The 57,671-nt window shown below is 48.8% G+C and carries 53 protein-coding genes; 26 read left to right on the top strand and 27 right to left on the bottom strand.

What is annotated here, in order from left to right:
• Positions 1 to 193 precede the first annotated feature (193 nt).
• The 7 genes from HP568_RS17760 to HP568_RS17730 all read left to right on the top strand — a co-directional run bounded on the left by HP568_RS17760 (position 194) and on the right by HP568_RS17730 (position 8,126).
• Positions 194 to 976: an SDR family NAD(P)-dependent oxidoreductase gene (locus tag HP568_RS17760; RefSeq protein WP_048035347.1), complete on the top strand. Its 783-nt coding sequence runs from the start codon at positions 194 to 196 to the stop codon at positions 974 to 976.
• A 52-nt stretch (positions 977 to 1,028) separates the two neighbouring features.
• The gene (gcvPA, locus tag HP568_RS17755) at positions 1,029 to 2,414 is read left to right on the top strand and encodes an aminomethyl-transferring glycine dehydrogenase subunit GcvPA (RefSeq protein ID WP_173629800.1); all 1,386 of its coding nucleotides are present in this window, start codon (positions 1,029 to 1,031) and stop codon (positions 2,412 to 2,414) included.
• A 16-nt stretch (positions 2,415 to 2,430) separates the two neighbouring features.
• The gene (gene gcvPB / locus HP568_RS17750) at positions 2,431 to 4,020 is read left to right on the top strand and encodes an aminomethyl-transferring glycine dehydrogenase subunit GcvPB (RefSeq protein ID WP_173629799.1); all 1,590 of its coding nucleotides are present in this window, start codon (positions 2,431 to 2,433) and stop codon (positions 4,018 to 4,020) included.
• Positions 4,021 to 4,145: 125 nt separating this feature from the next.
• Entirely contained in the window at positions 4,146 to 5,015 is an 870-nt protein-coding gene (locus tag HP568_RS17745; protein WP_173629798.1) for an ABC transporter substrate-binding protein, read from the top strand.
• Positions 5,016 to 5,034: 19 nt separating this feature from the next.
• A complete protein-coding gene (locus HP568_RS17740) occupies positions 5,035 to 5,736 on the top strand; it encodes an amino acid ABC transporter permease (protein WP_056489015.1) in 702 nt (233 codons plus the stop codon).
• Positions 5,733 to 6,455: an amino acid ABC transporter ATP-binding protein gene (locus tag HP568_RS17735; RefSeq protein ID WP_048035352.1), complete on the top strand. Its 723-nt coding sequence runs from the start codon at positions 5,733 to 5,735 to the stop codon at positions 6,453 to 6,455. The genes HP568_RS17740 and HP568_RS17735 overlap by 4 nt, the downstream gene beginning before the upstream one ends.
• Positions 6,456 to 6,476: 21 nt before the next feature.
• Complete coding sequence (locus tag HP568_RS17730; RefSeq protein ID WP_173629797.1) at positions 6,477 to 8,126, top strand: M20/M25/M40 family metallo-hydrolase; 1,650 nt, start codon at positions 6,477 to 6,479, stop codon at positions 8,124 to 8,126.
• A 54-nt stretch (positions 8,127 to 8,180) separates the two neighbouring features.
• Here HP568_RS17730 and HP568_RS17725 read toward each other — a convergent pair whose 3' ends face one another.
• Entirely contained in the window at positions 8,181 to 8,834 is a 654-nt protein-coding gene (locus HP568_RS17725; RefSeq protein WP_173629796.1) for a glycosyltransferase, read from the bottom strand.
• Positions 8,835 to 9,004: 170 nt separating this feature from the next.
• Here HP568_RS17725 and HP568_RS17720 point away from each other — a divergent pair, with 170 nt between their 5' ends.
• Positions 9,005 to 9,430, top strand: coding sequence for a MarR family winged helix-turn-helix transcriptional regulator (locus HP568_RS17720; protein ID WP_048035355.1), 426 nt, complete (start codon positions 9,005 to 9,007; stop codon positions 9,428 to 9,430).
• A 109-nt stretch (positions 9,431 to 9,539) separates the two neighbouring features.
• Entirely contained in the window at positions 9,540 to 10,931 is a 1,392-nt protein-coding gene (locus HP568_RS17715; RefSeq protein ID WP_173629795.1) for an MFS transporter, read from the top strand.
• A 43-nt stretch (positions 10,932 to 10,974) separates the two neighbouring features.
• Here the strand turns inward: HP568_RS17715 and HP568_RS17710 are convergent, their stop codons facing one another.
• Positions 10,975 to 11,325: a winged helix-turn-helix transcriptional regulator gene (locus tag HP568_RS17710; protein ID WP_048035357.1), complete on the bottom strand. Its 351-nt coding sequence runs from the start codon at positions 11,323 to 11,325 to the stop codon at positions 10,975 to 10,977.
• A gap of 120 nt (positions 11,326 to 11,445) precedes the next feature.
• Here HP568_RS17710 and HP568_RS17705 point away from each other — a divergent pair, with 120 nt between their 5' ends.
• Positions 11,446 to 11,853 (top strand): YybH family protein, encoded by a 408-nt coding sequence (locus HP568_RS17705; RefSeq protein ID WP_173629794.1) that lies wholly within the window; start codon positions 11,446 to 11,448, stop codon positions 11,851 to 11,853.
• 66 nt (positions 11,854 to 11,919) lie between these two features.
• Here HP568_RS17705 and HP568_RS17700 read toward each other — a convergent pair whose 3' ends face one another.
• The 7 genes from HP568_RS17700 to HP568_RS17670 form a co-directional block, all read right to left on the bottom strand.
• Positions 11,920 to 14,595 (bottom strand): YhgE/Pip domain-containing protein, encoded by a 2,676-nt coding sequence (locus HP568_RS17700; protein ID WP_173629793.1) that lies wholly within the window; start codon positions 14,593 to 14,595, stop codon positions 11,920 to 11,922.
• Positions 14,596 to 14,772: 177 nt separating this feature from the next.
• The gene (locus HP568_RS17695; protein WP_173629792.1) at positions 14,773 to 18,669 is read right to left on the bottom strand and encodes a metallophosphoesterase; all 3,897 of its coding nucleotides are present in this window, start codon (positions 18,667 to 18,669) and stop codon (positions 14,773 to 14,775) included.
• Between the two features lie 52 nt (positions 18,670 to 18,721).
• A complete protein-coding gene (locus tag HP568_RS17690) occupies positions 18,722 to 19,063 on the bottom strand; it encodes a DMT family transporter (RefSeq protein ID WP_048035361.1) in 342 nt (113 codons plus the stop codon).
• Positions 19,056 to 19,838: an HAD family hydrolase gene (locus tag HP568_RS17685; RefSeq protein ID WP_048035362.1), complete on the bottom strand. Its 783-nt coding sequence runs from the start codon at positions 19,836 to 19,838 to the stop codon at positions 19,056 to 19,058. The genes HP568_RS17690 and HP568_RS17685 overlap by 8 nt, the downstream gene beginning before the upstream one ends.
• Positions 19,839 to 19,878: 40 nt before the next feature.
• Positions 19,879 to 21,579, bottom strand: coding sequence for a putative 2-aminoethylphosphonate ABC transporter permease subunit (locus HP568_RS17680; RefSeq protein WP_173629791.1), 1,701 nt, complete (start codon positions 21,577 to 21,579; stop codon positions 19,879 to 19,881).
• A gap of 14 nt (positions 21,580 to 21,593) precedes the next feature.
• A complete protein-coding gene (locus tag HP568_RS17675; protein WP_048035364.1) occupies positions 21,594 to 22,625 on the bottom strand; it encodes an ABC transporter ATP-binding protein in 1,032 nt (343 codons plus the stop codon).
• Between the two features lie 20 nt (positions 22,626 to 22,645).
• On the bottom strand, positions 22,646 to 23,737 hold the full coding sequence (locus HP568_RS17670) for a putative 2-aminoethylphosphonate ABC transporter substrate-binding protein (protein ID WP_173629790.1): 1,092 nt from the start codon (positions 23,735 to 23,737) through the stop codon (positions 22,646 to 22,648).
• A gap of 243 nt (positions 23,738 to 23,980) precedes the next feature.
• Here HP568_RS17670 and HP568_RS17665 point away from each other — a divergent pair, with 243 nt between their 5' ends.
• Positions 23,981 to 24,526 (top strand): GbsR/MarR family transcriptional regulator, encoded by a 546-nt coding sequence (locus HP568_RS17665; RefSeq protein WP_048035365.1) that lies wholly within the window; start codon positions 23,981 to 23,983, stop codon positions 24,524 to 24,526.
• A gap of 50 nt (positions 24,527 to 24,576) precedes the next feature.
• On the opposite strand, the gene HP568_RS17660 is transcribed toward HP568_RS17665, so the two are convergent.
• From HP568_RS17660 to HP568_RS17645, 4 genes are all read right to left on the bottom strand, one after another.
• Complete coding sequence (locus tag HP568_RS17660; RefSeq protein ID WP_173629789.1) at positions 24,577 to 25,560, bottom strand: FecCD family ABC transporter permease; 984 nt, start codon at positions 25,558 to 25,560, stop codon at positions 24,577 to 24,579.
• Complete coding sequence (locus HP568_RS17655; RefSeq protein WP_173629788.1) at positions 25,557 to 26,567, bottom strand: FecCD family ABC transporter permease; 1,011 nt, start codon at positions 26,565 to 26,567, stop codon at positions 25,557 to 25,559. Before HP568_RS17655 ends, HP568_RS17660 begins: the two co-directional genes overlap by 4 nt.
• Before the next feature lie 86 nt (positions 26,568 to 26,653).
• Positions 26,654 to 27,622 carry an ABC transporter substrate-binding protein gene (locus tag HP568_RS17650; RefSeq protein ID WP_048035368.1) on the bottom strand — a complete coding sequence of 323 codons (969 nt, stop codon included), beginning with the start codon at positions 27,620 to 27,622 and terminating at the stop codon, positions 26,654 to 26,656.
• A 214-nt stretch (positions 27,623 to 27,836) separates the two neighbouring features.
• On the bottom strand, positions 27,837 to 28,985 hold the full coding sequence (locus tag HP568_RS17645) for a glycosyltransferase (protein WP_173629787.1): 1,149 nt from the start codon (positions 28,983 to 28,985) through the stop codon (positions 27,837 to 27,839).
• A 171-nt stretch (positions 28,986 to 29,156) separates the two neighbouring features.
• On the opposite strand from HP568_RS17645, the gene HP568_RS17640 reads away from it, so the two are divergent.
• The 10 genes from HP568_RS17640 to HP568_RS17595 all read left to right on the top strand — a co-directional run bounded on the left by HP568_RS17640 (position 29,157) and on the right by HP568_RS17595 (position 37,964).
• Complete coding sequence (locus HP568_RS17640) at positions 29,157 to 30,011, top strand: class I SAM-dependent methyltransferase (protein ID WP_173629786.1); 855 nt, start codon at positions 29,157 to 29,159, stop codon at positions 30,009 to 30,011.
• Positions 29,968 to 30,669, top strand: coding sequence for a glycosyltransferase family 2 protein (locus HP568_RS17635; protein ID WP_173629785.1), 702 nt, complete (start codon positions 29,968 to 29,970; stop codon positions 30,667 to 30,669). The genes HP568_RS17640 and HP568_RS17635 overlap by 44 nt, the downstream gene beginning before the upstream one ends.
• Positions 30,620 to 31,369: a hypothetical protein gene (locus HP568_RS17630; RefSeq protein ID WP_254551313.1), complete on the top strand. Its 750-nt coding sequence runs from the start codon at positions 30,620 to 30,622 to the stop codon at positions 31,367 to 31,369. Before HP568_RS17635 ends, HP568_RS17630 begins: the two co-directional genes overlap by 50 nt.
• A 313-nt stretch (positions 31,370 to 31,682) precedes the next feature.
• On the top strand, positions 31,683 to 31,988 hold the full coding sequence (locus tag HP568_RS17625) for an alpha-helical endospore appendage domain-containing protein (protein WP_048035372.1): 306 nt from the start codon (positions 31,683 to 31,685) through the stop codon (positions 31,986 to 31,988).
• Between the two features lie 227 nt (positions 31,989 to 32,215).
• On the top strand, positions 32,216 to 32,560 hold the full coding sequence (locus tag HP568_RS17620; protein WP_173629784.1) for an alpha-helical endospore appendage domain-containing protein: 345 nt from the start codon (positions 32,216 to 32,218) through the stop codon (positions 32,558 to 32,560).
• Positions 32,561 to 32,624: 64 nt separating this feature from the next.
• Positions 32,625 to 32,993, top strand: coding sequence for an alpha-helical endospore appendage domain-containing protein (locus HP568_RS17615; protein ID WP_173629783.1), 369 nt, complete (start codon positions 32,625 to 32,627; stop codon positions 32,991 to 32,993).
• Positions 32,994 to 33,027: 34 nt separating this feature from the next.
• Complete coding sequence (locus HP568_RS17610; RefSeq protein WP_173629782.1) at positions 33,028 to 33,843, top strand: hypothetical protein; 816 nt, start codon at positions 33,028 to 33,030, stop codon at positions 33,841 to 33,843.
• Positions 33,844 to 33,871: 28 nt separating this feature from the next.
• A complete protein-coding gene (locus HP568_RS17605) occupies positions 33,872 to 34,795 on the top strand; it encodes an MBL fold metallo-hydrolase (RefSeq protein ID WP_048035376.1) in 924 nt (307 codons plus the stop codon).
• A gap of 26 nt (positions 34,796 to 34,821) precedes the next feature.
• Positions 34,822 to 36,693 carry a glycosyltransferase gene (locus tag HP568_RS17600; protein ID WP_173629781.1) on the top strand — a complete coding sequence of 624 codons (1,872 nt, stop codon included), beginning with the start codon at positions 34,822 to 34,824 and terminating at the stop codon, positions 36,691 to 36,693.
• A gap of 206 nt (positions 36,694 to 36,899) precedes the next feature.
• Positions 36,900 to 37,964 (top strand): alpha-helical endospore appendage domain-containing protein, encoded by a 1,065-nt coding sequence (locus tag HP568_RS17595; protein ID WP_173629780.1) that lies wholly within the window; start codon positions 36,900 to 36,902, stop codon positions 37,962 to 37,964.
• Positions 37,965 to 38,029: 65 nt separating this feature from the next.
• Here HP568_RS17595 and HP568_RS17590 read toward each other — a convergent pair whose 3' ends face one another.
• Positions 38,030 to 38,371: a zinc ribbon domain-containing protein YjdM gene (locus HP568_RS17590; RefSeq protein WP_007720328.1), complete on the bottom strand. Its 342-nt coding sequence runs from the start codon at positions 38,369 to 38,371 to the stop codon at positions 38,030 to 38,032.
• Between the two features lie 61 nt (positions 38,372 to 38,432).
• Positions 38,433 to 40,262 (bottom strand): response regulator, encoded by a 1,830-nt coding sequence (locus HP568_RS17585; protein WP_309142227.1) that lies wholly within the window; start codon positions 40,260 to 40,262, stop codon positions 38,433 to 38,435.
• 171 nt (positions 40,263 to 40,433) lie between these two features.
• Here HP568_RS17585 and HP568_RS17580 point away from each other — a divergent pair, with 171 nt between their 5' ends.
• Complete coding sequence (locus HP568_RS17580) at positions 40,434 to 42,326, top strand: serine hydrolase domain-containing protein (protein ID WP_048035379.1); 1,893 nt, start codon at positions 40,434 to 40,436, stop codon at positions 42,324 to 42,326.
• A 105-nt stretch (positions 42,327 to 42,431) separates the two neighbouring features.
• Entirely contained in the window at positions 42,432 to 42,980 is a 549-nt protein-coding gene (locus HP568_RS17575) for an NADPH-dependent FMN reductase (RefSeq protein ID WP_048035380.1), read from the top strand.
• 148 nt (positions 42,981 to 43,128) lie between these two features.
• Here HP568_RS17575 and HP568_RS17570 read toward each other — a convergent pair whose 3' ends face one another.
• The 5 genes from HP568_RS17570 to HP568_RS17550 all read right to left on the bottom strand — a co-directional run bounded on the left by HP568_RS17570 (position 43,129) and on the right by HP568_RS17550 (position 48,265).
• On the bottom strand, positions 43,129 to 44,316 hold the full coding sequence (locus HP568_RS17570; protein ID WP_048035381.1) for an ABC transporter permease: 1,188 nt from the start codon (positions 44,314 to 44,316) through the stop codon (positions 43,129 to 43,131).
• Complete coding sequence (locus tag HP568_RS17565; RefSeq protein WP_048035382.1) at positions 44,313 to 45,032, bottom strand: ABC transporter ATP-binding protein; 720 nt, start codon at positions 45,030 to 45,032, stop codon at positions 44,313 to 44,315. The genes HP568_RS17570 and HP568_RS17565 overlap by 4 nt, the downstream gene beginning before the upstream one ends.
• A gap of 12 nt (positions 45,033 to 45,044) precedes the next feature.
• Positions 45,045 to 46,313 (bottom strand): efflux RND transporter periplasmic adaptor subunit, encoded by a 1,269-nt coding sequence (locus tag HP568_RS17560; protein WP_173629778.1) that lies wholly within the window; start codon positions 46,311 to 46,313, stop codon positions 45,045 to 45,047.
• Between the two features lie 151 nt (positions 46,314 to 46,464).
• Positions 46,465 to 47,571: a sensor histidine kinase gene (locus tag HP568_RS17555; protein WP_048035384.1), complete on the bottom strand. Its 1,107-nt coding sequence runs from the start codon at positions 47,569 to 47,571 to the stop codon at positions 46,465 to 46,467.
• Positions 47,564 to 48,265, bottom strand: coding sequence for a response regulator transcription factor (locus HP568_RS17550; protein WP_173629777.1), 702 nt, complete (start codon positions 48,263 to 48,265; stop codon positions 47,564 to 47,566). The genes HP568_RS17555 and HP568_RS17550 overlap by 8 nt, the downstream gene beginning before the upstream one ends.
• 196 nt (positions 48,266 to 48,461) lie before the next feature.
• On the opposite strand from HP568_RS17550, the gene HP568_RS17545 reads away from it, so the two are divergent.
• Genes HP568_RS17545 through HP568_RS17535 form a run of 3 tightly spaced genes read left to right on the top strand, consistent with a single transcriptional unit; the run spans position 48,462 to position 50,671 of the window.
• Positions 48,462 to 49,247, top strand: a complete 786-nt coding sequence (locus tag HP568_RS17545; protein ID WP_173629776.1) for a transporter substrate-binding domain-containing protein — start codon at positions 48,462 to 48,464, stop codon at positions 49,245 to 49,247.
• 51 nt (positions 49,248 to 49,298) lie between these two features.
• Positions 49,299 to 49,952, top strand: a complete 654-nt coding sequence (locus HP568_RS17540) for an amino acid ABC transporter permease (protein ID WP_007720310.1) — start codon at positions 49,299 to 49,301, stop codon at positions 49,950 to 49,952.
• Positions 49,949 to 50,671, top strand: coding sequence for an amino acid ABC transporter ATP-binding protein (locus HP568_RS17535; RefSeq protein ID WP_173629775.1), 723 nt, complete (start codon positions 49,949 to 49,951; stop codon positions 50,669 to 50,671). Before HP568_RS17540 ends, HP568_RS17535 begins: the two co-directional genes overlap by 4 nt.
• Before the next feature lie 65 nt (positions 50,672 to 50,736).
• Here HP568_RS17535 and HP568_RS17530 read toward each other — a convergent pair whose 3' ends face one another.
• From HP568_RS17530 to HP568_RS17500, 7 genes are all read right to left on the bottom strand, one after another.
• Positions 50,737 to 52,428 carry an amylo-alpha-1,6-glucosidase gene (locus HP568_RS17530; protein ID WP_173629774.1) on the bottom strand — a complete coding sequence of 564 codons (1,692 nt, stop codon included), beginning with the start codon at positions 52,426 to 52,428 and terminating at the stop codon, positions 50,737 to 50,739.
• A complete protein-coding gene (locus HP568_RS17525) occupies positions 52,418 to 53,074 on the bottom strand; it encodes a YesL family protein (RefSeq protein ID WP_173629773.1) in 657 nt (218 codons plus the stop codon). Before HP568_RS17525 ends, HP568_RS17530 begins: the two co-directional genes overlap by 11 nt.
• Before the next feature lie 28 nt (positions 53,075 to 53,102).
• Positions 53,103 to 53,915, bottom strand: coding sequence for a carbohydrate ABC transporter permease (locus HP568_RS17520; RefSeq protein ID WP_375154940.1), 813 nt, complete (start codon positions 53,913 to 53,915; stop codon positions 53,103 to 53,105).
• Complete coding sequence (locus tag HP568_RS17515; RefSeq protein WP_173629826.1) at positions 53,912 to 54,832, bottom strand: carbohydrate ABC transporter permease; 921 nt, start codon at positions 54,830 to 54,832, stop codon at positions 53,912 to 53,914. The genes HP568_RS17520 and HP568_RS17515 overlap by 4 nt, the downstream gene beginning before the upstream one ends.
• A gap of 57 nt (positions 54,833 to 54,889) precedes the next feature.
• On the bottom strand, positions 54,890 to 56,188 hold the full coding sequence (locus tag HP568_RS17510) for an ABC transporter substrate-binding protein (RefSeq protein WP_048035390.1): 1,299 nt from the start codon (positions 56,186 to 56,188) through the stop codon (positions 54,890 to 54,892).
• Between the two features lie 118 nt (positions 56,189 to 56,306).
• Entirely contained in the window at positions 56,307 to 57,503 is a 1,197-nt protein-coding gene (locus HP568_RS17505; protein WP_173629771.1) for a response regulator transcription factor, read from the bottom strand.
• Positions 57,475 to 57,671: sensor histidine kinase (locus tag HP568_RS17500; protein ID WP_375154939.1), on the bottom strand; the 197-nt coding region annotated here is incomplete at its 5' end. The genes HP568_RS17500 and HP568_RS17505, both read right to left, overlap by 29 nt.

The following is a 57,671-nucleotide window of genomic DNA, read 5'->3' as shown; positions in this document are numbered from 1 at the left end:
ACCACTGATGTTTGTCAATAATGACAACTTATTGCCACTTTTGTCACTGTCATGACGGTACGAAACACAGTCGGAACCTCGTAAAATCAGCTTTTTTACGATCAAGCAAGGAGCATGTTACCCTGCGAGGTTCATTCCACACTTGGCACAGTGATTGCATTATAAACTTTTCAACTAGGGGGAGTGATCAACCATGGTAAACACGAACGAGGTATTCAATCTGCAAGGAAAGGTAGCCTTGGTGACAGGTGCTGCTTCCGGTATCGGACTTGCAACAGCGAAACGACTGGCCCAATTCGGAGTAAACGTCATGCTGCTTGATATCAACGAGGAGCTCGGGGAAAAGGCGGCACAAGAAATCGTAGCGGATGGCGGGTCAGCCCGTTATTTTACATGCAATGTAGTTTCCCAACAGGATTGTCGTGCAGTAACGCAAGCGATCGAGGAAGCTTACGGTCGCATCGATATTTTGTTCAACAACGCAGGCGTGATCAGAAGAAAGACAGTCGTCGAGCTGGAAGAAGACGATTGGGATCTGGTCGTCGATGTCTCCTTGAAGGGTGCTTACAACCTCTCCAAATTCGTCATTCCTGTCATGGCGAAAACAGGAGGAGGCAGCATCATTAACACAGGCTCTGGCTGGGGCATCAAGGGCGGTGACAAGGCGGCGGCCTACTGCGCGGCAAAAGCAGGCGTCGTCAATCTGACACGGGCAATGGCGATTGACCACGGTCCGGAAAACATCCGTGTGAATTGCGTGTCACCCGGCGATACCGACACACCTCTGTTGCGTGAAGAAGCGCGCCAGCTTGAAAAAGATGAAGGAGCATTCCTCGTCTCCTCCGCCCAAGGGCGTCCGCTGGAGCGTCTCGGTTCTCCGCAAGATATTGCCAATGCTGTCCTATTCTTTGCCAGCGACTTGTCATCCTGGGTGACGGGCTCCGTACTGGTCGTCGACGGCGGCGGTTTGGCTTAATGTATCGTTATTTCGACTGAATATTCCAACGAAGAAATGGAGGAACCATGTGATGAGCGTACAGCGTTATGCCCACCCGTATATTCCGAATTCTGCACCTGCAGTTAAAGAGAAAATGCTTGCCGAAATCGGCTTTTCCAGCATCGAGGATATCTATGCGGACATTCCCGGGGAGCTGCGCCTAAAAGAAAAAATGAACATCCCGAAAGCTTTGACCGAATATGAGCTGGAACGCCACGTCAACCAGCTCATGAACAAAAACCAAACCACAAAAGAAAATATCAGCTTTCTCGGCGCAGGTTGCTGGCCGCATTTTGTTCCGGTTGTTTGTGATGAAATCAACTCCCGTGCGGAGTTTGTGACCGCGTATGCTGGCGAGCCTTACGAAGACAAGGGGCGCTTTCAGGCGCTGTTCGAGTATCAAAGCCTCGTAGCTGAGCTGGTCGATATGGATGTCGTGAATGTTCCGACCTTTGACTGGGCACAGGCCGCTTCGACTGCTCTGCGCATGGCAGCACGCATTACCAACCGTACAGAACTTTTGGTCTCGAAAAATATCCATCCCGACAAGCTCTTGATCATCAAAAACTACACGTCTCCTGATCTTACCGTCACCTTGATCGATTTTGAGAACGAAACAGGCAGACTTGACCTGAATGATCTAAAAGCAAAGCTCAGTGTAGATACAGCAGCGGTTTACTTCGAAAACCCGACCTTCCTCGGCTCCGTGGAAGTAAACGGGCAGATGATTGCGGACTTGGCTCATGCAGCCGGTGCCATTTGCGTAGTTGGCGTCGATCCCATCTCTCTTGGCGTGATGGAATCTCCGGCGAATTACGGCGCGGACATCGTGTGCGGAGATTTGCAACCGCTCGGCGTACACATGCATTACGGCGGTGGGCAATCCGGCTTTATCGCGACGCATGACGACCCGACCTACGTCATGGAATATCCGTCCCGCCTTTTTGGAATCGCTCCGACAGAGGTCGAAGGCGAATACGGCTTCGGAGATGTCGCGTACGACCGCACCTCTTTTGCCAAACGCGAAAAAGGCAAGGAGTCCGTCGGAACGCAAACCGCGCTATGGGGCATTACCGCAGGCGTGTACTTGGCGACGATGGGACCCGTGGGCATGGAAGAAGTCGGGCAAGGCATCATGCAGCGCTCCCAATACGCCGCCAAGCAGCTCTCTTCCATTCCCGGCGCCGAGGCCAAATTCTCCGCTCCTTTCTTCAAGGAGTTCGTGATCGACTTTTCGCAAACAGGCAAAACCGTCAAAGACATCAACGCTGCGCTTCTCGCCAAAGGAATTTTCGGCGGAGTTGATTTGACTGAACACTACCCGGAATTGGGTCAATGTGCACTCTACTGCGTCACGGAGGTTCATACCCAGGAGGATATTGATACACTCGTTGCCGCAATAAAAAACATCGTGTAAAAGGAGGAAACCGCCCATGAAAACATCCGAAGGAACAATCGACAAAATGAAACGGATTCCGAGAGATCATAAGGTACGCCGCTTCCACCAAGCAAAATGGGATGAGCCTGTCATTTTCGAGCTGAGCCAGCCCGGCGAGCGTGGCGTCGAAGTACCACCCGTCGAGCCACAAATCGTGGAGACCGTAGGTGATGGCATCTCTTCGCTGCCAGACAACCTACGCCGGAAAAAACGACCGAATCTTCCCGAGATCAGTCAGTACCGCGTGATCCGTCATTACTCCCGCATTTCGCAGGAGGTTCTGGGGTCAGATTTCAACGTCGAGATCGGGCAAGGCACCTGCACGATGAAATACTCCCCGAAAATCAATGAACGCTTCGTACGCTCGCCGAAAATGGCGGAGCTGCATCCGCTGCAAGACGAATCCACTGTCCAAGGGATGCTGGAGATGACCTATCAGCTCGATCTGTACCTGCGCGAGATTTCGGGAATGGACAAATTCTCGTTCCAACCGGGCAGCGGCACACAGGCATTGTTTACCCAGGCCTCTATCGTGCGCAAATACCACGAATCTCGCGGCGAAGGAGAGCAGCGCAACGAGTTTATTACCACCCATTTTTCCCACCCGTCCCAAGCCGCGACGGCAGCAGTCAAAGGCTTTAAAATCATTTATGTACCTGCTGACGAAAACGGCTACCCTGATCTGGAAGCGCTAAAGGGCCTCGTCTCGGAGCGCACCGCCGCCTTTGCCGTAGCGAATCCAGAGGATACAGGCATTTACAACTCCCGCATCAAGGAGTTCACAGACGTCGTTCACGCCGCAGGAGGGCTGTGCTGCTACGACCAAGCAAACGCCAACGGCTTGCTCGGCATTACACGCGCGCTGGAAGCAGGCTTTGACATGTGCTTCTTCAACCTGCACAAAACCTTCTCCGTCCCACACGCTTGCGGCGGACCTGCAACAGGTGCCATCGGGGTCACTGCCGAGCTTGCGCCATTCCTGCCAGGACCGATCGTAGACTTCGACGGAGAGCGTTACTTCTATAAGCGTGACCTGAAAAACAGTATCGGGAAAGTCCGCAGCTTTTACGGCGTACCACCTGCTGTCCTGCGCTCTTACGCTTGGGTCCGGGCGCTTGGTGCTGACGGCTTGAAAGAAGTTGCCGAAATCGCTTGCCTCAACAACAACTATCTCTATCACAAAATCCTGCAAATCCGCGGTGCGAGCGCACCCTATATACAAGGCCGACGCCTGGAGCAGGTTCGCTATAGCTGGCAGCAGTTAAAAGAAGACACCGGCATCACGACATACGATGTTCAGCGTCGGATGGTCGACTTTGCCCACCATTACTGGACCAGTCACCACCCGTACGTCGTGCCAGAGCCGTTCACACTGGAACCGACGGAGTCTTACTCCATGGCAGAGCTCGACGAGTACATTGCGGCACTGACCCATATTTCACAGGAAGCCTATGAGAATCCGGAGATCGTCAAAACAGCGCCGCACAATAGTACAGGTCACCGTGTCCTAGAGTCCGTGCTCGATGATCCTGATCAATGGTGCATCACTTGGAGAGCTTATTTGAAAAAGACGGCACAAAATTAGTTCATCCAGGGGCAAGGGCGGCATGTCCGCCCTCCCCCTTTTCCTCTAGAGGCAGCATACTTTTTTGTTTCCTAGCTGGGTCAGCAAGACGTTTTGCACACCATATCTGTTAGGGGGATTCTCGTATGAGGAAGAAAGGTTTGTTTCCTGTCGCTCTTTTGGTCAGTTCGCTCGTGCTCTCTATTTTGGGAGGCTGTGCTTCCAATGCCGCCCCACCACAATCGCCAACAAATGCAACCCCTTCCACCACCCCCTCTACTCCCTCCACTACACCAGAACAGCCTGCTTCTGATGTGAAACTCAAGCTCGTCCATGAAGGAAAACTGACATTTGCGATGAGCGGTCTGCTCAAGCCACTCAACTACAAAGACACGAATGGCGTACTGACCGGATTCGATGTGGAGATCGGCAATGAGATCGCCAAACGGATCGGACTCGAAGCCAATCCCGTAACCAATCCGTGGGAAACGATTCTGCAAGGGCTGAAGGGCGGCAAATACGATGCCATTATCGGCAGCATGACGCACACAGAAGAACGTGCCAAGCAAGTAGACTTCACCGAGCCCTATTACATCTCCGGCGGGCAAATTTTCATTGCCGAGACCAATGACTCGATCAAAACGCAGGACGATCTGCAAGGCAAAGTCATCGGTGTCGTCCAGGCAAGCACTCACAAGGAGGTAGCCGAAACCTTAACGGATAAGACAAAAGTAAAAGGCTATCCCACAGACATCTACGCCTTGCAGGATCTGGTCCCCGGTCGGGTCGACGCCGTAATCACAGACCGTGTCGTCGGAACCTCTGCGATCAAGAATCAAGGTCTGAAAATCAAAGCGACAGGCGAGGTTTTGAACAAGGAAAACATTGCGATCGCCGTAACCAAAGACAACCCTGAGCTGACCAAAAAAATCAATGAAGCCATCAAAGCCATGATTGAAGACGGCACCTACGAGCAAATCAGCGTGAAATGGTTCGGATCGAACCTGTTGAAATAACGTGGGAGGTTGAGCAGCCATGGGTTTTGTAACCAGTATCATTGATATATTTACGATTCATGGAAAAGCTTTTTTGGAGGCCGCTTGGATTACCGTTTCGCTCACGGCTGTATCCTTGGCGATGGCCTCTGTGATCGGACTCGTCTTCGCCTTTTTCAAAGTATCCGGGATTATCGTCCTGCAAAAGCTGGCCGACACCTATATTTTTATCGTGCGCGGCATGCCGTTAATCGTCCAGCTCATGTTCCTCTACTACGGGATATCCAGTGTCATCGTGCTCTCTGACTTTACGGCAGGGGCACTCGCGCTTGGCATCCACTCTGGCGCTTACATTGCCGAGATTTTCCGGGGAGCCATCCAATCGATTGACCGTGGACAGATGGAGGCAGCACGTTCGCTCGGGATGCCGTATAGCCTGGCGATGCGTCGAATTGTTTTGCCACAAGCCTTCAAACGTGCCATTCCGCCGCTTGGCAATCAGTTCATCATCGGACTGAAAGACTCTTCACTCGTCGCGTACATTGCCGTAACAGAGCTGTTTAACCGTGCCTTGTCTGCACAAGCAGAGAACTTCATGCCTTTTGAAACGTATTTCGTCGTCGGACTGTATTACCTCGCACTCGTCGCCATCTTTTCCTTTCTTTTAAACCGTGTGGAAAAACGTCTCGATACTGGCAGGGCGTCCGTCAGCACTCCAAAACCAAAAGAGGTGGCAGCATGATCAAGGTACGCAATCTGGCCAAGTCATTCGGGAACCTGCATGTACTTAAAAACATCACGCTGTCGATTCAAAAATCAGAAGTGGTTGTGCTGATCGGAGCGAGTGGGTCAGGGAAAAGCACGCTATTGAGATGTCTGAACTTTCTGGAAATAAAAGACAAAGGTGATATCGAGATCAACAATCAGGTCATCGATGTCAAAAACAGTGACTTGAACAAAGTACGCGAGCATGTCGGCATGGTTTTTCAGCATTTCAATCTGTTCCCGCATATGACCGTGCTGGAAAACGTGATTGAAGCACCGATCTACGTCAAAAGGAAAACCAAGATGGAAGCGACCGCAAAAGCCATGGAGCTATTACGGCGCGTCGGATTGACAGACAAAGCAAACGCCTATCCCGAGCAGCTCTCCGGCGGGCAGAAGCAGCGTGTCGCGATTGCCCGTGCTCTGGCGATGGAGCCGGATGTCATGCTGTTTGATGAGCCTACTTCTGCCCTGGACCCTGAGCTGGTAGGCGAAGTGCTCGCTACAATGAAAGACCTCGCCCGCGATGGCATGACAATGGTCGTCGTAACGCACGAAATGGGCTTTGCCCGCGAGGTAGCTGACCGAGTCATTATGCTAGCGGACGGAGAAATGGTCGAAGAAGCCCATCCTCATGAGCTTTTCACCAATCCAAAGCATGAACGTACCAAGCGATTTTTACAACAAATTTTGTAAGCCAAAGACGAGGTGGAACCCATGCTACAAAGCCGTGAATCGATCCTGCAATTGACCGATGAATTAGTCAGCATTGAAAGTATCGTGAACACGACCGGAGAAATCGCCGTTGCTACCCATCTATACGAGCATCTGAAGTCATTCCCCTATTTTCAAAAGCATCCAGATCAGTTGATTCTCTCCCGCACGGTCAACGACGAGGTGGAGCGCTACAACGTCCTCGCTTTTGTCAGAGGAACCAAGGAGCCGAGCGCCAAAACCGTTATTTTAATGGGGCACACGGATACGGTCGGCATCGAGGATTACAACCACCTGAAGGACAAAGCCTGCCATCCAACTGCACTCATGGACGCCTTGAAAAACGAGCCACTGCCTGCACTGGTGAGTGAGCAAATGGAGTCAGGTGATTGGCATTTTGGGCGTGGCGTGCTCGATATGAAAAGCGGCGTAGCGAGCCACGTTTACTTGCTGAAGTACTATTCCGAGCACCCGGAAGAACTGGCGGGCAATCTCATGCTGCTTGCCGAATGCGACGAAGAAGACAGCTCGCATGGCGTCCTCTCCTCCTTGAAGAACTTGAAAAAATGGCGGGAGGAGCACAGTTTTGACTATATTGCGCTGATCAACTCCGACTTCGTCGCCCCGCGCTACGATGGGGACCCGAATCGCTATATCTATAAGGGTACTGTCGGCAAGCTGCTGCCCTCCTTTTATATCACGGGCTACGAGACGCATGCGGGCTCTGCTTTTGAGGGACTCGATCCCAACTTTATCGCCGCAGAGCTGACTCGCCAGATCAGTTACAATCCTGACCTGTGCGACGAAGCCTACGGCGAGACACCTGTGCCGCCTGTATCGTTGAAGCAGACAGACTTCAAGCCGACCTACACGATCCAGACCGCCCTGTCAGCCTATGTCTATTACAATTTCTTCATCCATTCCTGGTCTCCGAAGCAAGTCTTGGCACTACTAAAGGAGCAAGCCGAGATCGCTTTCGAAAACGCACTGACTCTGTTGCGTGAGCGTCATCGCCGCTTCTGTGAGAAGAGCGGTCAAGCTTGGACTCCACTCCCTTGGAAGACCCGAGTTTTGATCTACGAGGATATGAAAAAAGAGCTGATCGCCGAGCATGGGGACGCCTTCCTCTCGCACATGAAGCAGTTTAAAGAGGCCCTTTTGCAAGACAAAACCTTGGATGTACGCATGTTCTCAGCTCGTGTGGTTGAGGAGGAGGTCAAGTGGATGAAGGACAGAAGCCCCGCCATCATCTTGTTCTATTCCTCACTCTACTCTCCCCGCATCGAACTCGTTGGCAAGGACGACTGGGAGCAAAACTTGATAGAGGCATTGGAACAAGCCGTTGCGGCTGTCCAGCCGGATTATGCACACCCAATCGTGACGCGCAACTTTTTCCCGTACGTTTGCGATATGAGCTGCGTGGCGCTTTCAGACGATGAGGAAGGCATTCTCGCGATCGAAGAGAACAACCCGAGCTGGGGCAGCAAGCATTACGTCGAGTATCAGGACATTCGGGACATCAATGTACCTTGCATCAACATCGGTCCGTATGGGTACGATGCTCATAACCGTTTTGAACGGATGGAGATTACGTATTCGACAGAAGTGGTTCCCTCTGTGACGAACGAGATTATCAAGCGTCTATTGAAATAAGAAAAACGCCAGCTCGGATTGCACCAGGAGCTGGCGTACTTTTTTGGATTGTTGTTAGAACTGATTCGGGAACTGCTTAATGATGCCTGCTGTCAGCACATCAGCGAATGAGATGATATGATCCTCACCTTTATCAAACGCAGCAATATCCGCTTCCCAGTCTTTTTTCAATCTCGCCTGGAGATTATCAGTGAGTAGCTTCAGATGCGTGTACATCATCTCTTTTAGTTCTTTCTCGTTCCAATTGGGGTTGGCACTGCTCAAGAACTTGGCGATCTCATCCGCATTCCGGTGCCAGTCCTTATCGAGCTTTGCCACAGCAGCCTGATCACCTTTTTTGGCTGCGTCAATGATTTTGCCGCCTATGGTAATATGAGCCGTCAGCAATTCGGTAAGCTTTTTACCTGCTTCCTCTCCGTAATACGGCTTGATTGCGTTCCCGATATCCACCTGGTTTTTCAAGAGACGTGCCTGTACGGCGTCTTTGTCTTCCAGCCCTGCCAAGGCGCTGACCATATAGGTGTGATCCCACAGCAAATGGTCGATCCAGAGCCTGCGCATATCACCCTGAAGCTTTACTTCTTTCGGCTTTATACATTCTGCCTGCTGTACATTTCCTTGTGATTCCTTGGCTGCTGCCATACCCGGCACACCAAGTAATGCCATGCAAATCATCAACAATGTTGCTTTCCTGAGCATTGAAGTCATCTATTCCTTCTCCTTTTTTGGTAAGTAGTGAATCCCGCTTGTTATTTTGAGCAAATTTGGCTTTTTCATGCGTTCAACATATCAGCCCTGCAAATTGACACTTGTCGGAAGCATCCTTATAGTTGTCTTATCAACAGTTGCCCTGACTGCCTAACCTAGGAGGTTTCTCAATGAAATTGGATGAGTATATCGGCGTCATCGTGAAACGAACGGATTTAAAACTGAACAACTATTACCAAAAAGTATGTAATCCGTATAACATCACCATCGATCAGTGGATGATTTTTGTCGTGTTATGGGAAGAAGAAGGTCTGACCCAAAACGAGTTGGCAGATCGCACCTACAAGGATAAAACGAATATAGCGCGGATGCTTTTTCTCATGGAAGAAAGAGGGTTCATTCATCGCGAAACAGATAAAAAGGATCGCCGCTCCCTTCGTGTCTATCTGACGGAAAAAGGACGACTTTTAAAAGACGAGGTGCTTCCTCCCTCCATTGAAGCGTACGAGAAAACCATTGCAGGATTGACCGAAGAAGAAGTGAACCAATTTCGAAGAACACTCAATATCATTTATGAGAACGTAAAAAACTTGTAAAAATAAAAACCATTGCAGGATGTCACTTTTTGTATATAATTAGTTGTTGTAGCAACAGTTTTTATAACAACTTTCAAAACAAACTATATACAAAAAAGGAGTGAAAATAATGAGCACAGAAGGGATTTGGAGCACGCATTACCGAGCGTTGACGATTGGTATTATTCTTGTGGTGACTGCTACAGCATTTGAAGGCTTGGCTGTCACGACAATCGCCCCCGGTCTTTCCCGAGAGCTACAGGGTGAGGATCTTTATGGGTGGGTATTCAGCGCTTATTTGTTGGCTCAACTGATTGGAACCGTAGTCACAGGTCAATTCGTCGATAGAAAAGGGCCTGCCCAGCCTTTTATTGTCACGATCGTGCTCTTTGCTCTTGGCATTGTAGTTGCTGCAATCGCGCCAGACATGCTTACTTTACTGCTTGGGCGAGTGATGCAAGGATTCGGAGCCGGTGCCTTGGTCAATTGCGTGTATACCATGATTACTTTGCGTTACCCTGATTCCCTTCGCCCACAGATTCTTGCTGTCTTCTCCAGCGCTTATATCCTTCCAGGCCTGTTCGGACCGTATGTTGCCGGGATTATTGCCGAACAGTTGTCGTGGAGATATGTCTTCTGGTTGATCCTTCCCTTTATCTTTCTGTCTGCACTCTTAACCACCCCCTCTTTCCGAGGCTTACAGCCGCCAAAAGCAAGCGCGGCCAACAATCGTAGTCTTCTTCTGCCTTTTTTCTTGGCCCTAGGGACTGGTGCCTTGCTTTTTGGACTCGGCAAAATTCCCTCGATCTACGGTTTCCTGTTATCCATCGCGGGTTTGCTCACCCTTAGTGTCCCATTGTATAAGCTGATGCCTAAAGGAACGCTCCTCGCACGTCCAGGCTTACCTGCTGTCATCGCGTCCCGGGGGCTTTTTGTCGCTGCCTATTACGGCACACAAACGTATCTCGTCCTGGGACTTACCTCGATTCTAGGATTAACCGCGGACAAAGCTGGTTTAGCGGTTGCCTCGGCAGCAATCAGTTGGTCGCTGGCAGCCAATGTACAAGCAAAGCTGGACAAAAAAGACCAAGGAGCCGGTCGAAAAAAACGAATCATCATCGGTCTCGTCATTATGCTCATCGGAGTCGCTTGCACTGTACCGCTGACGTTGATTCAACAAGACCTTTTCGGTATCGTGGTCGCGATTGTTAGCCAGATCATTATGGGCTTCGGAATCGGTTTGGCTCACCCGACAAGCGGTGCCATTGCGTTTTCTCTTGCAAAGCCTGGTGAAGAAGGAAAAGTATCTGCTGAAATATCTATTGCTGATACGTTCACACCAGCGATTGTCATTGGGGTAGGAGGAGCCATCGTGTCTGTGATGACTGCCTTTGCGTTTTCACTTTCTGTTGGTATTACCGTTTCCCTGCTCCTTCAGACGTTCATCGTTCTACTCGGGCTGGCATCTGCTGCACGACTGGCGACTCGTTCCGTACCTGTTCAAGAAAAACGGACACCTTAAAAAGGTGTCCTTTACTCGTGTAGAAAGGATATGCCTCCTATTGTTATTTTTCAGGTGGCATGTCTTTCTTTTTTTGTCTGGATATGTACTGTTCTCCGACTCCTATCATCTGCTCCAAGATGGGAGCCAAGCTTTTGCCAAAGTCCGTTAACGAGTATTCTACTTTTGGCGGCACGGTCGGGTACACATGTCGTGCAATGATTTCGCTGTTTTCCAGTTCTCGCAACTGCACGGTGAGCACTTGTCGCGATACTCCCGGGATCAACCTTTGCAATTCTCCAAATCGTCTCTTGTCCTTGAGCAGTTCATAAATAATGCGAGGCTTCCATTTTCCACTCATCAAATGGAGCCCTACCTCGACAGGACATCCAAACTGGTCATCTTGATACGGCATCTCGACCTCCCAATAGTCAGCTTTTTATGACTAGGTCATTTTTTTGTGCGTACTTTTCGCTCTGATTGCCTCGAGCTATGCTTAACAGGAAGCTTAACGATGCCAAAAAGGAGCGTTCCTATGCCATTTTCTCAACGCATTCAACCAGTCATAAACCCGGAAGATATGAACCCTGCCTTCGCAGAAGCGTTCAATTCCGGGGACATCATGAATCTTCTTACTCTCTATGAACCGCAGGCTATCCTCATTACGCAAGACAACGAGCAGAGCCAAGGAATCGAGCCAATCCGCCAAAAACTGGAGCAATTACTCCAAGTACAAGGTAAGATGGTTTCCACCAATGTATTTTGTATTCCGTTTGAAAATATTGCTTTATTACGGGCTCACTTTATCATTCATACCACAGATGACGCAGGCAATGCCATGAAAATAGAAGGGCACACCTCTGAAATCGTACGAAAGCAGCCAGATGGTAGTTGGCTGTATGTTGTCGATCATCCATTTGGCGCGAATCAGCCTATCTCATAAAAAAAGATGAGGGCACCAGCAGTAGGTGTCCTCTTACCAATTTGTACAACTATATCCGTGTATCCTTTACCCAATAATCTTGGTCTTCTTCGCATTCTCCATCGACTTTTCAATGATTCCGCTCAACGGACGCTTCAGCGCGAGCGCCACAAACAGGCTGATACCGATAAAGCCGAATAGTACGAGTATATCCCGGATCGCCGTTTCCCAGAGGATGCCGCCCACCCCTTCACGCAACAGGCTGATTGCATACGTGAAAGGCATGTATGGGTTCAGTGCTTGGAAAAACGGTGAAGTCATGCTGATCGGGAACGTCCCCCCCGAACTGGAGAATTGGAAAACCATGAAGATGATCGCTATGCCTTTACCCACGTTGCCGAACACGGACACCAGCGTGTACGTAATCGTGACGAACACCAGGCTGATCAGCATACCGAATAACACAAACGGAGCTTTATCCGCTACATAGGCCCCCAGAATGTAAATATCACCGAGCGTGACGAACAACGCCTGAAGCAGCCCGATGGTCGCAAAAGTTCCCAAGCGACCCAGGTACAACTGATACGGCTTGTACACTCCGTCTGGATTTTCCGCATTCGGCTTCAACAAGGAAATCAACAAGGTCGCACCTACCCAAAGAGAGAGCACACCGTAAAATGGTGACATGGCTGAACCATAATTCGGTATCGGGTAGAGGCGGTTTTCCTTGATCTGCACGGGACTTGCGAGGAATTCGCTCTCTTTTTTAATGTCGCCGCGCAATAGCTTGGCAAGGTCGGCGAAGTTGTTGTTCGCCTCGACCTCTCTCAGCTTGTCTGCTGCTTGCCCAATGGCACTCTCCAGCTTAGGCAGATCATCGCGAACCAATGCAGCAACTCTGTGGACTCCTGCCTCCACCTCCGGGAGCTTGTAGCGCACAAAATCAGCCAGCTTGGTCAAATCCACCTCCGCTTTGGGCAGATCGTTCTGGACAAATGCCGCTGCCTCGTCGAGCTTTTTCCCAATTGTAGGAAGATTGCCCTTCAGGAATGGCGCTGCTACGCGAATGGCATTTGCAAAAGCATCCGACTTGCTTCGGAGCGTTTGTGCGAGCTCGTGGACTTGCGCCCGTATTTGCGGCATCTCCTGCTGGATTCGTTTCAATTCTGCCAATCCCAGCTCCAAGCCCGTTTTTGTCTCTTGGAGAATCGCTTCGATATCCGGAAGTTTTTCTTGGGCCTTATGCAGTAGATCGGCGGATTCTCCTGTGATCACCTTCAGCCTATCAATGCCCTCGGATATTTTCGGGACGATTTCACTATCGTAACGGGACAGAATGTCTCCCAATTCCGCGCTGGTGTTTTTCGAGAGCTGATTCAAGCTCTCCACCAAATCTTTCGCCGGCTGCTTGCCGTTTTCCAGCGCGCTTGCAATCATGCCGAGAATCTCGATTTGCCGGTTCATTCTGTTCTCAATCGTGCGCAGCCTCTCTGTGAAATGACTCAATGGCTGTCCAGGAATATAACTATTTACTTTCTCTACGAGCGATGCGGTATGCCCCAGAACATTCACGGCTCTGGATAACCTGTCTTTTACGGCATTTACCTCACTCGCAGTAGGCAGGCGATCCGGATTGATTTGCAACAGCCTGTCTGTGAGTTGTGTGAGCGCATCCGATGCTTGCTGAGCTAAGATGAGATTTTGCTTGATCAGCGGTGCAATCGTTTCAAAGGCACCATCATGCTTCGCAAAAAAGTCATTGAGCTGATCGGCAACAGCCGCGCCCTTATCAGTCAGATCAGCGATACGCGGCAACGCTTGTTGCGCAGCCGAAACGATCTCAATAGCCTTATTCGCTTTTTCTGTGGCCGTAGTCACGGCGTTTGCGACTTTATCAAAATTTTGATCCAGCTCTTCCATTCGTCCAACGGCTTGCTCAATTACCGGCAGCTTGTCTTCCATCGCGATAATGACAGACGCCGCTTCATTGATTTTCGGCCAGTTTTGCTGAATTTTGAGCACGGCCTGCCCAGCTTGATTGATCTCCGGGATTCTTTTTTCCACTTCCAGAATGATCTGCGCTTTCTCGTGAATCTCAGGAAGTTTCTGTTCAATCTCCAATACTTTTTGCCCTGCGGCACGAATCTCGGGTAGGTTCTTTTCCAGTTGGAAAACGCCACTCTCGATTTTGCGGATGGTCGGCAATTGCTCTTCAATTTTAATACCGATCTCTGTAAGCTTCGTCAGCAAAGCTTCACTGACGCTTTCCGTAAAACTCTCGTTGATCTGCTTGGCAATCGCTGAAACACCTGACGAGGTGATTTTGGGTGCGACGGCGTTCACTTTTTCATTGACTGTATAGATCACTTCGGGCTTGTTCAGGTTGCCATGGACAATTCCGGTGATCTTTGTGGAAAAATCAGCCGGGATCAGGATGCTGGCATAGTAATCGCCCCGCTCCACTCCCCGTCTGGCCTCTTCTTTGTCCACAAAGGTCCACCCTAGTTTCTGGTTGTTATGCAAGCTTTTTACGAGCTCGTCTCCGATGTTGACCTTTTGATCACCAACCGTGGCTCCCTGATCCTCGCTTGTCACCGCCACCTTGACACCTTGCGTATTGGCGTAAGGGTCCCATACTGATTTGATGTTGATCCAGTCGTATAAACAAGGCAGGAGAATGATGGCGATGATCAGAAAAATCCCGGTTGGGACCTTGAAAATGTTAATCCAGTCCGTTTTGTAAATCTTCCATATAGACCGCATGTATGTACCACCTGGTAGGAAAGAATGGATGAAGCATGACACTTACATGACAGTTTACCATGAAAGGAAATGGTCGGGAATGAGCTGTCAGTAGTAGCATGATCTGCTGCACGCCAATTTATAATGGAAAAAAGCCCAACCATCACTGGTCGGGCTTTTCCTAGTAAATCGGTACCTCTATTTTCTCACTTTTAACTTGTACTCGCTCGTATGACCATCGTTCTGTGCAACAATCGTCAACGTGGTTTTTTCTGGTGCATCCTCATGAACTGTTACCAGACCATCCTCGCTAATCACCGCATATTCTTCCTCTACTACATGGTAAGTTGTTCCTGTGCTTTCCTTAGTCATTTCTCGTCCACTGCGGTCTGTCATGTTAGCCCACACGATCATTTGAACCGTATCACCAGGCTTCACTGAACTCTTTTTGGTGGATAGATTGATACTTTTGATTTCCGCAATCGAGAAGGTCACTTTGGACGATTTTTCTCCGTTTGTCACCTTGACTGTAAATTTCTTGCCCGGTCGCGCATCCTCGGAAACCTCAATCAATCCGTTTTCGTCAACAGTGACGCTATCGTTGTCAGATTCATAAACCGTTCCGCTCTCGCCATCGGTCAGATCCTGCCTGGTGCGGTTCGAGAACGATCCTGTTACTTGAAGCTGGAGATTCTCTCCTGGCAACAGTGTTGCTTTGCTTGGCGTAACTCTCACGCTTTGCAGACCTGCACTCGCTACCATGTAGATACCTGGCTTTTCGATATCAAAGCTTGCGCGGTCCCCCGTTTTGATAACCTCTACTGTTTTTCCTTTGGAAGTCTTGAGGCTGCTCCATTCTTTCTCCGCTTCATCATAATGATGAGCCGTCAAATACTTATCCTTTTTCTCGTAAGGCAAAATCATGCGGACAGTCTCGCTGTCAAAGCGCTTCAATTCCTTGTTGTCTGCTTCCAGGCGAACTTCGTACATGTCGCTGGCATTGCCCGATTTCGAAGGCTTTTTGATGTCTTCCGACTTCGATATCTCGACGTGGATATCCGCACCGTCATGCTCTGCGAGAAGCTCGCTGGACAGCCACACACCTACGTCATCCTTGTTCACCAAGGCTACATTGATTTGTTTTTGTGCCAATGCATCTACGATATCACCACTTAGTGTCAGCGAAGATTTTTCTTCTTCCTTCGATTTTTTCGCTGTACGCACTTCATGACGAGTACCGTCCATGCGAATCTCGATTGTCTTCTCCAAACCAAACAGTGATGCTTGCTCGTCCAGTGCTGTCTCAAGTGTCTCTACTGCTTGGGCAAAACGTTCGATCTGAGCGACTACCTTCTCCGTATTTTCGCTATCGTCTGCTTCGATTGTGCTGACTTGTGTCAAAAGCTCCGCGATCGGTTCTTTCAGCTTTTTCACCCATTTTTCAGAGAGATCGTCTTTATCCAGCTTGGCAATCGTCGTCTCTGCTACATGAGCCATGACTTTGACTGCTTGCTCCCATTGTTCTTGATCGTTTTTCTCGATCTCATCTACCACTGGCAAGAAAGCATCCTTCAACAACGAGTAGGTCTGTTCTAACACTTGATCCTCATCGATGATATCCTCTTTCCATTTGGAAACCATTGCGGCCAACACAGTATTCGTTGCGTCGGAAACCAAAGCAAGATGCGTAGAATCACTGAGCTGGTCGTCCTTGATCAGCTTGGACAATTGCTTGATCGCATTCTCTGCTTGCTTCTCTACTACATCTTCATCTGTCGCATTCTTAATCACCTCAGCAGCAGCGCGATTGGCTTGGCGCAACTGCTCATCTGGCGTGAGGACAGGCGGTTCTACTGGTGGTGTGACTGGTGGTACTTGGGTAAAAGCATCCTTCAGAGCTGTTTGGGCAAAGTCCTCAGACTCTGTGTCCTTTTGCTTGGAGAAAGCGAGAATTTTCGTCGCGCCATTTGGGATCGCCGTACCATTCGGGATCGCGTAGACGACCTTATCGCCTGTCTTGGCTACAGATGCGATTGCAGATTGCCCGGACAGCTTGCCTTCATCGCTGCCCCAGTAAAGTACATACTCGTCAATGTTCGTTTCATTTGCCGCAGGAGTGATCGTGACATCCCCGCCAATCACGCCCTTGTTCGTGTCCGCATCGGTGAAGGATACCGCCTGTGGTGCTTGTGCCTGCGTCTCATCGATAATAGTAAAGGTGACGCGGCCCAGCTCCAGATTGTCGTTATCTGTTCGATACTCTGCTTCCCCGACATAAATGGCATCGTACTTGCCAGGAGCCAAATTCAAATCCTTGAACGAAATCGTTCCATCCGGCTGCTTGACGCTTTTCGTTTTTTGCATCGCGATTGGTTTAACATTTTTCCCGAGCTTGGTTCCTACAGGGAAAATACCGATCCAGTCTTCTAGTACAGAGCTGGTATAAGCAACCTCAACAGCTTCTGTTGGCAGATATTTTTCTTTGACCATATGAACGGTAGGATTGCTGATGGTCAAATCCGGGTCGGTAGCCGGGTCTACCACTGGTATTTTCTCGGAAAGATCGATTTCGAATTGCGCATTGGCGATCCATGTGTCGTTTTTAAAATCTCTTCCTTTTACCAGCACTTTATCTTCGTACACTTCCACGAAAAATCCTTGGCTTCCGTCCTTGCCTGTATTGGCGTCTGTCCACAAATAAGAGGTAGCGCCCGCATTAAACATCGTAGCGTATTTGGCGTTGTACATCGTATCCTTCGCACCCAGCTCCCAGTGCGTATGTCCGCTGAACAGGAAGGCCCCTGGATGCTTGGACAAGATCGTTTTCATTTCCTTATCCTGTCTGACACCATACCAGTAATTGCTTTTGAGATAGCCAACGTTCGCACCTGCTACCGTATTTTTCAACGGTTGATGGTGGAAGATGAAGGTCGGCTTGCCCCCAGACTCGGACAGTTTTTCGTCCAGCCATTTCAACTGTGCTTCTGATAAGTACGAGTAGTCCTTTAACCCTTTTTCCGTGCCCAGAAAAATGAATTGGTAGCCATTAATCCACACATTGTAGTAGCTGGACTTCATGTTGGTGTACTTGTGGAACAGCTCGGAAAATTGCGTCCAGTCCCCCCAGCGAACATCGTGGTTCCCTTGCACAAAATACGTTTCCGGGAGTTGGTCCTTGTACATGTTAAAAATCCGGGCCAGCTCCATATATTGCGCTTCGGTTCCGTTCTCCGTATTGTCCCCGATGGTCATGAGACCGTCACTGTCCGGATTCAGCGCAATCATATCTTTGAAGGCATCTTCGAGGTTTTTATTATGAACGTGATCCTTGCTGGTTTGCACATGCATGTCAGTGATGACTTCAAAGCTGACCAATGGCTTCTCTTTCACCATTCCCGGGATCGTAAACTCTGCGCTCGCAGTCGTTTCACCCGCAGTTGAATCCGAGTAAGCGAGGAGCTTCGTCGCGCCCTTTGGAATGACCGTGTTAGCTGGGATTGTATAGGTCGCATACGTTTCACCAGGCATAGTTGGAGGCTGCACTTGTGCGATAATCGGCTCTCCTGGCAGCTTTCCGACATCATTTCCCCAGTACAGATTGTAATGAGTCACATTCGCAGGATCGGCAGGGATTTTGATTTTCACATCGCCTGCGATCTGGTCTGCATCGTCATCTGTATCGACAAAAGTAATGCCCGCAGGAGGATTCAAGGTAATGATCGAAAAAGGAGCCCGCTGAAAAATGTTGTAGCCGTCATTTTGCATGTACAGTGCCTCGTACTCACCTGCTGGCAATGACTTCGTAAAGCTCATCGCACCATTTGGCTGACCGTTTGCACTCGTGTATTGCCAAGTGAGAGAAGGATTGCTTCCCTGTGGAATGGCACCTGCTTTATACAGTCCGATCCAATCCTTCAGAGAAGCTCCTGTATACGCCAAGGAAATCGGTTGACCATACAAATAGGTTTGCTTGTCCATCGTGACGGTTTGCTCTCCTGCTGCCTGAACGCCTTGGATCATAAAAGGTTGAGTCATTCCCATGAAGGCAACCGTAACACCCAGTACCATTGACATCGTTTTGTTTATCACTTTCATAATAAACGCACACCTCATTTCGATCAGATTGATAGAGTCCGACTGATGATTTTTACACGACCTTGCTGCTGACTTTCAGACCAATGACACCAATCACAATGAGTGACATCCAGAGCATTTGCTGAAGATTGATCATTTCTTTGAATAAGAAAATACTGACGAATGTAATTAAAACAATCCCGACACCAGACCAGATCGCATAAGCGACTCCGACCTGTATATAGCTGAGTGCGAAATTAAGCAGAGTAAAGCTGGCACCGTACAACAGAAACATCAGAATGGATGGCCACAGCTTGGTAAAGCCCGCAGATAGCTTCATCGAAGTCGTACCTGCTAGCTCCAACAGAATAGCGAATGCGAGGAGAACCCATCCCCACCCGATCCCCTCATTCATGCCGCGATGCCTCAACCTTCAGTTGCGCATAGGAGGAAATCACCGCTTCTGCTTCCTCCAGGATTTGCATACGGTCAGACGAGTCTTCCTTGCTCACAATGCCAATGGTCACCAAGACCCCTGCACTTTTCCCCATGCGTATGTCGCCACTCGTATCACCGATAACAGCGACCTCTCTCGGCTTCAAGCCCAATTGGGTACAAGCTTTTAGCACCATGTCCGGATAAGGCTTGCCACGCTCTACCTGATCATTCCCGATAATGACTGGAAAATAAGAGCGAATGCCCATCCATTCCATATGCTTGATCGCTTCCTCTGTTTCGTCTGCGGTTACAATCCCCATAAACATGCCGTGGTCGCGACATTGTTCGAGGAACGGGATCAGCCCCCCAATGGGATAGGCAGGACGAGTCTGCTCCATATCCTGATAAGCTCGGTCCTTGCACTCTCTAGCGAGTCGCATGGATTCTCCCCACGATAGTCCCTGACGATATCCCTGCCATGCCAGGATCGCAAGCAAATCGCCAGTCGAGCCCATCGCTAACGGACCATTGATGCTGTAGTCGCATACGTGCCCGTCTTCGTCGTGAACAGTTCCCCACAGCTCTGCAAGAGGAGCGATCTGGCTCGGCTGCGGTAGCTGGCTGGCAAAATGACGATGTACGGATTCGCTCCAGTACCCCCAGAGCCGCACAAACTCCAGCAAAGTACCATCCTTATCGAACAAAATCGCTTTGACCGTATATCTCTTGTTGTTAACAAGTAAGTCGGGCATCTTTTTTCCACCTGCATTCCATTTTGAATCGGATTTGGCTCTACTCTTTCGTCCTGACAAGAAGCGCATCCGTTCTTTTCTGAATCTTGCCTGAAATCCACATGATCGCGGTACGTACCAGCAGATTCGCTACGATGATTAACGTAGACATCGCAGCAGCTTGCGCGATATCGCCTGAGTCCTCCTTATTCACAATCGCAACGGCAGCCGGTTTCAGATCTGGGGCATACAAGAAAATAATGGCCGAGACTGTCACCATGCTGTTGATGAAATAGTAGAGGAATACTTCCAAAATCGTCGGCAATGACAGCGGAACTGTAACGCGCAGCAATGTCCGATACCAAGGCACATTCATCGATTCCGATGCAGCCTCGAACTCGCTATCCAGCTTCTTCAGACCAGACGTCATCGTCAGGAAAGAAACCGAGTAGAAGTGAACGATGTTACACAAAATGACGATCCAAATCGTGCCGTAAATGCCGTGCAGCGGTTGATTCGGATTGTTGAAAAAGAATACGTAGATCAAACCGAGCACGAGTCCTGGCAATGCAAGCGGCAGCATGGACAGAAAATACGCTGACTGACGCAGCAGACGATGCCCGCGCGACTTCTCGATGAGATACGCGAACAAAAAAGTAGCGACTGTGCCCATCAAAGCCGTGGCAAACGCGATAAGCAAGCTCGTCACAAACGGTCCTTCCCCATCCAAAAAGTCTTCGTAGTGTGTAAAGGAAATGGACAGATTGTACGGCCACACTTTTACAAGGGAGCCGTAAATAGCAACCAGGATGATGCTAATAATCACAGTGGACACGGCGGAGCAAAGTACGTAAAACAACCCATCCCGCAGTTTGTTGCGTTCAATTCGGTAAGGGATGGACTTCGCGCTCAACCAACCACTCTGTTTACGCTGGGAGATGCGATCGATCACGAATGAAATCACAGCCGGTATCAACAGCAGTACCCCAACTGCCGCACCCATTTGCATGTTTTGTTGCCCGATAACCTGCTTGTACAAATCTGTCGCCAGCACGTTATACTGCCCGCCGACCACTTTGGGAGCCCCGAAGTCGGTAAAGGTCAAGACGAAGCAGACAAAAATGGCACTGATCAGCGCAAACCTCGTACCCGGTACCGTAACCGTCCAAAATCTGCGCCACTTGGACGCCCCGAGCGTCTCTGCCGCTTCATACATCCGGTAATCTGCACTTGCGAGTGCCACAGACAGCATCAGAAACGCCTGCGGAAACGTATAGAGTACTTCCGCCATCACAATCCCGATAGGCCCGTAGAGCTCTATGCGGAATTCCGGCAACAGACCAAAAAATCCGGTAGAAATCAGACCTTGATTGCCAAACAAGTAGGTGAGCGCCAAGCCGTGCAGCATAGAGGGTGCGAATAGCGGCAAGAGCGCAACAGACCGATAAAACCATTTGCCGCGAATCGCACTCCTCTCCAGTGCGTAAGCAAATCCGAAGCCTAGCGTAACGGCAATAATCGTCGTGACCGTCGACACCTTAATGGAATTCCACAATGACATCACGAGGGCCGGGGTCGAGAAGTAATTCGCAAAGTGCATGAGCCCAATGAAGTTTCCCTCCTGATCCGTAACTGCCTTGATTACCAGCTCACCAAGCGGCAGCAGGATGGCGAACAACAGCGCGATGGTCATGCAGACGATGATCGCGTTTTGGCTCCATTGGTTGGCATCAGGGCGTATTCGTTTTAACCAGGTGTCCATATCGTGTACGCTCCTTAGCCAACAGCCAGGTCTGCCGTATCATCAAAACGGATGACATGCTCTGGCGGCAGAGTGAAGGCAATTTTTTGATCCGGCCAAACATGATGAGACACCATAGCATGTGCCGGGACATCAATCGTGACAAACTGTTGCAACAACGTACCTTGTGGACCGATCAACTCTGCCACAATCCGATAATGCGTACCGCGATATTCCAGCTCGCGCACGATCCCTTGTCTACCTTTTTCATGACCGTCACGCAGCAACTGGACATGTTCCGGGCGGATGGCGAGCATAGCCTGTTCCGAATGCTTATCCGACCGGATAAAGCTGATTGCTCCGATAAAATCAGCGACAAATGGCGTTTTGGGACGCTCGTACACTTCTTTTGGCGTACCGACCTGAATGATGCGCGACTGGTTCATCACCACGATGCGATCCGCCATCGTCAACGCTTCCTCCTGATCGTGCGTCACCATAATCGTCGTCATCCCGAATTGATGATGGAGCCGACGAATTTCGTTCCTGAGTTTGGTACGAACCTTGGCGTCCAGCGCAGATAATGGCTCGTCCAATAGCAAGCAGTCCGGCGAAAACGCCAAGGCCCTCGCCAGCGCTACCCGCTGCTGCTGCCCTCCTGATAATTGAGCCGGGACTTTGTTGCGGTGTTCTACCAGCTCAACCAGTTGAAGCATTTCCTCTACCCGATCAGCAATTTGTGCCTTGGAGAAGCGATTACGCAATCCGTAAGCAATGTTTTCACTGACCGTCAAATTCGGAAACAAAGCGTATGATTGAAACATCATGCCAAAATTCCGTTTCCCTGCTGGCAGCGAGGTAATGTCTTTCCCGGCTATGACGACGCTCCCTTGATCCGCTTTTTCCAGTCCTGCGAGGATGCGCAACAACGTTGTTTTACCGCAGCCGCTCGGTCCGAGCAGACAGATGAATTCATTCTTGGCAATGTCCAGTTGAATGTCCTGAAGCGCTGTGTGCTTCCCGAATCGCTTGGCGAGATTGCGTAATGACAAATAGCCTTGCTCCATCACAAATGCCCCTTTATTCTTTACTTTTTCGGTTCAGCCTTGGAGCCGTACTTCTGCTCCCACTCTTTCAAAATGCCTTCGCGGTCTCTTGCTGCTTGATACAAGTCCAGCTTGGTCAACTGCGATACAGGGTCTTGTTTGTAGCCTTCCGGAATTTGACTTCCTTCTTGCTTGATGCTCAAAATCGCGTAGTTTTTGTTGTATTCCTTCATTGGCTCATCGCTGATCGCCCAGTCCAGGAACAATTTAGCTTCTGGCTTGATGTCCTTTTTCATTACGAGCGCGCTCGCTTCCATATCCCAGCCCGATCCCTCTTTCGGGAACACGACTTCGACTGGAGCTCCTTTTTTCTGTTCCTGAATGCCGCTGTATCCATAAGAGATACCAATTGGCGCTTCACCTGCGGACGCCATCTTCGCTGGCTTGGAGCCAGAGTGCGTGTAGACCATCATGTTTTCATGCAGCTTGTCCATGTATGCCCAAGCCTTGTCTTTGCCGTACAACTGATGCAGGGCGTTGACGGTCAGGTAGCCTGTTCCAGAAGAAGCAGGGTGAGGCATCGCGATTAAGCCTTTGTATTCTGGTTTGACCAAATCTTCGTACGACTGTGGGATAGCCAGATTGCGTTTTTCCATCTCTGCTTTGTTGACAATAATGGCTGTCTCCCAAATATCCATGCCTACCCATTTTGGCGGGTTGGCCTTGTCTTTGAATTCAGGCAGTACACGATCTACGCCTTTGGGTGCATATGGTGCAAGCATTTGCATATCATCCATCACCAAGAGACTCGTAGCAGCCAGTCCCCAGATCACATCAGCCTGCGGGTTGTCCTTCTCGGCAATCAGCTTGGCTGTCATGATGCCAGTGGAGTCACGAACGATGTTTACTTTGATATCCGGATACTGCTCTTTGAAAGAAGTCAGATACGTCTTGATCTGTTCATCTTCAATTGCCGTGTACACATTGATTTCTCCAGATGCGTTAGCTACAGCAGCCTCCGAACCGTTTTGCCCACTGCTCGATGCTGTTCCCTCTGTCTTCGGTGCTCCGCAGCCTGCCAACAAACTCGTAACGACCAAAGTTGCTGCCATCACATTCCACTTGATTTTCATGGTGATTCTCCTTTTCTGAAAGAAAGTATCGGATAAAAACCATCTCTGTTCAAAAAATATTGTACATTCGCATTGTGTTTCGCCCATGAAACCACTGTTAATTGAGCATTAAGATTACGTAAATACTCCTAACAATAGCTTTATCACTGTGTAGTAAAACTTTTTGCTATAATGGAAGTATCATACAAAAAGAATTGAACGAAATGATGATGACGGTGGCACGAGAGGGAAGTGAATAATCGAATGTCTTTGAACGAGGAAAATGTACCAGAAGAAAAACGCCTCCATATCCGTAAGCAAATGATCGAAGCCATTGCAGAAACGATGGACTTGTATGGAGCCACTCATTCTTCTGGTCAGCTTTACGGTGTCATGTTCTTCGAGAATCGTCCGATGACGCTCGACGAAATGAAAATACAGATGAACATGAGCAAAAGCAACATGAGCTATGCGGTGAGATCCTTAATGGAATCTCGCATGGTCAAAAAGCTCGAGGAAAAACAGGAGCGAAAAGAGCTGTATGCGGCGGAGACCAACTTCTTCACAGCGTTTCAAAACTTCTTCACATTCAAGCTACAGCGCGAAGTCGATGTGATGACCGGTGCCATCGACCAAGCACTGCCTGAATTAACCGAGCTAGTCCTTCAGGAAAGTACCTCTGATGAGGAACGAAAGCTCGCCCTCCAAGATTTGCACAAGCTCAGACATGCAAAAAAGTATTACGAATGGTTGCAAAACTTTGTGTACGCCTTGGAACAAGGTGATTTTTTCGAAGAAGAGCCCGAATAGAAAAAAGCCATCTTCCTCTCCAAAGCTAGAGGAAAAGATGGCTTTTCATTTTACTTTTTCTTCTCTTGACGCACCAAATACAAGAAGTAAGGAACACCGATGACCGCCGTCACAATACCCGCAGGAATCTCGATCGGAGGATTCAATCCCCTCCCCAATGCATCTGCAATGACGAGAATCAACGCTCCCAAAACAGCCGCACCTGGCAACAGATAACGATGCTGATGACCGAACAGCTTCCTCGCCATATGTGGCGCAATTAATCCCACAAAGCCGATCGAGCCGATCGCCGCTACACAGGCGCCTGCCAATGCAACGGCGAGCAGCAAGAGTACATAGCGTGTTCGCACGACATTCAGTCCGAGCCCCGTGGAGCTACCTTCATCCAGACTGATAATGTCCAGCTTTCGATGCATAGCAAGGCTAATGGGAATGAATACGAGCAACCACGGCAGCAAAGCGTAAATTTCATCCCAGCCTTTCCCCCACAAGCTCCCTGCCAGCCAAACAAGAGAATCATTGGCTTGCATCGGATACTTCACCATGATGAATTCCGTCAACGCTTGACAGATCGCCCCTACTCCCATGCCGACCAAGGCAAACGTAGTTGGCTGTGCACCGCTTTTCCGAGCGAAATAGATGAGGGCGATCGCTACTGCCAGTGCTCCCAAAAACGCGACAATCGGGAGAAGTAGCGGTGAAGCGGTCGGAAACAGAATGATGACCACAACCGCAAACAAGCCCGCGCCTTTGGTTACCCCTACGACATCTGGAGATGCCAGCGGATTACGGATCATTCCTTGCAAAATCACACCAGCGATCGCGAAGCCCGCTCCGGCAAGAATCGCGAGCAACGCCCGCGGCAATCGATAGTTTTCAATCATAAACGTAAGCGACGATGATTCTCCCATGATCACCCGGATCATTTGATCAGGGCTGATAAAGATCGGGCCGATTCCCATGCTAAGCAATGCTGCCACTAAGACTAAGGCACCGAGGCCCATCAGGAGCAGGGGGCTTTTTCTCGAAGTCATACCATTTCCCTCCCCTTTTTTCTCGCCAAGTACAGGAAGAACGGGGTTCCCAGAAGAGCCGTTACAATTCCTACAGGAGACTCAAACGGATAGGAAATCAAGCGAGCCAGGACATCGGAATAAGTAACCAAGACAGCGCCACCAAGCGCAGACACAGGGATAACGACCCGATAGTCCGTACCCACGAGCCTCCTTGCGATATGCGGAACCATCAGTCCGACGAATCCGACAGCTCCGGCGACAGCAACAGAGGCACCTGCCAAAATAACGACCACAACATAAGACAGCAGTCGGACGCGGGCGATTTTTTGTCCCAACCCCATCGCGACTTCCTCCCCCAGTCGAAACACAGACAAAGAGCCGGAAAGCCAAATCGCCAGCAGGAGTCCCGCCATCGACCACGGCAAAATCAATTGCACATCCGTCCAAGCCGCTCCGCTGATGGAGCCAGACAACCAGTACAATACATTCGAGATGTGTTCGTTAAAAATAATCATTCCCTTCGTAATGGAGGTGAGCAGCAGGTGGATGGCCATTCCTACCAAAGCGATCTTGAGATTGGTCATCCCGCGGGAAGCTGCAAATCCAAAGACAACAAGTCCCCCGAGAATCGCTCCAGCAAATGCAAAATAGATGAGATTGGCCTTCCCGATATCCGGTAAAAACACAATCGCGAGTACGACCACCAGACAAGCCCCTGCATTCACGCCAAATACTTGCGGGGATGCCAGTGGATTGCGAGTAACGGCCTGCATCATGGCTCCTGCCACAGCCAAATTCGCCCCGATGATGGCTCCCAGCACAGCTCTCGGAACGCGGATGGTTTGGAAAATCAAGAGCTCCTTGGAGTATTCACCCGATAGCCAATGCGTCACCAATGATCGAATTTGCAACGAAGCTACTCCGGTAAACAAGCTCAGCAACAACCCAATGAACAAGAGGATTGCCAACCCGATTGTAACGAGGACAAAGGTACCTTTTCGTTGTCGTGTTGTTGTTTTCTGCAATACAAGCCACCTCGATCAACTACCACGTGCAGGAACACGGAAAAGACCAGATCAAAGATCGGTCTTTCCAGAATTTGCATCGTATGTTATTTTGCCTTGCTATATAAGAGATTCACTGCCTCTTCCACAATGCGTTCTGCGGATTTCAGTCCGCGATAGCGTGTCCAGAGGTCACGATTTACTTTGTGTACTTCCTGATTTTTGACAGCGGTGATATTGTTCCAGAGCGGATTTTGCTTCCACTCGTTCAACAGCGCATCATCAGCCTCCGCCAGGAAAATCACATCTGGGTCCCACTGCACCATTTGCTCCAGACTGATTTTTACCGTTGGTTCTGCCGCATCCTGAATCGCATTTTTGATTCCAATCATTTCAAGCAATTCGCCATCAAACGATTTCGCACCATGTGCAGACAGCGAATCTGCGCGGAATACACCCAGCATGACATTGCGGGAATCCCCGGCAGGTACTCTCTTCTTAAACTCTGCGATGATCTCCTTGTGCTTGATCAGGCGTTGTTCTGCTTCTTTTTGCTTGTTCAGCGCTTCCCCAATCGTGGCAAACGAGCTCAAGTTTTCCTGATATGTCGAGTTGCGGCTTTTCAAAATGATCGTCGGTGCGATTTTTTGCAACTCCTTGTAAATGTCCTTGTGTCGATTCAAATCACCGATAATCAAATCCGGCTGCAACGAGCTGATGACTTCCAGACTCGGCTGCTGGCGAGTCCCCACAGGGGTATACTCGATTTTTTTGCCGATCAATCCTTCTACGTCCTTATCCTTCTCCTGCGCGATTCCTACAGGCGTCACTCCCAGCTCCCATAGCCCGTCTACAAAGGAGTACTCCAACGCGACGACTCTTTTCGGGTCTCCCGTAATTTCCGTTTCGCCCAGCTCGTGTTTCACGATGCGCTTTTGTGCGGTTTGTGCACTATCTTGACCTGCTGCTGGCTGTTTTTGCTCTGCGCTGCCGCACCCGGTCAGCAATACCGTACCTGCCAGTGCAAGCGTCCAAAGCATATGACCGAGACGTTTTATTCCGTTTGTTCGCTTCATCTTTTGTCCCTCACTCGATGTAATTGATAATGATTATTATTACCGACGAAATGCGTTTTTTATTGTAACAATCCACTCCCGCAAATGAAACATTATGCTAATTAAACCTTTTACCGCAATAAAGGTGATTAACGTCATTTTGTTCACGCTCTGCCATTACGAAAAAAAGCCGTTACGCCTGAACCATCGACGTAAACGGCTTTTCGCCACGATACTATTTGTTGTTTGGCGTATAACTTACTTTAGTCGTCGCGCTCAGCTTCTCCAGTGCTTCCTTGGCAGGCGCATGATTCCCCGCCATCGCCATCGCCGACTGATAAGCTGCCACAGCCTCCTCCACTTGACCCAATCCTTCGTAGCAAAGCCCTTTGTAATACCAGGCGTGAAAACTTCCCGATCCCCTCAAGGTCAGATGCCGAATGTTGCTCTCACCTAGCTCCAAGCAATGATCGAACGTCATCAATGCTCGTTTATAGTCCTTTTTCAAATACTGAATGATCCCTTTGTACAAATGCAAATCAACGTAGTCAGGATAAATCTCGATGGCCTTTTCAATTCCTGGCCACGCTCCCTCAGCACTGCCGATCGAGATCAACGTAGAGTATTTGAGCTTATAAAGAAGCGAAGGCGGCATCATATGGTTTTCGAGAAACCCGATAATAGACAGATTCACGAACTTGAACGTTTTCTCATGCTCCTGGATCCGTGAGAATTCACTGGCAAGATGATACTCAATCCATGGAGAGTGGTTCTCCTTTTCCAATTCTTTCATGAGTAGCTGAATATTGCGCTCGAATTTGTTCTTTCTGCCAGTAAATTCATTCATGTAGCCGTAATGGTATATCCGTACAGGCAAGATTTGAATATGGAGATCTTCAGTCAGATTGGGAAGAACCTCTTCTACGTTGAGCGTTTCATGGATGGGAAAATGGAAGCGAAAACCGATGCCATTGCGAAACAAACGTGAGTGAGCGATATGAAAAGCATCGTCTTCATTTAATTCATCTCCAATGTAATTGATTAGATGGATATAAAAAAGAGAATCCTCTTGACCGCGAAGCAGCTCTTTTAATTTCGTGCTGTCTTGCTTATTCATTTCCTCATCGGCATCCATCCACAAAATCCAGTCGCCTGTTGCTTTTTCCAGTCCAAAGTTTCGCGCTTCTGCGAAGTTATCCTGCCACTCATACGAATGCACGACCGCTCCGAATGACTTGCCTATCTCTACCGTTTTGTCGGTACTCCCCGTGTCTACGATAATCATTTCATCCACAAGATCTTTCACGCTTTCCAAGCACTTGTGAAGGCACTCTTCTTCGTTTTTTACAATCATACATAAGGAAATTTTGGGCGCCTCAGACATGCTGCTCATCTCCTTTGACCCACATCACTGAGATCGTGTCTATCCCCCCTTTACTCTATGAGCGGACTGCCCCTTTCAGAACGGCACCATTCCCTTGGTTTTCGAACCATTTGCTGGAGCCGCGCATAGGCAGTTGTAGGCAGATATCACAAGAAAGCAGGGATCGTATCCATGCATGACTCATGTCCTTTGTGCAACAGCTCTCAGGTTGCGCTTTTCCACCAGTACGCTACCTTCTCGCTACTTACGTGCAAAGATTGTGATCTCGTTTTTCAACCTCACCTCGATCAAGTCAACGTGACACAGCTGGTTGCCGACATTTATGATGCGAGTAGGGTTTCCATGCGGGATCAATACGCCAAAAATACATTTACGGAACATGCGATCTTTCATACATTGCTGCTCGATATGTGGTTTGCGGAAAAAGGGAAGCTGCTCGAAATAGGTCCAGGAACAGGAGAGTTGTTATTCCTTGCTCGTGAGGCTGGGTGGGAGGTTGTTGGAGTGGAGCCGTCACACCAATCATGCGCATACGCCCAAGACCGGTATGGGTTACAACTGGTTCATTCGTTATGGAACTCCTCTGTTCTCGCCCCCGAACACATGGGTACGTTTGATGCCATCGTTTTTTGTCACGTCTTTGAGCATATTTCGCATCCGAAGCAATACCTTGAAGAATTGAAGGGGTTTCTGAAACCAGAAGGAAAGATCATTTTTAGTGTGCCGAATAAAAATTCGTTCACCAATAAATTGTTTGGGGTGTATTCCCCACTGTATACCGAGAATGACCACCTCTTTCATTACTCCCGTGACAATCTGATCTCACTGCTTCATCAAGGTGGCTGGGAGGTTCTCTCCATCTTTTCTCGAGAAGAAACAAACCGCTTGGAAAACCATCTGCGCAAGACCACGCAAACACCTTTACCGATCCATGAAATCTTCTGCATTGCAACACGACAAGCGCAGGAGGTGCAGCACGTAGATGACCAGAGCCAAACTAACTCTTTCCATGATTGTGAAAAATGAAGACAATCGCTATTTGAGACGCGCGTTGGAAGCACATAAAGATTTTATTGACGCAGCCGTCATCATCGACGATGGCAGTACCGATCATACCGTGGATCTCTGTAGAGAGGTTCTCAAGGACATTCCGCTTCATCTGGTTCAAAACGCTATCTCTCAGTTTTCCAATGAGGTCTCCTTGCGCAAACAACAATGGCAAGAAACGATCCAGACTGATCCAGGATGGATTTTGAATCTGGACGCCGATGAAATCATGGATAGCTCCTTCCCTTCGAAGGTTTCCGATATTTTGGAACAGCAGACATACGAGGCGATCTACTTTCGTTTGTACGATATGTGGAGCGAGGCGCATTATCGCGAAGATGAGTATTGGAACGCCCATCATTACTACCGTCCTTTTATGGTCAAGTACCGCCCTGACTTCCTATATATATGGAGGGAAACCCCTCAGCATTGCGGCAGATTTCCTCTCTCGATCAACCAGTTCCCTTACTTGTGCCATCCATCACGTGTGAAACATTTCGGCTGGGCCCGACTCGAAGACAGACAAAGCAAATACAACCGTTATCAGCTCCTCGACCCCGACGCCAGATATGGCTGGAAGGAACAGTATGAATCCATCTTGGATCAACATCCCAATTTGCTGGAATGGGTTGAATAAGATGATCATTCGCGATATTGAAAAAGCCTTGCAGCAGTCCAATTGTAATCACTGGCGATACAACTCACTCACGTTGAATAAACAGGCACTCGTACATGCATGCCGTCATATCAACAAAGAAAATGAGGAGTGCCAGGTGCTTCAGTTGGGTGGGGGTGACTCCGCTCTGTTTTGGAAATCACTTGGCGAGCTTGAGCTGCTCCGGGTCCAAGCAACTATTGTGGAGCATCATCCGATTCGTGCAAAGGAAATCAAGGAGAGCCTAGGGGATGTACCGCATGTCGCTTTGGTGACCAGCTCTTTGAAGCAACTATCCGAAGAGGAATGGAACAAGGTCTACGACAATCCTGCAAAGAGCAGGAGCTTGTGGCCTGCCATCGGACAGCGTGTGCCCGAGAATCAATTCGATCATTTTTCCATTCAAAATGCCTTTTACGCCGATTTGGACCAACTATCGCTTTCCGGTCATTCTGTAGATGTCATGGTTGTAGACGGTCCGCATGGCAACGGTCGCTCTCTTGCCTATCCACTATTTGTTGACACGCTCAAACCAGATGCGCTTGTGCTCGTAGATGATTTTGATCACTATCCCTTTCTGGCTCATCTCGGAAAAATCTATCACTACGAAGAACTTTTTCGCGAGATAGTCGGAAATCGTCGCTGGGTATTGGTAAGGCTCCAGGGCTCGAACCAGCCGTAACACTTTCCGACATCCTGCTCGTCAATGCAAGCGTTCGTCAAACGATACAAAATATCATAAAAAAAAGATATGCTCCTGCCATTCAAATTGGAAACTATCAGAATACCACTGGTCCGGGTCAATCGATCCGGGCTTTTCCTTTTCCTCTCTTCCTTGCGCATGGTGTACCAATAAACAGTTCAGTGGGACACACACCTATGCATACACTTACCGTAGTTAAAACGAAGGGGGGAATAGCTAGCGCTCACGTTTTAGAAATAAGCGATAGCCGAACGAGTAAAATAGTTACCCATTACTTCAAAGAGGTGATCTCATGTCTCAACCTACCATTCCTAACATTACCCCCACAATTTCCGTTACGATTGAGCAATCCGTCTCTTTACTGCTGACATCCATTGCTCTGGAAGAATTGGCTTTGGCGCAAATCATAAATGCAGAGGCAGAAAAACTCCAATTTGTGGTAGGTACATTAGGGATTACGCCTGGGGTCGTCCCCACCATCTCTGACATTCTTGCCGTTAACAACAGTGTTCACAGAACGCTGCAAGATGTCATCAAAAAAGATATGCTCTCGCAATTCAAGCTGGAAAGTGTGGTTAACATTATCCCGGGCACCTGAATACGATTAAGTTGTCATATTAAGATCGCGGTTACATAACATGTACTGCGAGGAAGTTTCCATTTATTCACTATCAATCACGCGATCCTATGACGATTCTATCGTTTTTGTTGCAAGAAACTTGCCCGAAGGCGTTCTGTGCAAATAAAGGGAAGCAGATCGCCTTCTTCTTTGGGCTAGTCTTATTTTGTATCCAAAATCATACACATAAAGGATGTAGATAACGGATGACAATGCCCACGGTCCCTAATATAACACCGGAAATCATATTGAAACGAAACGAAGTATTAAATTTGCTCCTCACCTCCATTGCGCTGGAGGAAATCGGACTTTCTCACATTATTAATGCAGAGGGAGAAAAGATCCAAAAGATAGTGAAGGAGCAATGCCTCTCGCTCAATGATGCGCTTACCTTAAACAACAGCGTAGAACGAATGCTGCGCAATGTCATCAAGACCGAGATGCTCCTACAATTCAGGCTGGAGGATATTATCAAGCTGGAGCAGATGCAACAGATGCAAAATAATCATGAGCATCAGCACGATGACTTACCCGACCTTCCATGCCTTTAAAGAATAGCCCTCACTACTTACACTGCTTTTCACGGGATCATAATTTTATTGAAGAGGGATGATGATGACCTTACGGGATAAAGTTCCATCAAACGCTGTGCCTACACGCGAAGAAGCTTTGAGTCATTTGCTGCAATCTATTGCCCTAGAGGAAGAAGCCTTGTCCAGATTGCTAAACGCCGAAGCTGACAAAGCCCTTGCTTTCGTTGGCAAAAATCTGGACTTCCCCAACACCCCCTCTAATGATGAGATCATCACCTTTAATCGTACAGTCATTTCGATTCTGGATTCGGTTCTGATGGCTGAGTGGCTTTTGTTAAAAAAGCTGGATGCAGCCATTCACATGTACCCTGTGGCGCTTACATCAAATTTTGAGATGGAAGAATCCGATTTCGGGGATGAATTGGAAGACGACTTCACCATCGACTATTAACGATTGATCATTTCAGAATTCGAGGTCAATTGCCATGAAGAACAGAGGTATCGATGACCAAACCGTTCTAAAGCTGACCTATTCCATCGTCCAGTTGGTCAAAGGATTGGAATCCCGCTTTCATCATGCCAAAGATTACGAGCTCATGCTGTTTGGCTACCAAATATCAACGATGTTCAATCTGCTCGTCAGACTGCATACCCACATACATAACAAGCAGATTGCTCACAGCCTCCTATTTGAATCGCGTAACCCTTTCCATCCCACTAGTGAAATGTACACACATGTCCTTGCTGCGATTGCCCAGTTATCGGAATTGGTAAAGACATGGGGGTTTCCACATAAACAAATCGCCACCTTGATTGAAAATCATCTGCGGCAATTACAATCGTTTTACTCGATAGAAGGCCATTCCCATCACCAAGCAAAGTCTATGGAACCGGAAGAGAATTCCCACTACGACAAGCCGATCCAATTGGAGCTGGAAGAAGAATTACCATGCGACGAACCGATACTGCTGGATCCAGGTGAGCAAACGAAAACTACTGACGCTCCACCTATGCCTCCCCCAACCCCTCCATTGCTCACAAACAACGCACGCATTGATACAGCCAACAACCGGAAATCAGTACGTTCAAAACCCCCATTAGTAGCACAGGCTGCCTCCATCCCTACTCTCGATAAAAACAAAAGCAAACCCAAGCGTCCCAAGCCTGTAACAAACGTGGCGAAAGTGCGAGGCCAGAAAAAAATGCAGGCAAAGCGAGTGTCTGCACCTGCAAAGCCTCCCTTTGTACCGAACTCCGTAAAGGTACGTATCGGCAATGTCACCAAGGTCATCCACATATGAACCTGAATCTAATGAAGGAGTAAGGGATATGGATCGTTTGGAATTGATCGAAGTGGCCGGCAATAGTTATGTAGTCTCCGGTAAATACGGGATCGGTGTCTATTTGGATAGGTCCAGCAAAACCGCTGTTTGCATTGATAGCGGACCGAATGCCACTGTTATCGAGAAAGTATGTACGAAAATCAGCGATCGAGGGTATCAAATCCTTGCCGTAGTTCATACACATGGTCACGCTGTTAATTATGGTGGCAATCTCTATTTGAAAAAGAGGTTCCCCAACCTTCGCATCTACGCGACACATCTCGCCTCCTATCTCATTGAAAATCCGCATCTCGAGCCCTTCGTTTTCGACGCAGGTAGAGGGGCTGATACGGAGCCTGATCAAAACAAAAGGAATGCTCATGCGCTAGTAACAGATTATCTGCCATCTACCGATGGTATCTTTCACGTCCATTCCATTCCATTCAAAATCGTCTCCTTGCCTGGACATTCGCCGGGAATGGTCGGCATTATTACCCCTGATCATGTCCTTTATTGCGGCGATGCCTTATTTGGTCCCAAAACATTGAACAAGCAGGATCTCCTTTTTTTTAACGATCCGAGTGCTGCCAGAAGAAGCTTCAAGAAGCTCTCGACGATGAAATTGAACGCTTATGTGCTGTACCATGGTGGACCCTTTAAGACAGTCACAGGTTTAATTAACAAGCATCTCACCCTTATGAAAGACACCTCTGCTTTTCTTGAAGCATGGATTCATGAGCAGCCAAGCACTCTCGAACAAGTAGTCCAAAAAGTCATGAAAAAGTATGAGTTTGAAGATGACTTGCACCGCTACGGTTTGACTACTTCGATTATCCGTTCTTATTTAAAAGAGCTACAGCAAGAGAACCGAATTGTCGCAAAAGTGGACAATGGTTTACTGCTATTTAGCAAACCTGCGGCAACCACGTGAACAAAGGCTATATATGGGGGTGTACCATGGGAAAAAAACGTATTTTAATCGGTAGTCCTATTCAACAATTCCCGATCATTTTGGAGGAATTCCTTCCATCCCTCACGGAGCTGACTACCAAAAACGAACTGGTTCATTACATGTTCATTGACGATAACAAAGACCCACTATCCAGTACACTCTTGGCTGATTTCGAGAAGGAGAACAAACGAACCGTCATCCTCAAAAACACAGACGATGACACGTATGTCCGAAATGAAATGACTCATTATTGGACGGAACGAAATATTTGGAAAGTAGCGGAAATGAAAGATACGATTATCTCCTATGCGCTCAAAGAGGGGTTCGATTACTTGTTTTTGATCGATTCCGATCTCGTTTTACACCCTCACACCCTGCAACAATTGCTTCAAGCCAATAAAGATATTATCTCCAACATCTATTGGACACGTTGGCAGCCTGATACGATTGAGCTTCCTCAAGTTTGGCTGATGGACCAATACACGTTGACACGCGAAGGCGCGTCCGAATCAGCGGAGAACCAAAACTTTTTAGAGATGCTGCGTAAACCGGGTGTGTATGAGGTAGGCGGCCTCGGTGCATGCACGTTAATCCATCGAAAGGTCTTGGAGGCAGGCGTCAGCTTTAAACGAATAGCGAACTTGTCGTTCTGGGGAGAAGATCGGCATTTTTGCGTTCGGGCTGTAGCTATGGGCTTTTCTTTACATGTGGATACGCATCTTCCTGGGTACCACATCTACCGTCAGTCGGATCTGGCAGGAGTAAGTGAGTATCGCAAAAAAAATGGTATGACAGCGGGGAAATCGAGTCAGATTTCAATCAGTTTATGCATGATCGTCAAAAATGAAGAAGACGCTCTGGAGCGTTGCCTCTCCACCGTTGCGGATCTCGTCGATGAAATCATTATCGTCGACACGGGTTCAACAGACCGCACGAAAGAAATTGCGTCCAACTATGGCTGCACCCTTTATGATTTTGAGTGGATTGATGATTTTTCAGCCGCACGCAACTATGCGTTCAGCAAGGCAACATGCCCCTATATTTTGTGGCTGGATGCAGACGATATCCTTCTGGAGAAAGATCGGCAGCTCTTCCGCGAGTTGAAGTTTACGTTGAATTACAGCATCGACAGTGTCACGATGAACTACAACCTTTCTGTAGACAGCAATGGGAATGTGGCATACAGCATTCGCCGCAATCGCCTCGTAAAACGCGACCGCGGTTTTCGCTGGATCGGACCTGTCCATGAGTATTTGGAAGTGAGCGGAAACGTCATCAACAGTGACATATCCATCACGCATAACAAGCAGAAGGAATACACGGACCGCAATCTGCAAATCTATCGACGCAGGGATGCCAAAGGGGAAGAATTCTCTCCACGGGACTTGTACTATTATGCGAATGAATTACGCGACAATCAGTATCATGAAGAAGCCATTACTTTTTACACGAAGTTCCTGAACACCCAACAAGGCTGGGTAGAGGACAACATTAACGCTTGCTTGAAGTTGGCGAGTTGCTATTCCCATCTATACGAGAGACAAAATGTTCTGTCGTCGCTCTATCGTACGTTCAACTACGATCGCCCACGGGCGGAAGCGTGCTGTCAGATCGGAGCCTTTCACGTCGAAGATAAAAATTGGCCGCTGGCAATTTTTTGGTATGATCTCGCTACAAAAGTAGAGCGACCTGCTGAAAAGCTCGCACACATCGACCACGTTTCCTGGACCTGGCTACCTCATCTTCAACTCTGCTTGTGCTATTCTCAAATGGGGGATAACGAAAAATCACGTCACCACAATGATATTGCCTACTCTTATAACCCAACTCACCCTAGCATTCTTTACAACAAAAGATATTTTGAGTCTCTGACCTGACTCCCCTCGTGACCATGAAAAAGTTACCCACCCTGTGGGTGAATGCAATGGTGGTCTATTTTTTGATGAGCACGGTGCTTACCGGTTAATACAACAGCCAAACTGGAAATCGGATTGGCTTTTTTCTGTTTCTATACAGCCAGGCACGCGCACAGATAAGGCTTCATACCATAGTGATGAGTTTTTGAACAGGAAGGATGAATGCCATGTCTCAAGCCAATATTCCCAATATTACTCCCACCATTACTGTAACGAGAGACGATGCTATCAATCTCCTCCTTACTTCCATCGCCATCGAAGAGCTTAGCCTCGGGCATATTATTCATGCAGAAGCAGAAAGATTGCAATATGCCATTGGTACACTACCAGGCTTGACTGTTCCTGCTTCGTTAAGTGATCTTCTTCTGGTGAATGCAAGTGTACGCCAAACCTTGCAAGACGTTACGAGAAAAGAAATGCTATTGCAATCGAAACTGGACAATATCCTGTCTGTTCCATCCAGCAGCACAGTTGGCATAACGGGGGATACGGGGGCCACAGGGCCGACGGGCGTTGGTACTACTGGAGCGACGGGCACGACAGGGGCCACGGGCGTTGGTATTACTGGAGCGACGGGCACGACAGGGGCCACAGGCGTTGGTATTACTGGAGCGACGGGCGTGACAGGGGCCACAGGCATTAGTGTGACGGGTGCCACCGGGGATACAGGTGCGACGGGGATTACTGGAGCGACTGGTGCCACCGGAGAAACTGGCGCTACCGGGGCAACAGGGGCAACTGGACCTGCTTTCACCACTGAAAACTTCTCCGCCTTCTTATCAACGGTAACCCTTAGCGCATCTTCCCAATTAGTTAACTGGTCAACAGCGAGCCCCTACTATAGTAGTCCAGGTTTCAACCCTGTGACTGGCACTTACACCGTACCAGCGACTGGAACTTACGCCATCAAAGCAACCATTAACTATGAAACAAGCGCAGCTATTACCGTTAGTTTAGACCCGGAAATCACCCCTGCATTTGAAGTACGGAGACTTACCCCTACTGCAACAAGTCTCATTATCGGTGATTTCCCTGTTCTCAACGTAAACATTGCGCTCGTACTCACATTAAGAACCATTCTGGGGACAGGAACCGTCACACTCGCGGGTGACGTTCAACTCAATGCAGATGATACACTCGGTTTGTTCTATGTTGCCAATGGATTGACCATCAACCTCAACTTAGGTGGAGGCGGCGAGGGTATCGTCTGGTCCATTCATCGTCTCACTTAACGAGGCCCTGCCATTATGAAAAAAGCTGACTGCACTCTACCATGCAGTCAGCTTTTCCTCGTCCATTACACCTTTTTCACAAATTCCGATTTTAACTTCATCGCGCCAAAACCATCGATTTTACAATCAATATCATGGTCTCCATCAATCAGGCGAATGTTTTTTACCTTTGTTCCTATTTTTACAACTAATGAAGTTCCTTTTACCTTGAGGTCTTTAATGACCGTTACTGTGTCGCCATCGTTAAGGACATTTCCATTCGCATCCTTGATGACCTTGTTATCTTCACCGTTATCGTTGCCTGCTTGGAGCGTCCACTCATGGCTGCATTCCGGGCATACCAAGGAGCTTCCATCTTCGTACGTGTATTCTGAATGACATTTTGGGCAATTTGGCAATTGACTCATCTTTGATATAACCTCCATTCGATACTGTCCATTCTATCATAAACTAGCCTGAAAACCTGGCCTAACCAGTAAGCCCTTCGTCCCGTGCTTTTTTAACGGCCTCTTCGCGATTCTTAACACCCAGTTTTGCATAAATCACTGTGGTACAATTGCGTACCGTTCCTTCAGAAAGAAAGATTTTCTCCGCGATTGTTTTCATGCGAAGCCCCTCTACTAACGAGGCCAGTATGCCTCTTTCCCGTTCCGTCAACCCATAGGGACACTCGCGTCCTTGCTTTTGGCGAAGTCCATTCAGCTCTTCTTGCTGCAAGCGCATTTCTTTAAAAAGGACATCCGCAATCTTATGGTTAATCAACGCTTCCCCCTGATGAACAACTCGTATCGCCTCTACGAGCTCGACCGGACTAACCGATTTTAACAAGTAGCCATTCGCGCCACTCCCTAGCGTTTCCGTCGCAAGGGCTGTTTCTTCGAAGGTCGTCAACATAATGACACGCATGTCTGGCCACCGCTCACGTATCGCTTGTAATGTCTTCGCCCCGTCCATGACAGGCATTTGAACGTCCAAAAGCACGACGTCGGGCTTTTCTTTTGGAATGATGTCTAGTGCCATCAAGCCGTTCTCTGCGACCCCGACAACTTGCAAATCTTGCTGATTCTGTAAAACAAGCTGCAAACTTTCCCTCACAAAGGGCTGATCATCGACGATCAGGATACGTATGCCTGCACTTGGTACAGCCTGCATAGCTGGCAGACTACAAATGACCGTCACACCTCCCTCGTCCATACAATGGATCGATAATCGTCCCTGAAGTGCTTCCAGCCTTTCCTTCATCGATTGCAAACCAAATCCGAATTCGATCGTCCCATTTCCTTCCCCATTATCTTCTACCTGCAACCGAATCTGGGCTTCTTCAAAGTATAGCCCCACTTGAATTTGTGATGCTTTTCCGTGGCGCACAGCATTGGTCAGTGTTTCTTGCAAGCAGCGGTACAAAGTCAGCTTCATGGAACGGCTCAACGCATACTCAGCGCCGTACATACGCAGCTTGACGGACACCCCTGTAGCCACCTGAAATTGCCCGATCAATTCAACGAAGGCGGACTCCATGGTCGTAGCAGATTCATAGCCATTCTGAGCCCATTTGTGGAAAATCCCTCTGGACTCGTCCAAACCTTGTCGGGCCATCTGCAAAAGCATGTCCAGCCGGCTAGCCTCCGTATCCGGTATTTTAGACCGAAGCATCTCCATCCCCATAATGAGCGATGTCATCGTATGTCCGATCGTGTCATGCAGCTCTCTGGACATTTTGTTTCGTTCTTCCAGCAGCGTGATTTCCTCCACCTGGGAAGCGTATTGCTCCAATATCTGGTTCTGGTTTTGAATAATCAGGCTCTGCTTGTGCATACGGCTAAGCAATTGAAAGGCAAAACCAAGTGCATATGCCGCGAAATGGTACACAATTAGATCGCTTACGGCTATAGGCTCGAAATCAAACCCAATTGCCTCGCCCACAAGAACCGGAATCGCCAAAATCGCCAATGGTCCCGTCCAGCGATAAGATCGTCCCACACTGTGATATCCGATGAGAAAAGCGATGGGGATAAACTGCCATCTTACTCCCTCAAAAAAGAAGTTCAAGGCAATACACAAGCCTCCACTCAAAATAATCTCAGCGAACAAATATAGGTTACGAGAGTATCGACGCAAACAACTGGGGACGACAAGCACGAAGAACAAAACGATCAATGTAATCACTAGCGGATAAGGCAATTGATCGTGATGGCGGACAAAACCGAGAATAATCGTCAATCCCCACATAAAGTGGATGGTGAAGATCATCCAGTCGACCCATAACCATCGTTTAACAAATGCAAGCAATTCGCACACCTCATCTACACCCAAACTTTCTCTCTATTATATTCCCAGATGACGCCCAGCTACTATCACGATAAACCATGACATTCTGTTACTTCTCACCGTGACACTCATCGTCCTATACTCATCCCTGTCGCTGGCTTACAACAATTGACTGACGCAAAACGCGAAAGGTGATGAAACATGACATTATTTGCTCTACGAAAATGGTTTGCCGTTCTGCTCGTATCCTGCCTCATGCTGATACAGCCCCTATCTGTGGTCAATGCTCGCTCCCCTCTTACTACTCCTTCCATCGAACAAGTAGTTGATCCCCTCATGAAAAAGGAAATGCACAACTTGCATATCCCAGGTGCAGCCATTGTCATTACCCAGGGAGATCGCATCATTTTTAAAAAAGGCTATGGTTTTGCCGACGTCGAACAGCAAATCCCCGTTGATCCTGAGCGTACGGTGTTTCGAATCGGTTCCGTGACCAAGTCGCTTACTGCTACTGCAGCGATGCAGCTCGTGGAAAAAGGCAAGCTTTCCTTACGCGAAGATTTGAATACTGTCCTAAAAGACTACAAAATTACCAATACTCGTTACGGCCTGATCACACTTCACCACCTGCTCACACATACAGCCGGTCTAGATGAAAAGATTTATAAAAGAGACAACCGCCAGAGTGTGATACCGGAATTCTCGACCGAGACCGTAAATGAAACGCTTCAGATGCAGGAGACGATTTTCACGCCAGGGAGCAAATTTCAATACAGTAATGCGGGCACCGGATTGTTAGGAAGTGTAATCGAACAAGCTTCCGGCCAATCTTTGCATGACTATATGCGGGAGAATATCTTCCGCCCGCTAGGTATGGATTCCGCCGAATTGTATCTCCCACAAGACAGTAGCAAGCTGGCTAAAAGCTATTATTACGACGGAAACGGCTATCAAACGATTCCTTATTCGGGGATTATTTTCCCAGGGAGTGGTGCTGCTAATATGACACCCGTCGACTTCGCCCCCTATATGATCGCCCATCTTTCAGGCGGCAGCTATAACGGCACATCTCTGCTCAAACCAGAAACTGTCCAGCTTATGCATGCCCAGCAATTCGCGGCCCATAAGCGCATGTACGGAATCGGCTACGGCTTTTTTAAAGGAGAGACGAAAAACGGCATTCCTACCCTATGGGCAAACGGTGGGATTGATGGCTTTATCTCGAAAATGGTGCTAATTCCTTCAGAATCAATCGGCATCTTTGTTACGGTGAACGCCACGCATCCGGGCTTGGAGCTGCACGGCAAGGTCGTGAACGCGTTTACCGACAAGCTACTGACCGAGCAAGTCCGCAAGCCCCTAACTCCTGTTGCTGGAACCATAGACGAAATAAAAAAGCTGGAAGGTCAATATCTGCTTACCCTGACGCCTGAGAATGGCTGGGGCAAAGGGCTTCGGCTGCTCAGTAGCTACCCGTACACAGTGAAGGCATTGGATGGGCAGACGATATCCGTGACTGGTTTATTCCAGAATGAAGGACAGCAATCCCTTGAGAAAAAGTTTGTACAGGTAGACGATCATTTCTTTCAAGAGATCGGCGGCGAGGAGCAGCTATATTTTCATGAGGAACAAGGGACATTTTATATGACAGGACCGATGAACTTTTCGCTCCCTCGTATCTCCTTCATCGAAAGTCCACCTGTTCTCCTGGCTCTGTATGTGATTCCCGGAATCGTGTTCATCCTTCTTTCGCTCGTCTGGATCGCTCGTTACGGGCTACGCAAATGGCGCAAACAATCGCACGCCATTTCGAAGATCGTTCCGATTATGGCTCTACTTCATGGCATATTTTTTATCATCCAATTCACCTATGCAAACGCAGAGCTTGTCTATGGCTATCCGGCCTTCTACCAAGTCGTGGTTGCATCCCTACCGATTGTTTCGTTGGCCGCCGCCGCATATTTGATCCTGCGAATCGGAACAGCCAAGGAGCGCGATCGCTGGAAGGTAGCGAATGGCGCAGCAGCGGTACTCTCTATCCTGTATACTGGCTATTTATTTTACTGGAACTTTCTTTCGATTCATTACTCATAAGACTCCGAGGCCGCAACTGAGCTTTACAGTTGCGGCATTTTTTTAAGCATAATGTTTGATCCAAAGAACTACCATTAAACTAAGCCGCATAAGGAGGAACGAACAATGAGTACTTCTAGCTTAAAAATCGGGATTATTCTGGGCAGCTCTCGCCCAGGCCGAGTCAGTCCCCAAGTAGGTGCGTGGCTCAAAGGAGTTGCCGATCAACGAGGAGACGCAGCGTATGAGATCGTTGATATTGCGGACTTTCACTTACCGTTCTTTGGCGATCCGAGCGGTGAGCAACAAGTAGCCGCATGGGCGGCAAAGCTATCCAGTCTGGATGGATTCGTATTCGTTACCGCCGAATACAACCACAGCATCACAGGGGTATTAAAAAACGCACTCGACCTCGCCCGCAAGGAATGGTACAACAAGGCGGCTGGTATCGTCAGCTACGGTTCATCAGGCGGAACTCGTGCAGCTGAGCACTTACGTGGAATCCTAGGGGAATTGCAGGTTGCCGACGTTCGTACACAACCTGCCTTCAATCTATTTACGGATTTTGAAAATTACACGGTCTTTAAACCATCCGAATTGCACATCCCACATGTAAACGACATGTTAAATCAAGTGATCAGTTGGTCAACGGCATTACAATCAGTTCGAGACTAATAAGAAAACCTCTATCGAGGCCTTTACAAGGAGGAGCGACCGCGTTTTAGCGGAAAGTTTCCATGCGCTCCGGAATTTATTTTATAAATTCCTATACGTTAAAAAAATGACTAGCAGCGATATCTGCTAGTCATTTCTTTTTCGTTCCTCACTCATATCGCAACGCATCAATCGGATGGAGCCTGGCTGCCTTATGAGCCGGGTAGAGCCCAAAGAAAATCCCGATGGCACTGGAGAACCCGAAGGCGATTACGATACTTTCCCACGATAGTAGCGGCGGCACTTCGACATATTGCGAGGCAAACATGGCTGTCCCGATACCGAGCAGCACGCCAATCGTTCCGCCAATCAGGCAGACGATCATCGATTCGATCAAAAACTGTAGCATAATATCTCCGTAACGCGCCCCTAACGCCTTGCGAATGCCGATTTCCCGCGTCCGCTCCGTGACGGATACGAGCATGATGTTCATGACGCCTATCCCACCGACAAACAGCGCAATCCCGGCTGCGACGCTAAAGATCGTGGTGAGCGTACCGGAAAAGGAATCCATCTCCCCCAGTGCGTTCTCGATACTATCGATTTGGTAGTAATTTTCGCGATCGTGCCTGCGGTTTAAGTACTTCTCTGTCTGCCTCTTGGCTGCTTCCATCGTTTCCTTCGACTTGGCTTTTACGGTTATCGTATGAACCATCTTCAACCCGTCTTTATTGTGCAGAAAGGTAATCGGCACATAGGCACCCTCGGATCGACCATTGTCAACCATCAGCTTGGCTTCCCTTACCACGCCAATAACGACGACTGATGCTGTTTCATAAGTCAAACGCTTGCCAATCGGGTCTTCACGCCCGAAAAGCCCTGCCGCTAACTTTTCGGTTAAAACGATAACAGGCTTCCCCTCTCTTACTTCCCTCTTAGTAAAATATCTGCCTGCAACTATTTTCAAGTTTGGTTGAACCTTTAACAAATCCTCATTTGTTCCTTGTATATTTGCGTCCTGCCCCTTTTTTGGGCCACGAATCGTTCCATAATAAGAGGCGAACGGCACGGCCGCTTCAATGTAGGGCGATTGTTGGGGAAGTGCATAAGCATCCTCCACTGTCAAATCAGTAAGTTTGCTTCCTTGCCTCGGGTCCCAGCCAAAATAAACGCTGAAATTAGTTGCACCCAGCTTCTCCAACTGATCGTTATAGGCCTGTTGACTGCCGTTTCCTAGTGTAATCACAGCAATAACAGACATGATTCCGATGATGATCCCAGACATCGTCAAGGTAGCACGCAGCTTATTTGTCCCAATCCCTTCTAGAGCCGTACGAAAGCTTTCGAGTAAATTCACGTGAGGATCACCTCCTCGGACGGAGTAGCAAACAAGCGCTTCTCCACTCGCTCATCTCGGATGATATGACCATCTCGAAACGTAATGACGCGCTCGGCATGCTGAGCGATATCCGCCTCGTGCGTGACGAGGAGAATCGTTACCCCTTGCGCATGCAACTCCTGAAAAATCGCCATGATCTCGATGCTGGAACGACTGTCCAGATTCCCTGTCGGCTCGTCAGCAAGTAAAATGGCTGGCTGGTTAACCAACGCTCTGGCGATAGCTACCCGCTGTCTTTGACCGCCGGACAGTTGCGTTGGTTTATGATCCATCCGCTGGCCGAGTCCGACACGCTGCAACGCCGCTTTCGCTCTTTTTTTGCGTTCTGTCATGCCGATGCCCGCATACATCATCGGCAACTCTACGTTTCGCAGCGAAGTAGCACGTGGCAACAGATGAAACGATTGAAAGACAAAGCCGATTTTTTGATTGCGTACTTGCGCCAGCCCACTATCCTTCAACTGCGTAACATCAATTCCATCCAAGACATACGCTCCGGAGGTTGGCCGATCCAGACAGCCCAGCATGTTCATAAACGTCGATTTTCCGGAACCAGAAGGTCCCACGATCGCCACGAATTCACCTTGAGCCACGTGGATATTGATATTTTGCAAAGCGAACAGCTCCAGCTCATCCGTCTTGTACTGTTTGGTTAACCCCTCAATGTTCAGCATATGTATCCTCCTTTACCCCGCAAACTCTTCGGGAGATGCTTGGAAGATCACTTCATTTTCTTGCAAGGTTTCCGGTGGATTCGCTACCAGCTCTTCACTGCCATCCAATCCGCTTTCAATTTGGATAAACAATTCACTTTCAATTCCAGTCGTCACTTTTTTCTTCTTGGCCTTGCCATTTTCCGCTACCCAGACAAAAGAAGATCCATCTTGGTCCGTCACGACCGCCTCAATGGGGACTTGCATGGCGTTTGCTGCTTTTTGCAGGACGATGTTCACATCCACGTGAAAACCTGGCTTCAAATACTCCCTCGTCTCATTCAGATTGACAGCGACCGGCACTCTCGTACTCTCTCCATCCCGCTCTTTGCTGGTTACAGCTATAGGAGATATGCGCGACACCTTACCTTGCAACTGTTCTCCGCCTAAGGAAATGCCTGAGACCACCGCATCCTGTCCGATTTTGATTTTACGCAAGTCAGATTCTCCGACTCCTGCTTCGACCATAACATCATTGGTATCTCCAACCGTGAGAATTTCCTCGCCTTTACTTAGGTACTTCCCTTGTTTCACCTTCATGGAGAGCACCGTCCCGTCAATCGGAGACACGATGCTGCTTTGCACACGTTGCTTTTCATATTTTGCTTTTTCCAAATTCAGCTTTTGAATTTGCGCCTCGTAGGAGCGAATCTCTGCCTTGTCTGGCCCTTTTTGCTTCAAAAGTAAATCTTGCTTCGCGACTCTTACTCTTGATTCCGCAGTCTGGAGCTTTTGCTTCGCCTCCTCTACAACCTGTTGGGTAGACACGCCTGCGGTAAACAGCGATTGCGTTCGCTGGTAATCTTTTAATGCCGTTTGGTACTCGCGTTCATGCTGGGCAAGCTGCTCCTGCATTTTCGTGACTTCCTCAGGCTCCACACCTTTGGAGAGCCTTGCGATATTCGCTTCCTGAATGGTGATTTGCGCCTCGATATCCATGATTTCATTGCTGACATCGGACATGTCGATATTGCCGATCACCTGCCCTTTCGTCACTTTGTCTCCCTCCTTGATGGAGAAATTCCGCAGATCGCCTGCATAGTTGGCGAACAATGTATGTTCATTTCGTACTTTGACCATGCCCGACGTCAAAATCGTGCTTTCCAAATCGGCCGTTACCACCGTTGATAACATGACAGGAATGCCATTCTTCTTTTCTCCCGAAGAAGCTGCATAGCCGCCGAACCCGGCCACAAGCACGCCCACGCCCACACCCAGCCAGATCCACAAACGTTTTTTCATATTCCTTACCTCCCCAAAAACTTTAAACCCCGATCATTCTTAGCCAATCAAAAAACCCCACTTTTTCTATTACAGGTTCCACCCTGGCTCGTCACCCGATCAGGATAAGAAAAACTGTTAAAAGAAAAAGTGGGGTAATCCTTAAATTTTTTTAAAGTGAGGTCGTCTGTTCGTAAGGTAAGCGTATTTCAAAAACGGTGCGGATCAAATTGCTTTGCGCAGAAATCGTCCCTTCGTGGCGCTCGACGATATTTTTGGCGATAAACAGCCCAAGACCTGTGCTTCCGTTTTGATGACTTCGGGCCTTGTCACCCGTGTAAAACATCTCAAAAAGATGCGGCAGCTCTTCCTCGGGAATTTCGTTTCCATAATTGATAATCTGTACAACGACCTCGTCACCCGCAAGAAAACCGTTGATATCAACAAACTGACCATCGTGCCCGTAACGGATGGCATTGGTCATGATGTTCTCGAAAACACGTGCCAAGAGCTCGCCATCCCCGCAAACCGTCAATCGTGAAGCCACATTCATTCTGGTTTCCAACTGATTTTTTTCCAAAGAAGGATATAGCTCCTCGTTTAACTGCATGAGTAATTCACTCAGGTCAATCAGATTCTGTTGGATGGTGAGCATGCCGTAGTTCATTCTCGTAATTTCGAAGAGCTCATCGATCAGTTTTTCCAAACGCTGCGACTTGGTAAAAGCAATATTCGTGTAATGTCGGGCTTGTTCCATTGTCAACTGCTCGTCCCGCAAAATGATGTCCAAATACCCTAAAACAGAAGTCAGTGGCGTCCGCAGGTCATGCGCCAGGTTTAAAACCAACTGATCCTTGCTGCTTTCGGCAAAATCTCCTCTTTGTACGGCTTCTTGCAATTTTTCACCCGCCAGATTGATGTCCTTGGCAATATCTCCGAACTCATCGTTCGACGGTATTTGAACATGGTGGGTAAAGTCGCCGTTTGCAAGATGATGAATTCCTCTGGAAATCTCCTGAAAGTAGACGGCATACCGTTTGGTTAGCAAGAAGAAAAACAGTATGGCTAGTGGAACAAAAATAATCAGAAAGAAGTAAATGTCCCCTATTTCTCGCATAAAATAGCGAATCGGCGTCAACAAGCTTTCAAACCTTACCTGTGTTCGATAGTAAAACTGTAGCGTTTTAAAAATCACATACGTAACCGCACCAGATAGAAGCAGACTTAGGCCCAGAAGCTTGACCATTTGGAACCGAAAGCTCCGTATCATCTTAGCCATGAAAGGAATACCCTACTCCCCAGACCGTTTTAATCCACTTGTTTTTGGTTTTTTCTTCTCCCAGCTTCTTTCGCAAGGTGCGAATGTGCACCATGACTGTATTGCAGCCTTCATAGTACGCTTCGCCCCACACCTGCTGGAAAATATTATCCGCGCTAAACACCTTCTTTGGATAGCTGGCCAGCAGGTAGAGAATATCAAACTCTTTTGGCGTTAACTCAATCGTTTCTCCGTACAGGCTCACGGTTCGCTGCTCTGGATAAATGATAAGTCCACCTGCCTCTACGACCTTGTTACTCGCTACTGCTACTGCTGGTTGATTCAACTGCTTAAAGCGCCGCAGTTGGGCATTCACACGAGCGACTAATTCCATTGGATTGAATGGCTTGGTCATATAATCATCTGCGCCCATCACCAAGCCCGAGATTTTATCCAGATCGGATGTCTTGGCACTCAAAAAGATGATCGGCATATTGTGCTGTTCGCGAATGAGCCGGGTGACCTCATAGCCATCCAGCCCAGGCATCATGATATCGAGGATCGCCAAATCAATCGAATGGGTCTGTACAGCTTGGAGTGCTGCCTTTCCATCCGCTGCGATTATTGTGTGGTAACCTTCTTTTTTCACATGCAAGGCAACGAGCTCAGCAATCTCCGCTTCATCGTCGGCGATCAATATGGTGACCTGCTTCATCGTTTTTCCCATCCCTTGTATACATTTCCTACCATTATAGCAGGTATGAAATAACTTTTCTGTTATCACACGTAGAGCTTGATCATACAATTATGGGTAATAATTACTTTCAGTTTCTTTTGACTTTGCAGACTTTTCTATATTACTATATTCATGTCCATATCATATCTATCATAAATATACTTGGGGGTAATTTATGAAAAAACTAATGTTTGCTGTTGTTTCTGGTTTGTTGGCACTTACGGTAAGTGCGTGTGGCACTGGCACGGATCAGGCGGCCTCGACATCTGGGCAATCCGGTGCGACGAAGTACGTGTTTGGTACAGATGCAACATACCCACCCTTTGAGTTTGAAAAAGACGGAAAATACGTGGGAATTGACATCGACCTGATCAATGCGATCGCCAAAGAAGAAGGCTTTGAGGTAGAAATTAAGCCGATGGACTTCAAAGGAATCATTCCGGCTGTTCAAGCGAAGCAATTGGACGGTGCCATTGCAGGGATCAGCATCACAGATAAGCGTAAAGAAATTTTAGATTTCTCTGAACCTTACTATCAAGCAGGTCTTTCCTTGGTCGTACGTGAGGACAACACAACGATCAATGGAGAGGCAGACTTGGCTGGCAAAACGATTGCTATCAAAAAAGGCACGACTGGCGCGACCTTTGCTGATGAGCTCGGGAAAAAGTACGGAGCGACTGTCAAATACTTCGACGATAGCCCTTCCATGTTCCAAGAGGTTCAGAACGGCAACGCTGATGTAACCATCGAAGACTATCCGGTTATCTCTTATAAAATTGCGGTAGACCCTGCTTCCAAACTAAAAATTGTAGGCGATCGTCTCAATGGTGACCACTACGGCATCGCGGTATTAAAAGGGAACAAAGAGCTGCAAGACAAACTCAACTCCGGTCTGAAGAAGCTGAAAGAAAACGGGAAATACGACGAAATCATCAACACATACTTGAACACGAAAAAGTAAAAGGCGCAAGACGCGCCTTTTTTTCACCTTAGAAAGAATGGAGTTGTCCAAATGAGCAGTAGTTGGGATGTCATTGTCGATGCTCTTCCTGTCTTGGCCCAAGGCTCTGTGGTCACGTTAAAAATAACGGTCATTTCCCTGTTTTTTGCTCTCTTAATCGGATTGCTTTTTGGTTTAATGAGCACCAGCCGCTCCAAAATACTCCGTGGCATTGCAACCGCTTACGTTGACTTTCTCCGCGGCACACCGCTGTTGGTTCAAATCTTCTTTATTTATTTTGGCTTGCCGCCCGTCCTTGATATCAAAATTCCAGAGACAACCGCAGGTATTCTTGCGCTCAGCCTCAATGCCGGAGCCTACCTGGCTGAAATTTTCCGCGGAGGGATTCTCTCCATCGATAAAGGGCAGATGGAAGCAGCTCGCTCCCTCGGACTCACGCACGGAAAAGCCATGCGCCTGGTTATCTTGCCTCAGGCTGTTCGCCGCATGATTCCTGCCTTCGTCAACCAATTCATCGTGACGCTAAAAGACACCTCGCTCCTAACGGTCATTGGTATCCGTGAACTGATGAACAGTGGTGAGATTATCATTTCTAGCAACTTCCGTTCATTCGAAATTTGGGCTGTAGTAGCGGTCTTCTATTTCCTGATGATATACATCCTCAGTCTGCTATCCCGTTCCCTTGAGAGGAGGTTCGCGAAATGATTCATGTAGAGAATTTGAAAAAGAGCTTTGGCTCGCTGGAAGTCTTAAAAGACATCTCGACTACCATTGAAGAGCGCGAAGTTGTCTGTGTCATTGGTCCCTCCGGCTCGGGAAAAAGTACGTTTCTGCGCTGCCTGAACCAGTTGGAGGAGGTGACATCCGGCAAAATCACCATTGAGGGCATGGAGGTTACCTCCCCCAAAGTGGACATTAACAAGCTGCGAGAGCGTGTCGGCATGGTGTTTCAGCGGTTCAATCTCTTCCCTCATCTCACTGTTTTGGAAAACATTATGCTCGCACCCAAGCACGTCAAAAATTCAGAGCGTCAGCAAAATGAACAAAAGGCGCTGCAACTCCTCAAAAAAGTAGATTTGGCGGACAAGCGAGACGTGTATCCAGATCGGTTGTCTGGTGGTCAACAGCAGCGCGTAGCCATTACCCGTGCGCTCGCCATGGACCCTCATATCATGCTGTTCGATGAACCTACCTCTGCACTCGACCCGGAAATGGTAGGCGAAGTTCTTCAGGTGATGAAGGATTTGGCCAAAGAAGGAATGACGATGGTCGTGGTTACGCATGAGATGGGCTTCGCCCGTGAAGTAGCCGATCGCGTGATCTTCATGGATGGCGGATACATCGTCGAAGAAGGCACGCCTGCCGAGCTTTTTGACAATCCCCAGCATGAGAGAACCAAGGCGTTTCTCAGTAAGGTGCTATAGACAAGCAACGGGCATGATGCGATTTTTCATCCATCATGCCCGCTTGTTTTTTCTATGAAACTACCTCACACATACTCATGCGCCAGCATCAAAAACACGCTGGACGTCCATGTAAATGCCCGATCCCTCAAGCCATCACCTGTCAGTGCATCGAAGTTTTCCGCCATGCCACTGCGTGCTGCCATTCGGCAAAAACGTCTGGCAATCTCCTGGGAAAACTCTACTTCACCTGCTCGCCGCAATCCATCGACCAATAGCATCGTTACTGGCGCCCAGATCGGGCCTAACCAGTAGCCATCAGTGCGGTAGAAGGAGCTGGTTGGACTCTCCGTAGCCAGACCATTCTCGGTCAAAAATCGCTCCTGCAAGTCCGCAATCAGCTTGGCCCGGATGTCCTGCGGCAGCTTTTCACCAAGCACCAGAGGCATATAACGAATCAAGCTGTCTCCTTGGGTAGGCTGATCGCTGCCAGAGTGGGTCGCGTAGAAGTTTTCGCCATTCCAGTGCTTCTCCAGGAGGCGTTGCAGCGTCATTTCCGCCTTTTCCTGCCACTTCGCTGCCTCTTCAGGACAGCCCAGTCTCTTCGCCAAATCCGCCAGCACATCCATTTGCAGAATCAAATACGAAGGCAAGTCCGGGCTTTCAATCGGTGCCCCATCGAGGAAAATCGTGCTGTTGTCCCAGCCGCAGTCATAGCCATGATTGTACTGCGGAATTCCGTCCTGATCATCATCGCGATAACGGAACCACCAGTCGGTCCAGCGACAAAGCGGCTCGTACACCTCTTCTAGCATCTCGTTTGTAATCGCGTCGTTCCGATCCAGCATCCAGCGCAGCGTCCAGCCGTGAATCGGAGGCTTGCAGCAATTCCACAGCGCATACCGATCATTGATAAAATCGGGGAAGACACCACTTTCGTCCTGCCTGTCAATAAAAATCATGAGCTGATCCCACGCCAGCGGCAGGTTTGCTCGCGTCAGTGCCATCGCATTGAAGCAATGATCCCAGCTCCAGATATTCGTCATCCAGTTTTTGGACATGTACATCGCAGACCGCGGCAGATAGCCTTCAGGTCTCACCACACAAGACCAGGTGATGTACGCCGCGAGTTCTCGTGCTTCATTCAAGCCTTCGCGATGCTCCTCAGATACAGAAAGTGTCCGTTCCAGCCACTCGTCGTACTCTTTTTTTACCTGCTCCCATCCATCGGCAAAGGCAGGATAGCTGCGCTCCTTCCATACCGTGTGGAACTCCTCCAAAACGCCTTCCAGTACACCAGTTTCCTCGTCGGGAAGAAAGGTTACGCTCACTTGCTGTTCACGTGATGCCTTCGTAGGGTTGACCACCAGCGCTCCAGCAAGCGGAGTCACTCGCAAGCGAATTTCCGTGGAAAAGTGATTGATTTCCCAGCATCCGGCTCCTGCTTGAATCGCGTAGTCTGCTGCCGTCGATTCCAGCACGAGTCGCAAACCAACGCCTTGACCACGCATCTGCACCACCTGCGGCTCGCTCATGCACAGCTTTACTTCGCCTTTATCTCCGTAGAGACGCAGCAAGGTTGGCGTAGCCTCCGTCTCAAATGGAACCGCCACACCATCGGCTACCATTTCGATTCGAAAAATCGCGCCATCGTGGTTGTCTCCTCCACGAATATTGCGCAAATACAGCCCTTCTGCTCGTTTGGTGTTCCCCAGTCGCGAGAGTACGAGATATGACCCGTATCGGCTAAAAGGAACGATTCCTAAATCAAACTGCATATGTCTCACCTCGAGGTTGCTTCGTCGATCGTTTACGATCGCGCTTTTCCAGCAGACGATTCATTCTGGCGTTCAACCACCAGACAGGCAGGCTCGCTCCCAACAAGATCGGCAAAACGGGAATCGCCAGCAAGAGAATCAAGAGAAGGAGCAAGCCTCCCATCGTGACGAGCGAATGCACCGGAAAGGCCGCAACCAGCCAAAACGATTGCTTGAGCGTCCTCTTCACGTCTGAATTCTCCCGAACAAGCAGGGAAAAAGCGTGGAAAGAGGTAGCCGCATGCAAGAATCCGATCCCCGCAAAAACAGCCGCAATCGAGAGCCCCCACAGTGTACCAAAGCGAAGGAAAAACACCACATCGACCCACAGGATGGCCCCCGTTAGCACCGTCCCTGCACCAAGCCATTGGCTCCTCCAGAAGTAGTGGCGAAAAGCATGCCAGAAGGCGGACGGAAGCCCACGGTCATTCCACTTGCCGCTAACTACGTCGTACAGAGCGGCTGTCGCTGGGAAAATTCCAAAGACGATGCCTCCCATGAGCGTACATGCCACCCACATGAGATGCGCTGCCGCCATCCGCAACAATCGCTCACCAAATTGATGAAATGACCATGCCCATCCTTCCCATTTCGCCCGATTCCCCACTGTAGCTCCCTCCTTACTTGATAGCCTCTTACTTAATAGCAACGCCGGCTGAATTGTCTACGATATATCGTTGTGCGAGGAAAAAGAGGAGTAACGGCGGAAGCGAGATCAATAATGTTACCGCCATCAGCCCGGTAGCCTCTACTTCATACATCCCTTTAAATTGCGCCAGTCCCAGCGTCAGCGTGTACTGACTTTGGTCATTCAAGAAAATGAGTGGACCCAAGTAGTCGTTCCATGTACCCAAGATGTTGAATACACTCACCAAAATCAGAGCAGGCATCATCAAAGGCATAATAATCCGTGCGTAAATCTGAAACGAACCAGCCCCATCAATACGTGCGGCTTCATCCAGCTCACGAGGAATGGTCAAAATAAACTGTCGCATGAGGAAAATATAAAACGCTGACCCGAAGAACGAAGGAACAATCAACGGCTTGAGCGTGTTGATCCAGCCCAGATAGTTGAATTCCATGTACAGCGGGATCATCGTCACTTCCCACGGAATCATCATCGTGGCCAAAACGACCATGAACAGAAAATCTCTCCCTTTAAACGTAAACCGGGCAAAGCCGTACGCGACCAGCGAAGACGAAATCAACTGACCAATCGTGGTCAGGATCGTCACCGTCAACGAGTTTTCCAAATACAGATGAAACGGCTGCGACATCCACGCATTCCCGAAGTTCTCCCAATGCAGCACATCCGGAATCCATTTGGGTGGATACTGCAAAATCTCAGTATCTGACTTGAGCGCAGTAGAGATCATCCAGTAAAACGGTGCGAGAAACAGGAAAGAGAAAAAGATCAAGCTCGCATAAGCGATCGTTTTGCGTATCAAGCTTCCTCCCCTCCCCTGCGATTGTCGCCCTCGTAGTACACCCATTTGCCGGACGTTTTAAATACGAGGAAGGTCAATACCAAAATGATCACAAACATAAACCAGGAGTTCGCCGAAGCATATCCCATCTTGAAGTATTTGAAGGCGTTGTCATACGCGAACATGGCATAGAAATACGTAGACTGCAACGGTCCGCCTCCTGTGAGCAAGAGTGCTAGACTCAACTGCTGGAACGCACTAATGATCGTCATAATCAGGTTGAACAAAATCGTTGGGCTAACCATCGGCAGTGTAATCCGGAAAAACTTTTGCACCGCCCCTGCCCCATCAATCGAAGCCGCTTCATACAAGCTCTCCGGGATGCTTTTGAGCCCCGCCAGGAAAATCAATACCATGGAGCCTTGCCCCCACAGACTGGCGATTACCATGGCAACAAGTGCCCATGACGTATCGTTTAGCCAATTTGGACCTGTAATCCCAACCAGACTGAGCAAATAGTTGAAAATACCGTATTCCCCGTCGTACACCCACGCCCAAATCATCGCCAGCGCCACACCAGAAATCACGCTCGGCAAGTAAAACACTGTGCGGAAAAAGCCGCTGCCTCTTACCTTCTGATTCAGCATCATGGCCAAAAACAACGCGATGAACAAATTTAACGGTACAAACAACAGCGCAAATTTAATGGTGACCCAGAGTGATTGCCAAAACAGTGGATCATCCGTAAACATATTGACGTAGTTGTCCAAGCCGACGAACGTAACCTCACCAACGACAGGCCAATCAAAAAAGCTCATGACGAGCGAAAACAACATCGGTCCCAGCGTAAAAGCGAGAAAGCCGAGAATCCAAGGCAAGATAAAAAGATAGGGCGTAAGAAACGCCCTTCCCTTGAGTTTTTTCGGTTGAACGGTCATGGCAGGCTGTTTATGTGTCACGACACTCTCTGTATTCAAATTCCTGACCCCTTCCCGTTATTTCAAGAATTTCTGGGAGTCTTTGACTGCCTTGTTCAGTAATTCCTCGGCATTTTGTCCCATCATGATCGCATTGACTGCTGCGGAAAGGTTCCGATTGATTTCGTTCCAGTGTGGATTCAACAGGAAGGCTGGCGTGTCAGTCGATTGCTCCAATGTCTTGTAGAACGGCGCGTAGAGCGGGTCCTGATCGAGCTTCTTCTCTTGTACGACACTAATACGCACAGGCAAGTCAGATGTACGCATCTTGATCGCATCACTGGAAACGAAGAACTTCAAAAACTCCCAAGCCAGTTCTTTGTTTTTGGAATCCTTGGCGATCGATACTGAGGAGGTTGCAATGACACCCTTACCAGGCTTGCCAGGGAATTGCGGCATTACGACCGTACCAAAGTCGACATTTGCCTTCTTGTACGACTCGAGCGACCAGACACCGTTGTCATACATCGCGAGCTTGCCAGCTTTGAACAAGTCGTTTCCGCTCTGCTGGTTTTTGCCACCGACGAGCAAAGCACTCTTGTCCTTGGCCAAGTCACTGAAAATTTGCAGGGCTTCTGCTGTTTCCTTGCTGTTCATGTAGCCTTCGATGGCTTTTCCGTCAGGGCTGATGAAGCTGCTGCCATTGCTCCACACGAACTGCTGCAAATCGTACGTATCCGGCTCCGAACGAACAGCGAAGCCGTACTGCTTCTTGTCGCGAACGGTCAGTTGTTTGGCTGCCGATTTGAAATCGTCCCACGTCCAGTTGTCTGTTGGAAGCGGTACATTTGCTTCGTTAAACAGCTTTTTGTTGTAGAAGACGACCCGCGTCGAGAAGCCCGCTGGGAGACCGAACAATTTTCCATCGAAGCGATTATAGTTTAAGAGGCCTTGGTAAAAGTCGTCGATTGCCACTGATGGGTCCTTCTTTACGTACTCATCCAATGGCTCGAGCGAGGCGTTGTACGTTGGGAAATCCCACATGTACATGACATCTGGCGGGTTTTTCGCTCCGAATGCCGCTACCAGCTTCTGATCAAATCCATCTGCATATGCCTCGACTTGTACCTTCACACCCGGGTTTTTCTGTTCGAATTGTTTCGCGATATCTTGTTGGATCTTCAGCATTTGGTCCGTATCCCATGTCGCGAAACGCAATGTAACCGTTTCCTTTTTATCAGACGATGCTGGCGTTGTCGTACCTGTGTTACTAGACGTGCCGTCTGTACCTGATGGCTGGGCTTGTGAACAACCAGCCGCGACGGCCAAAAGTAGTGCCATGCCAGCTGCCATCCATTTTGACGCAACCTTTTTCATCTGTGATCCCCCCTAGATTTACCCCTCATTTTTCTTTATTTTAATGAAGGGAAAAAAACGGTGAAACCGCCAACTGTTCGCAATAGTGTGTGAATTTGTTTCCTTTTTTTCGCTTTGTTCAGGTTTGCGCGGTGGAGTGGACGATTGTTCGACTGGACTCCTCCTTTTGTTTGAAACGGTAGTGACTCGGGGTCATCCCTGTATATTTTTTAAACCATTTGCTAAAGTATTTCGCGTCAGGAAGACCAACTCGCTCCGCTACCTCCTGAATGGACAGAGCGGTTTCATCCAGCATCGCTCGAGCCATTTTTACCCGGCGCTTGTCGAGAAACTCGCCGAAGCTCTCGCCCACTCCCTTTTTAAACATCACGCTAAAATGACTGCGGCTCAGCCCCACCTGTGAAGCTACCTCACTGACCGTCAATGGCGTATCCAGACGATCGAGCGCGTAATGAACGGCCTGCTTGATCGGTTCCTGCCACGGGTCTTGAATGACGCCATACTTGCGCGCCCGCTCCTTGCGTTGGTAGAGCATCCGTACTGTCTGCATCCACGGTTCGAGTCCAGCAAACGGGCTTGTTGTCTCCCAGCTCGTCACCTTCCCAGCCAGCTTCCATTCCACGAGCAATGATTCTACCTGCCTGCCGGTACTTGCGGGAGTCAACAAAAAACGGATATCGCCACATACGATCCATTCCCATTGGCTGTCCAGCTCCCGTGTAATCCATGCCCGCTCCTGCTCCTCGCCGTTTGCACTGCTGCCCATTCCTTCCAAGAGCCATACTCGCATGGAATCGTTCATCCACGACCAGTGTGATTGCAGGAGGGAGGACAAGCTTTGCTCGAAATCCCGGCTCAAACCAGTCAACCACGCACCGAATTCCCGCTTCCATTCATCAGGGCGTTCATGGATTTTTTCAGGTCGCGTACTCTCACCTGCCAACTCCATCCGCAGCTTTTCCAACAACGTACCCCATTCCTCATCCTGAAACTCGGTCTTCAACAAATATCCGGACACCCCGAGAGAGATTCCTTGCTGGGCAAAAGAAAAATCGCGGTGACAGCTCAGCAGAAGCACCTTTGTTTGTGGAGCGTGCTCCTTCACCCGCCTGCACAGCTCCAATCCATCCATTTCCGGCATAACGATGTCCGTAATCACCAGCTCGGGCTGTATTTGCAGGAAAGCCTCCCAGCCTTTCCGACCATTCGGTGCATCCGCTACCACTTCCATCCCGTAGCGACTCCACGGCACCATTGCCTTCAGTCCTCTTCGCACCAGCACTTCGTCATCCACAATCATTACCTTGATGCTCATCAGGAAGTTCCTCCCTTTTCGGCCATGTGATTTGAATTGTGGTTCCTTCTCCTCTGACAGATGAAATCTTCATGCCGTGCTCCATACGGAAATGAAGTTTGAACTTCTGATCGACGTTGTACACGCCGAGTCCTCGTTTGCTAGAACGCTCCAGATCAGGATCGAGAA

This window comes from Brevibacillus sp. MS2.2, from assembly GCF_013284345.1.
Taxonomy (GTDB): Bacteria; Bacillota; Bacilli; order Brevibacillales; family Brevibacillaceae; genus Brevibacillus; species Brevibacillus brevis_C.
Note: the sequence above shows the minus strand (reverse complement) of the source record. Positions and strands in the feature narration are given on the sequence as shown.

What these genes read in the sequence shown, in the direction of transcription:
- HP568_RS17760 (WP_048035347.1), top strand. Translation starts at nt 194, where the DNA reads ATGGTAAACACGAACGAGGTATTCAATCTGCAAGGAAAGGTAGCCTTG.
- gcvPA (WP_173629800.1), top strand. Translation starts at nt 1,029, where the DNA reads ATGAGCGTACAGCGTTATGCCCACCCGTATATTCCGAATTCTGCACCT.
- gcvPB (WP_173629799.1), top strand. Translation starts at nt 2,431, where the DNA reads ATGAAAACATCCGAAGGAACAATCGACAAAATGAAACGGATTCCGAGA.
- HP568_RS17745 (WP_173629798.1), top strand. Translation starts at nt 4,146, where the DNA reads ATGAGGAAGAAAGGTTTGTTTCCTGTCGCTCTTTTGGTCAGTTCGCTC.
- HP568_RS17740 (WP_056489015.1), top strand. Translation starts at nt 5,035, where the DNA reads ATGGGTTTTGTAACCAGTATCATTGATATATTTACGATTCATGGAAAA.
- HP568_RS17735 (WP_048035352.1), top strand. Translation starts at nt 5,733, where the DNA reads ATGATCAAGGTACGCAATCTGGCCAAGTCATTCGGGAACCTGCATGTA.
- HP568_RS17730 (WP_173629797.1), top strand. Translation starts at nt 6,477, where the DNA reads ATGCTACAAAGCCGTGAATCGATCCTGCAATTGACCGATGAATTAGTC.
- HP568_RS17725 (WP_173629796.1), bottom strand. Translation starts at nt 8,834, where the DNA reads ATGACTTCAATGCTCAGGAAAGCAACATTGTTGATGATTTGCATGGCA.
- HP568_RS17720 (WP_048035355.1), top strand. Translation starts at nt 9,005, where the DNA reads ATGAAATTGGATGAGTATATCGGCGTCATCGTGAAACGAACGGATTTA.
- HP568_RS17715 (WP_173629795.1), top strand. Translation starts at nt 9,540, where the DNA reads ATGAGCACAGAAGGGATTTGGAGCACGCATTACCGAGCGTTGACGATT.
- HP568_RS17710 (WP_048035357.1), bottom strand. Translation starts at nt 11,325, where the DNA reads ATGCCGTATCAAGATGACCAGTTTGGATGTCCTGTCGAGGTAGGGCTC.
- HP568_RS17705 (WP_173629794.1), top strand. Translation starts at nt 11,446, where the DNA reads ATGCCATTTTCTCAACGCATTCAACCAGTCATAAACCCGGAAGATATG.
- HP568_RS17700 (WP_173629793.1), bottom strand. Translation starts at nt 14,595, where the DNA reads ATGCGGTCTATATGGAAGATTTACAAAACGGACTGGATTAACATTTTC.
- HP568_RS17695 (WP_173629792.1), bottom strand. Translation starts at nt 18,669, where the DNA reads ATGAAAGTGATAAACAAAACGATGTCAATGGTACTGGGTGTTACGGTT.
- HP568_RS17690 (WP_048035361.1), bottom strand. Translation starts at nt 19,063, where the DNA reads ATGAATGAGGGGATCGGGTGGGGATGGGTTCTCCTCGCATTCGCTATT.
- HP568_RS17685 (WP_048035362.1), bottom strand. Translation starts at nt 19,838, where the DNA reads ATGCCCGACTTACTTGTTAACAACAAGAGATATACGGTCAAAGCGATT.
- HP568_RS17680 (WP_173629791.1), bottom strand. Translation starts at nt 21,579, where the DNA reads ATGGACACCTGGTTAAAACGAATACGCCCTGATGCCAACCAATGGAGC.
- HP568_RS17675 (WP_048035364.1), bottom strand. Translation starts at nt 22,625, where the DNA reads ATGGAGCAAGGCTATTTGTCATTACGCAATCTCGCCAAGCGATTCGGG.
- HP568_RS17670 (WP_173629790.1), bottom strand. Translation starts at nt 23,737, where the DNA reads ATGAAAATCAAGTGGAATGTGATGGCAGCAACTTTGGTCGTTACGAGT.
- HP568_RS17665 (WP_048035365.1), top strand. Translation starts at nt 23,981, where the DNA reads ATGTCTTTGAACGAGGAAAATGTACCAGAAGAAAAACGCCTCCATATC.
- HP568_RS17660 (WP_173629789.1), bottom strand. Translation starts at nt 25,560, where the DNA reads ATGACTTCGAGAAAAAGCCCCCTGCTCCTGATGGGCCTCGGTGCCTTA.
- HP568_RS17650 (WP_048035368.1), bottom strand. Translation starts at nt 27,622, where the DNA reads ATGAAGCGAACAAACGGAATAAAACGTCTCGGTCATATGCTTTGGACG.
- HP568_RS17645 (WP_173629787.1), bottom strand. Translation starts at nt 28,985, where the DNA reads ATGTCTGAGGCGCCCAAAATTTCCTTATGTATGATTGTAAAAAACGAA.
- HP568_RS17640 (WP_173629786.1), top strand. Translation starts at nt 29,157, where the DNA reads ATGCATGACTCATGTCCTTTGTGCAACAGCTCTCAGGTTGCGCTTTTC.
- HP568_RS17635 (WP_173629785.1), top strand. Translation starts at nt 29,968, where the DNA reads ATGACCAGAGCCAAACTAACTCTTTCCATGATTGTGAAAAATGAAGAC.
- HP568_RS17630 (WP_254551313.1), top strand. Translation starts at nt 30,620, where the DNA reads ATGAATCCATCTTGGATCAACATCCCAATTTGCTGGAATGGGTTGAAT.
- HP568_RS17625 (WP_048035372.1), top strand. Translation starts at nt 31,683, where the DNA reads ATGTCTCAACCTACCATTCCTAACATTACCCCCACAATTTCCGTTACG.
- HP568_RS17620 (WP_173629784.1), top strand. Translation starts at nt 32,216, where the DNA reads ATGACAATGCCCACGGTCCCTAATATAACACCGGAAATCATATTGAAA.
- HP568_RS17615 (WP_173629783.1), top strand. Translation starts at nt 32,625, where the DNA reads ATGACCTTACGGGATAAAGTTCCATCAAACGCTGTGCCTACACGCGAA.
- HP568_RS17610 (WP_173629782.1), top strand. Translation starts at nt 33,028, where the DNA reads ATGAAGAACAGAGGTATCGATGACCAAACCGTTCTAAAGCTGACCTAT.
- HP568_RS17605 (WP_048035376.1), top strand. Translation starts at nt 33,872, where the DNA reads ATGGATCGTTTGGAATTGATCGAAGTGGCCGGCAATAGTTATGTAGTC.
- HP568_RS17600 (WP_173629781.1), top strand. Translation starts at nt 34,822, where the DNA reads ATGGGAAAAAAACGTATTTTAATCGGTAGTCCTATTCAACAATTCCCG.
- HP568_RS17595 (WP_173629780.1), top strand. Translation starts at nt 36,900, where the DNA reads ATGTCTCAAGCCAATATTCCCAATATTACTCCCACCATTACTGTAACG.
- HP568_RS17590 (WP_007720328.1), bottom strand. Translation starts at nt 38,371, where the DNA reads ATGAGTCAATTGCCAAATTGCCCAAAATGTCATTCAGAATACACGTAC.
- HP568_RS17580 (WP_048035379.1), top strand. Translation starts at nt 40,434, where the DNA reads ATGACATTATTTGCTCTACGAAAATGGTTTGCCGTTCTGCTCGTATCC.
- HP568_RS17575 (WP_048035380.1), top strand. Translation starts at nt 42,432, where the DNA reads ATGAGTACTTCTAGCTTAAAAATCGGGATTATTCTGGGCAGCTCTCGC.
- HP568_RS17565 (WP_048035382.1), bottom strand. Translation starts at nt 45,032, where the DNA reads ATGCTGAACATTGAGGGGTTAACCAAACAGTACAAGACGGATGAGCTG.
- HP568_RS17560 (WP_173629778.1), bottom strand. Translation starts at nt 46,313, where the DNA reads ATGAAAAAACGTTTGTGGATCTGGCTGGGTGTGGGCGTGGGCGTGCTT.
- HP568_RS17555 (WP_048035384.1), bottom strand. Translation starts at nt 47,571, where the DNA reads ATGGCTAAGATGATACGGAGCTTTCGGTTCCAAATGGTCAAGCTTCTG.
- HP568_RS17550 (WP_173629777.1), bottom strand. Translation starts at nt 48,265, where the DNA reads ATGAAGCAGGTCACCATATTGATCGCCGACGATGAAGCGGAGATTGCT.
- HP568_RS17545 (WP_173629776.1), top strand. Translation starts at nt 48,462, where the DNA reads ATGAAAAAACTAATGTTTGCTGTTGTTTCTGGTTTGTTGGCACTTACG.
- HP568_RS17540 (WP_007720310.1), top strand. Translation starts at nt 49,299, where the DNA reads ATGAGCAGTAGTTGGGATGTCATTGTCGATGCTCTTCCTGTCTTGGCC.
- HP568_RS17535 (WP_173629775.1), top strand. Translation starts at nt 49,949, where the DNA reads ATGATTCATGTAGAGAATTTGAAAAAGAGCTTTGGCTCGCTGGAAGTC.
- HP568_RS17530 (WP_173629774.1), bottom strand. Translation starts at nt 52,428, where the DNA reads ATGCAGTTTGATTTAGGAATCGTTCCTTTTAGCCGATACGGGTCATAT.
- HP568_RS17515 (WP_173629826.1), bottom strand. Translation starts at nt 54,832, where the DNA reads ATGACCGTTCAACCGAAAAAACTCAAGGGAAGGGCGTTTCTTACGCCC.
- HP568_RS17510 (WP_048035390.1), bottom strand. Translation starts at nt 56,188, where the DNA reads ATGAAAAAGGTTGCGTCAAAATGGATGGCAGCTGGCATGGCACTACTT.
- HP568_RS17505 (WP_173629771.1), bottom strand. Translation starts at nt 57,503, where the DNA reads ATGAGCATCAAGGTAATGATTGTGGATGACGAAGTGCTGGTGCGAAGA.